The sequence below is a fragment of the Amphritea atlantica genome, assembly GCA_024397875.1.
Taxonomy (GTDB): domain Bacteria; phylum Pseudomonadota; class Gammaproteobacteria; order Pseudomonadales; family Balneatricaceae; genus Amphritea; species Amphritea atlantica_B.
Genome location: CP073344.1, coordinates 288,358 through 346,028, shown reverse-complemented (window position 1 = coordinate 346,028; position 57,671 = coordinate 288,358). Strand labels below are relative to the sequence as shown.

The following is a 57,671-nucleotide window of genomic DNA, read 5'->3' as shown; positions in this document are numbered from 1 at the left end:
TTGCCGGCACCCTCTCCTGCGCCAAAAATTCCATCCGAGAGACATATATGCTGTTTAGCGAGCCGATCAGTGAAAACGTCTGGGGAGCCGTAACCGCCAGGGATTTTGATACCAGCAATCTGGTTAACTTCCCCGATATCCAGGGTTATGAAGTCGTCGCCGTTGCCGACTGGGCGCAGTCACGACAGCTTAGCCAACACAACCTTCGCCATTCAGTCATCCCCGATATAGACAGCGGCATCCGCTCGGTGTTGTACCGAAATATTGATCTGTTTTATAACGGCAAACTGCCAACGCTATATCATGCCCGAAATCTGGGTCTGCGGGACAAGATTGCCTTCCACCAATTTGAAGATATTGAGAGTACCCCCTTACACCTTTGTCTCAGTAAACTCTACCCTGACAGTCAGACACTGCTGGAACAGTTCAACACCGGACTCAACAAAATTAAACAGTCTGGAGAGTTCGATGCGATTTATAAAAAATATAACTAATCAGACGTTAAACGGGTTGGCAATATCGCGACTGCCAATGCCGGGGGTGTAATGTTGAGTTTTAAATTTATTCATCGGATCGCCTTTAAACAGGCCAGGTCCATTTTACTCATCTCCTTAATACTGGGGACTATCTCTACCGGTTGGCAGATCTATAATAATATTGATCTGGAAAAATACCGCCTCCAGCTCACTGTCAAACAGGTTACCCAGTTACATAAAGAGTCTGCCGCCCGTGCCGTCTATAATCTGGATGATGATCAGGCAGAAGAGATCACCACAACGCTGATATCCACCCCCTTTATTTACCATGCCGCTATCATCGATGACTTTGGCGACAATCTTGCCGAAAGCGTCCGTAAGCCAGTCGGACAAACATGGCTAGCCTCACTGGGGAGTCAGCTATTTAAGACCAGCAGCCACATAGAAGAACCATTAATCATTACCTCGCCTAATCAGGATGACGCCCGGCTTGTTATTGACCTGGATACAGCCTATATCGCTAATAACTATATTCGTAGCGCCATGACAAACCTTTCCGTGGGACTGATTTCAAGCCTGATCCTGGCGACTATTTTTTTACTACTCATCTATCGTTATCTGTCGCAACCCATTCTGGATATTGCCCACTGGGTCAATCAGTTGCGACAAACTGAGAGTTGCCCGCCCCAACCCTATGATAAACCCGATGAACTGGGGGACCTGGCCTCGAGCTTTGCCCGCCTTTGGGAAGAGAGAAAAGATAAAACTGATCAACTCAACGACACGATTGACCGCCTCTCCAGAAGCGAGCGCTTCTCCCGCTCTCTGATGGATAATGCCGGCGATGCGATGTTTCTGTGTCGGCCGGATAGCTCCATCGTCCGGATCAACCATCAGGCAGCTAATTCGCTCAAAAGCAATGAGCAATTCTTTATCGGCCGCTCCCTGGCTGAATTCAGCAACAACTACTCAACCGAAGCACTCCAGGCACTGTTTGCAACCATTGAACAGAAACAGGCTATCACAATGGAGGATATTCACATCAGCGTTCAGGGCGGCTCTTTCCCCGTTGAGGCCCGCTGCATCAGGATGAATCTCGATGATACAGACTATATTCTGATTCTGGCCCGGGATATATCGGTCAGAAAAGAGGCGGAAAAACAGATTTTTGAGCTGGCATTTTTTGACACCCTGACCGGACTGGCTAACCGCCGGCTGTTTATCGACCGTTTAAATACCGCGATGAAGTTCCATCAGGACAATCAGCGCTACGGGGCGGTGTTGTATATGGATCTGGATCGTTTTAAAACCATCAATGATTCGCTGGGACATGCAATCGGTGATGCGATCCTCTGTGAGGTCGCCAAGCGACTGACCCGGATACTACCAGAAAACGCCACCTGTGCCCGGTTTGGTGGGGATGAGTTTGTCGCACTGCTGCCCGATACCGGGAGTTCAGCTGAAATCTGTGCAGAGATCGCCGCCAACTGTGCCCTGCAAACCCTGGAAGAGCTGAAAATCCCGTTTGATGTGGATAACCATCAGTTGTTCTGTAGCACCAGCATCGGCATTGCCATTTTTCCAGACAGGAAACACAGCGCGGTGGATATCCTGCGGCATGCCGACACCGCGCTCTATCGTGTCAAAACATTGGGGCGTAACAGTTTTCAGTTTTTCGATCCGGAGATGCAATCCTCGGCACAGGAAAGGCTTGAAGTGGAAAAAGGGCTGCATCAGGCACTCAAGAACAATGAATTTGAGTTATGGTTTCAACCACAGGTCGACAGCCATGATCAGATACTCGGGGCCGAAGCCCTGCTGCGCTGGAGACACCCGGACACAGGCATTATTATGCCGGGAAATTTTATTCAGATAGCCGAAGAGAGTGGCCAGATTGTAGAGATTGGCAACTGGGTCTTGTTGCAGGCGTTCAAACAACTGGCAAGCTGGCGCGAACAGGGGCTGCCGGAATCATTCAAGCGCCTGGCCATTAATATCAGTCCGTTGCAGTTTATGCAGGTCGATTTTGTGGATCGCGTACTGCAAATGCTGGATCAGACTAAGATCCCGGGCCTGCTGATTGAATTAGAGATCACGGAGAACATGCTGCTGAATAACTTTGAGATTGCCGGCAACAAGATGAAACTGCTCAAAAAACGGGGGATCTCATTTGCTATCGACGACTTTGGCACCGGCTATTCATCACTCCGATACCTGCACTACCTGCCACTGGATATACTTAAGATTGATCGTTCCTTTGTCACCGGCCTGTGCCCCTCTTCGGAACTGGCAGCCATTGTCGAAGTGATCATCGCCACCGCCGACCGGCTTAACCTTACCGTTATCGCTGAAGGGGTTGAAACCCTGAGTGAAAGAAGCGCACTGATGGAGTTGGGCTGCAACTGCTTCCAGGGTTATCTGTTTTCCAAGCCCATCAATGCAACGTTGTTCTACCAGAAGCTGCAGGCCGCCAATAAAACCACAATCGCCTGAATTAACAACTGATAGCATTTCGCTTAACCTTTCACCCGATACAGCGCGGCATACATCACGGGCACGACTCCCAGGGTCAAGAATGTTGAAACCAGAAGCCCTCCCATAATCGCAACCGCCATCGGCTCCCACATCTCTCCTCCTCCAAGGTAGAGAGGTATTAAGCCAAGTACAGTGGTAGCAGTGGTAAGTAATATCGGCCGGGCTCGTTGCTGAGCGGCCGAAATAATCGCTTCAGGGTGAGGCAATCCCGCTTCAAGTTCTATATTTATCCGCTCCAGCAGCACAATCGCATTGTTAATCACAATTCCCGCCAGTGAGATAATTCCCAGAAATGTCATAAAACCAAAGAAGGAATTCGCCACCAGCAACCCCAGTGCGACACCAATGAGCCCGAGCGGAATAGTGATCAGTATAATCAATGCTTTGCGCATAGAATTAAACTGGGCCACCAACAGGATCAGAATAATAAAACCGGCAATCGGTAATTTCTCAACAATAGAGGCATTAGACTTGCCCGAGGTTTCCTGCTCACCACCAAACTCATAACTAACGGAGTTATCCCAGACCGATTCCTGCTGCTGCAACCAGGGTTTCAATTCAGCAAACTTTTCAGCGGCAGTCACACCCGGCTGCAGCTGAGCGCCTATCGATATTGTTCGTAATCCATCACGGCGTATCACCTTAGACAGGTCCCATACAACATTGATATCCGCAACCTGAGTCAGCGGCAGGGATTGCCCGGACGATTGAATATAAACCGACAGTCCCTCGAGCTTGGTAATATCTTGTTGAGTAGCCACCCCAGAACGCAGAAGAACGGGAATCACATCTTCGCCTTCTCGGTATTCGGTCAATTGCATTCCGTCCAGACTGGTCTGCAGAGAAACCGCAATATCCTGACTGGTGACACCGGCACTCAGAGCCCGGGCCTGATTAATCTGAATATTGAGCTTTTTAATCCGCTGGCCCCAGTCATCTTTTATGTTAGTTAAGCCTGCCATCCCTGCCATCTGCTGTTTTAAATCACTCATCGCGGCAAACAGACTCACTGAATCTTTACCTGAAAGCCTCACCTCTACCGGATTATCAATAGCAGGGCCGTTCTCGATCAGCCTGGTTTTGACATCCAGGTCAGGATGACGATCCAGCGCGTAGGCTTTCAACGAGGCCATTATCGACTCGATCTGAGACAGCGCGTTTACATTGATAACCATCAGCGCATATCCTGAATTTGACGGTTTTGGATTATGAGCCAGAATAAATCTGGGGCCGGCATTGCCGATATAACTGACCCAGTTTGTCACCCCCTCACTGCGTTGCTCATCGACTTTCCAGTTTGCACTCAGAAAGGATTCAACATCACTTACGACCCGGGTCGTTTTAGCAATACTAGTGCCTGTAGGCAGTTCCATTTCTACTTTGAAATACGCGCGATCAGAGGGTGGGAAAAACACCTTTGGCAGATAGCCAAAAGCGTTCATTGATAGTACAAATATCGCCGCAGTGACTCCCAGCGTGAGCGCTCTGTTATTAAGCATCCAGTCCAACAGACGCCTGTAACCCCGGTAAAAACGACTATCAAATGAGTCTTTTCTGGGGGCTACTTTAAGAAAATATACACAGAGCATCGGAATAAGGGTTAGCGATATGATCCAGGAACACAGCAGGGTGATAGTCACAACCTTAAATAAAGAGGCGGTAAACTCCCCTACACTGGACTCAGCCAGATAGATCGGCAGAAATGCGGCCGCGGTGGTGAGTGAAGCGGTTAGCAGAGGTATCCTGAGTTCACCTGCGGAATCTATCGCAGCCTCCAACGAAGATTTACCCTGCTGCATCTGCACCATGATACTTTCACTCATGACGATGCCGTTATCCACCAGCATTCCCAGAGCAATAATCAAGGCCGCCAGCGAAATCTGATCCAACCCTATGTCCAATCCGCTCATAACAATAAACGCGGTCAACATCGCCAGAGGGATCAGTGCCGCTACCACTAAGCCGGTGCGCAATCCCAGGCTGATCAGCATTACAACAGTAACCACGGCGATAGCCTGCAGCAGATTACTGACGAAGTCGTTTACTTTTTTCTCAACCTCGGCCGGTGAAAAACTAACCCGTTCGAAATCAACACCCCAGGGATAGATACGATCCATCCGTTGCATCGCTTCGTCTACCTGTTCCCCCAGTGCAATATTATTGCCACCTTCACGCATAGAGATCGCCAGTGCCAAAGCCCGTTTACCCGAACTGTGTACCAGAGAGCCGGGAGGATCTACGTAATCACGATAGATATGCGCTATATCCTTAAGGTAGAAAATACGCGAAGAATTCGGCAATCGGATCACCGTATTTTCAATATCAGAGATGGATTCAAAATTGCCACTCGGCTCAAGCGATATCCGCTCATCACCGAGAACAAAAGAGCCGCCGGAGATCACAATATTGCGGGCTGAAAGAAGCTGTTCAAGCTGGTTGGGGGATAACCCTAGTTCTGCCAGACGAGCATTATCGTATTCAACATATATACGTTCTTCCTGAGCGCCATAGATCTCAACTTTAGCGACATCAGGCAGTCGTTGCAGTTCATCCTGCACATTTTCCGCGATATCATTTATCTCCGCATAGCTGAATCCTTCTCCACTGAGAGACAACACCACGCCAAACACATCGCCAAACTCATCATTGACAAAAGGACCTCTGACGCCCTCGGGCATATCACCTGCCACATCGTCAATCTTGCGGCGTAACTTGTCCCAGATAGGCCGCATATTTTTATAACTTTCCCGAATATTCACCAGCGTAATAGAGATACCGGTACGGGATTCGGTTTTAACGAAGTCCAGCTCGGGCATCTCCTTAACCACATCTTCCAGTTTGCTGGATACCAGTTGTTCAACCCGTTCAGGACTGGCTCCCGGAAAGTAAGTAATTACCTGAGCGGTACGCATGACAAACCCAGGGTCGTAGGCCCTGGGCATAGACAGAAACGTCGAAATTCCAACCACCAGAATAACCAGCAGTATCATAATGCTGGTGCGATTATTCTCAATCGCAAGCCGAGTCACATTCAAAGTGAACTCTCCTTACTCAGACGAACCTCCAGACCGGGATACATCTTACTCATACCCGCAACAATCAGCGCTTCTCCCGCATTCACTCCAGATAAAATTTGCACCCCCCTCTGCGAAAGCCTGCCGGTCTCGACGTTACGCCTTTCAACGGTTGCCAACCCCTCTCCTGCCGGAATCGCCAGATAAACATAGCGCCCCTGTTCGTCACCCAAAACAGCCTGAGCTGGCAGATAAAATGAGCCTTGTTCCCTCTCTTTGTCAATATCACGGCGTCCACGTACCGTCACGGACATCCCGGGTAAAATATTGTATCCCTCCACCGCCTCCATACTCAGAGTGACCTGATAAGTATTGGTTGCCTCATCTGCCTGTGTGGATATTTCCAGGGGCTTTAATGGGAACTTTTGCCCTGGAATTGTATCGAAAAATGCGTTGATCTCAGGCTGAGCATCCTGATGCAGCTTAATCATCAGGCTGGACGGCAGATTCACTTTTATAGTCAGAGATGAAGTGTCCTGCAGTAAAAGAATTGGCTGCATGGCAGATATCTCTTCGAAGTTTTCAACATATCGTTTGGCGATGCGGCCTGAGAAAGGAGCCGTCAGAGAGGTATACCCGAGGGTTTGTTTTGCTGTAGCCAGATTCGCTTGCGCCGTACTGTTCTGCGCCTGAAGCTTATTAAAGTCTGACCGGGAGATCGCACCGCGATCAACCAGCTTACGGGCACGCAGATAATCCGCATGGACTTGTTTATATTCCGCCTCACGACTGTTCAGCTGAATACGGTAATCCCGGTCGTCCAGCTGTGCCAGCAACTGATCTTTGGCGACAATATCCCCTTCCTTAACCCGTAATGTATCCAGTTTACCCGACACCCGGAATGCCAGATCCGCTTTTTGCACTGCATCCACCACACCTGGAAACTCTTTATACTGATACTGGACAGGTTCTGAAATCTCAAGCACTTTAACCAAGCGCAGCGGCGGCACTGTTGCAGCACTCTCTCGCGAGGAGTCACAGGCGGCGAGAAAAAAAATCAGTACCGAGATGCCTGACACCCGTGTAATTCGATTAAAAAACCGATGCTTCAGATGATAATGCGACTGATCATTTTTTCCGGTCATGGCAATGACTTTCCGTAATTGGGTTTTAATAAGGACGTATAGAGTCGACAAACGAATCACTGTTTAACACCATAAACTTCATCAATGGTACAAGGTGCTGTCATTGGACTACTAAACTGAGAAGTATCTTGCTTTTCCAACTGATTCAAAAGGTCGGCGGCTTCTGCATAGCCATGCTGTGCTGCCTGGCTATACCAGTAGTAGGCGATAACCTTGTTATCTAAATTATCGCCGCGCACAAAATTTGCCGTTCGTCGAAGCAAGCGCACACCCTCTACGGTATCCCCTGAATGTATTTTAGCCACTTCAAATGCCGCTGCCGGGTACTTCTGCCGGGCAGCCCGGCAGAGAAAATCTGTCGCTTTACGATTATTATAAAAACTCTCTGCGTCATTGCTCGGGGCACAACAGAAGGACTTACCCACCAGATATTGAGCTTCGGCATCGCCCTCCAGCGCTGCGGATAAATAATTATCCCGTGTGACGGCATCGTTAGTCATACGGGCACTTTCAACCACAGCGCCTGCACAACCAAATAACACTGGGGGAAATATCACAACCGCCATTAGCTTTATTGCTGCTTTAAAAGACATAGCCATCCCTCCCCCGATTTCTTCTTTTTTAGAAACGGTGTTTATCCATTTCCTGTCCTCAATAATAGAACACTGAACGAAACCGCACAGCACCTTTGAATATAACTTAAAGCAACCCAGACCGAATCAGGTCGAAGCACTCCATAATACGCGCGACATACTGGTCTTTCGGGCGAAAGCTATTGCCACTCTGGCGCAGCATATCCTGCTCCATATGGTTCAACATTTTATTAAGCCGATAGCGATGCAGTCCGGTAGCGGCCTGAAACGGATCGGAGATAATACCCGACAACGCCGCACAGGCCGACAATAACGACAACACCCCGGCAATCGTGGCCAGCGTAACGCCGATGGAGGGGGATGGCGGAAACACACTGTAGTACAGGTTGCCTAAGGTCTCGCCTAAGAAAAAGTCACTGGCGGCCAGCTGGGTACTGACAACCGTCGCCAGCATCAGCGCAATACCGATGCCTCCCGGGGTGAATTTCTGAAAAGCGAAGGCGCCGAGCACGGTACAGGAAAGTGTATTAGTGATATCCGCCGAAGCGGTCCGGGTGATGCGATACTGAGTCAGCGCTTCCTCTACGACCGGTTCCATGCGAGCATGAAAATTTTCGATAGTTGCGCTATTCATCTCTTGCTGCTGATACAGAGATCTCAACTCTTCCGTGACAAACCAGCTCAGTGAGGCATGGGGCTGATCATGCTGTAACAGGTCGCTGAGCACCAACTCACTGATATGCGTCTGCACCCGGGTGGTAAACCCCGCCGGAAAACGCCCTAACATGCGATGCAACCATCCCAGCCGTGAGGAACGCCCGACCAAAAAGCGGATCATACTGACCAGTGCAAACAGTGGCGCCCAGAACAGATTAACCGGGGCCCGTAACACATCAAAACCAAACGCTACCCGATTGGTTGTTAACGCCGCCGGATAGCTAAAGTGCCGTTTGATAAATCCGGGCACCCGTCCGCGACAGCTCTCAAAATATCGGCGAATACCGCTGACAACCGCCTTTTGAATCGCCTCCTGCAGAGCGACACCGGTTATCTGTTTGTCAGGTTCTGAAGCGTGCATCGGGTTTGCCAGTTTCTCTGAATTCGATTTTATAAGACCCACAAATAGTCACAGGGTTTCCCGGAATCCGTTATTTCTCATTGATTTTCCGGGAAGTTTAACGGCTTAGCATTACAAACACCTCCAGCTTTGTAAAATTTTTCCCTGATTCATAAAGCAGCCATGAATTTTCAGGTTCATTTCAAGTTCATCATAAATACTGGTCGCGCATCCGCTAAAGGCTTACTTGATTACTGCACTTTAGGGGCATTTTTACGGGCCTCCGCGATCAGCAACGTCTGATCAGCCTGAAAAGGCAGGAGGCCACCACAAAACCAAAGGAAGAATAACAATGATAACAAACATGAAAACCAAGCTTTCCGGAGCCGCTATCGCAATGGCGGCAGCAGGTCTGGCCGGATGTATGGGTGCGAATGCAGCCAGCTCTTCCACCGCCGCACCAACCGATACTGTAGAGCTTGGACATTGCTATGGGGTAAACAGCTGTAAGGGGCATAACGACTGTAAAACAGCGAATAATGCCTGCAAAGGGATGGGATCTTGTAAAGGACAGGGTTTTGTTGCGATGCCAATTAAAGCCTGTAAAGATGCTGGCGGTACTGTCAGAGATGACTGGCGTGCCCAGATTGCTAAAGCAGAGCTTACCCAGTGCTTTGGTGTGAACGTCTGTAAAGGACACAATGACTGCAAAACTGCGGATAATGCCTGTAAAGGGATGGGGTCCTGCAAAGGTACCGGTTTTGTTATGACTACAGCTAAGTCCTGCGCGGATATTGGCGGTACAACCAAGTAAGGACTGCGGCTAAACGCTTTGCCTGACGCCCCTTCCAACCAGTCTGGGGCGTTTCTATTTACCTGATGGAGTTGCCATGAACGATCACTTTCTGGGCTTTGGCCTGGGGCTGAGAACCCAGCACTTTAATGATGTGCTGGAAACCCGCCCGGATGTCGACTGGTTTGAGATTATCTCAGAAAACTTCATGGTTGCCGGAGGCAAGCCTAAATACTACCTGCACGCCATTCGCGAGCAATACCCGATGGTGATGCATGGCGTGTCGATGTCGATCGGCTCTACTGAGCCGCTGGATAGAGATTATCTGCAACGCCTGAAACTACTGGCCAATGAGGTGCAACCCCAGTGGATCTCTGATCACCTGTGCTGGACCGGGCTGGATGGCATCAATAGCCATGACCTGCTGCCGATGCCCTATACCGAGGAGGCGATCAACCATATCGCCGGACGGATAATACAGGTTCAGGAGACACTGGGCAGGCAGTTACTACTGGAAAATGTGTCCAGTTATATCAGCTATACAGAGTCAGCCATGTCCGAGTGGGAGTTTTACAGTGAAGTGGTTGAAAGGGCCGATTGCCTGATGCTGCTCGATATTAACAACATCTATGTCAGTTCGCGTAATCACAACTTTGACGCCGAAACCTACCTGAACTCTATCAATCCGGAGCGGGTACGTCAGTTTCACCTGGCGGGTCACAGCGACTATGGCACTCATGTGATTGATACCCATGATCATGATATATGCGACCCGGTCTGGGAACTGTATCGCCTGGCCCTGCAGCGCTTCGGTGCCGTCAGCACGATGATCGAACGGGATGATAATATCCCACCGCTGGATCAGTTAGTGGCAGAGCTACAGATCGCCCGTGATATTGCCGCCGGGATACTGCCTGGTCACCCCCTTCGCAAGCCGGTCTCTGAGCTGGAGGTTAGATGAGCAACTCAAGCACCACACTACAGCTGCGCCAGCAACAGATGATGGCGGCACTACTGACGGGAAACCCGGCGATTACCGATCATATCACGGGCGATCATAACCTCAATGCCCAGCAACGCCTGTCTATCTATCAGAGCGGCTATCGGCTGCGCCTTCGGGAGGTGATCGATAACGATCATCCGGTGTTGGGAAGCTATCTGGGTGATGACCTGTTTGAACAGATGGTTGACGGATATATCGCAGCGATACCGAGTAAATTCCGTTCGCTACGTCACTATTGTGATCCGCTGCCGGATTATCTGCAGCGCGATGATTTTTTCAGTCAGCATCCTCACATCGCCGAGCTGGCACGGTTTGAACGGTGTTTATTGTCATCCTTCGATGCGCCGGACCGGGACACCGCATCAGTAGAAACATTGCAACAGATAGCCGCGGAAAAGTGGCCACAGATGACGCTAAGGTTTCATCCCAGCCTGCAACTGTTTACCTCTGACACTAATGCGGTGGAAATCTGGCAGGCACTCAAGGCCGAACAGGCCCCACCCGAGCCGCTACAACGCCTAACCTGCTGGGTTGCCTGGCGAAACCGGGAACGACTGACTGAGTTTCGCTCGGTTGATTCACTGGAAAGGACACTGCTGAGCGGCTTTCTTGAGGGCGATAATTTCAGCAGCGCCGCAGAACTGACTGCGGCTCTGGTCAGTGAGGAAAGTGCAGCAAATGAACTGCTGACGGTACTGCTACACTGGCTGCAGCTAGGCTGGATCAGCCAGCTCAGCGTTCAGAGAGAGCAGCCCGATCTGCAGCTAACGTAACAAAGGCGCCGGCTCAGCTATCCGCCAGCGGACGAATTTTCAGTATCATCCCCTCACTGCCATACACCTCCACCCGGGTACCGGCGGTCAGCACGGTGTCGGCCTCGGCTTTCCACAGGGTATCGCCCACGCGGACGCGCCCCTGGCCATTGTCCAGATCCTGTTCCAGCTGAAACTTCCGACCGATCAGCTGCGCCGCCCGGTCATTCATCAGCGGCTCATCGGATCGGCGGTTAAAGTTGCGGAAGATGCGCCAGTAAAGCACCGTAAAAATAATGGCCAACAGGGCAAACCAGAGTAACTGAAACTGCCAGCTGGACACCAGATCCAGTCCGACAGCGGCTGCAATCACCAGGCTGGCTATCGCTAGCCCCAGCAGAAAACCTGATGCTCCGATCACTTCCAGTATCAGCAGCAATATCCCCAGTGTCAGCCAGTGCCACTGGGTGAGTACGTCAAACCAGTCTGTCATGCTTCTAACCTTTAGCTTTAGTGCTGTTCAGCAACTCGGTGATGCCGCCAACGGAACCAATAAGGCTACTGGCCTCCAGAGGCATCAACACCACCTTACTGTTTTCACCGGCGCCAATGGCCTTCAAAGCCTCGGTGTATTTTTGCGCCACAAAATAGTTGATCGCCTGGGCATTACCTTCACCGATCGCTTCAGACACCACTTTAGTGGCTCGCGCTTCAGCCAGCGCCTCACGTTCACGGGCCTCTGCTTCCAGTATAACCGCCTGCTTTTCACCCTCAGCACGGAGGATCTCGGCCTGCTTCTGACCTTCCGCAACCGTGATGGCAGCGGCACGCTGACCTTCAGCCACCAGTATTGCTGCCCGCTTATCCCGCTCGGCCTTCATCTGATTGGCCATTGAATCCACCAGATCCTGGGGTGGAGAGATATCCCGGATCTCGATACGGGTCACCTTGATCCCCCAGGGGTCTGTGGCTTCATCCACCTTCCCCAGCAACTTAAGGTTAATGGCATCCCGATTAGACAGCATTTCATCCAGTTCCATAGACCCCAGTACCGCCCGAATATTCGTCATCACCAGATTACGCATCGCCCGCGGCAGGTCATTCACTTCATAGGCGGCTTTACCCGCATCCAGCACCTGAAAGAAACAGACCGCGTCCGTGGTCACCATCGCGTTATCCGAACTGATGACCTCCTGAGGCGGTACATCCAGCACCTGTTCCATCATGTTTTGTTTCGAACCAACGCTATCAACAATCGGAATCAGCAGATGCAAGCCCGGATGCAGTGGCCGGGTATAGCGACCAAACCGCTCCACCGTCCAGCAATGCCCCTGCGGCACCATTTTCACACCGGCAAAAATCAGCGCCAGCGCAAAAAAGACAATGACAATAATTGAAATTTCAAATCCGTACATGATCATTCTTCCTTAAATTTAAAACACCCATAGTGACGCCAGTCTAGCAGCTTCTCCGGCGTAATCTAAGCCATTCACCGAGTCTCAGTAAACTTCATATATTACACACTCTCAGCGACCCGGGACTCAGCCAGAGTAATCCGGTTGCGCCCCTCCTGCTTGCTGATATATAAAGCATCATCTGCACACATAATGGTCTGCTCAATCGATTCATCGGGTTGCCATTGTGCAACCCCGAAGCTCAGTGTGACAGGAAACTCAAGCACTTCATTCTCAGCGTATAACTGTTCAAGCCGGGGACTGATCTTAGCTAACAGCTTTTCAGCATCTCTGGCCGAGGCATCAGAAAGCAGTATCAGAAACTCCTCACCACCCCAGCGGATCAGTGCATCACTTTTGCGGATACTGTTTTGCAGTGTTTCCGCTACCTGGCACAACACAGTATCACCAACACTGTGACCATAACGATCATTAATCTGTTTAAAGCGATCTATGTCCGCCATGACAATGGTAAGCTGATTCTGGTTCCTGAGTGCCAGACGATACGCTTGTTTCAGCAGTACTCCCCCCTGCCTGCGGTTAAATAAACCGGTCAGACTATCAATGGCTGCCAGCTCTTTAAGCTCAGCCTGCTGGCTCTGATGAAACCCGCGCATAATCATAATAGCGAAAACAGACAATATTCCGGCAATCACCATATTCGCCAGTTTAATATAGGGCAGATATTCACTCAGCGTGAGCTCATAGACCGGCTCGAACACGCCAACGTTAAGCAGGGCAAAAATCAGCACCAGCATAACCGCCGAAATAAACACCCTGAAGCGGCTACAGCTGGTATCCATGACCGCAAAGGATGACATCGCCCATAGATAGTACTGGAAGCCCGGATCAGGCCCCACGTAATAGGATACCACCACCGAATGCAGCAGTACTTCACAGCTGAACAGCTGGATCGCCAGATTAATTCTGTTGTGCTTACTCAGCCAGATCCCATACACCCATATCAGCACACTGAGGACATTTAAAGTGGCCAGCACAGCAACACCGGTGTAATAAAAAAAAGGGATCAGTACAAAATGCACCAGCGCGGCGATGGGTGCTATAAAAAGGATAAGCTGTAAACGATGAGAATCAGTTTGCGCCGAAGGGTCCTGAGTCTGGAATAGCTGCTTAACACCATCATTCACATACATCGGAACTCCAGACCATGAACGATCATGGTTTGGTTGCTTTTAGCCCGCAGGAATAGTTATCAATGACCCACCAGCATATAGGAGCGATCAATCACAGGCGCTACCAGAGTCAGCACCCGAAAATAGCCGCATAAAATCAAGGTAATTATGAAGTGCTATAAAGTCAATCGTAAAAAAGCGCAATCCAGTTTGTAGCAGAGTTTATCCTGCGCCTGATCTAAGGCGCTAATAGCAGATACGTGTTCACTTCGGCCTGATTCTGCGCCAGTTTTTGCAACGCCTGCTGCTCCAGCGCCCAGTCTTTCTGGAGCAGGCTGTGTTTCAGATGAACCGAAAGCTTGTGCAATGCAAAAAAAAGATCAAACAAGCCATCCAGTTGATTGCGGTAGATATAGGCTTTCTGATTATAAAACACCTTTTCATAGGCGTTCTTAGTGGCAATATATTCGGGGGTCCAGCTGGAATTACGATAGTCAACGAACCCGTCGGCATCGCCTGCAGCCTTATATGCCTGATATTGCTTCTGCAACTCAGTACTTAATAGCAGATATTTGCCCACCATCTGGCGCACAAACGCCTGCTGATCCGCAGGATCAATCTGCTCAACACTAACCACCGGGGCTGCAACAGATTCGCCATTATCATCACAGCCGGTAAGCACGGCACCTGACAAACCAACAAACAGGACAGAGAAAGCGATAGCCAGTAGTCTGCTAACAGGTCTCATAGATGAACCTCTAAGCTAAAACACAGTAATAAGGCAAAAAATCATGGCGGTAGACAACCACCCAGAGTTCCTTTGATGTTCAGACTCCTGAGCCCACTATACGCTTTATATGTTATGCAGAAACCGAAACTGTCACGCCCACTACCCAACTTGGGTAATTATCTTAGTGCGCTTTAATGCTATTGAAAACGCTCTTAATTAATTCGCTAACCGCCTCAGTGTTAAGGCTGGTTTTCATATAGATTCGCAGACCGATCATCTGCACCTGAAGATGCTTTGCCAGAATACGGGGGTCAGAATGCTCAGCAATCTCACCCTTTTTAATCGCCTGCTGAAGAATGTCAGCGAAACGGTTTTCTGTACGTTTGAGTAACTCACGGCACAGCAGCATCAGCTCGGGCTGATCATTCCGAACTTCTGACAGGGTTTTCACCAGCATACAGATCTCACTGGGATTGCTGTCGCGCCGGTCGATCACCACATTGCGAAAAAATGACTCCAGCCCGGCCAGGGGGGACCCCTCTTCTGCGACTCGCTGTTCCAGTATGACGGCCATCTCCCGTGAATAGCATTCGAGCGCCTCACTGTAGAGCTGCTCTTTACTGCCAAACGCGGCATAAATGCTTCCGGGCCGCATATCGATTGCCTGTTGCAGGTCACGGGTTGAAGTGCCGTTAAAGCCCTTTTCCCAGAACAGCAGCATCGCTTTATGAATTACATCGTCACGATCATATTTAGCAATATTCGCCATCTCAGCACCTTTTTTTGAACACTAGCTCAATTCTACCTTGAACAATCGCTCAACATCAAACAACCTAAATAATTGAGCGACTGCTCAAAATAAACATATCATCTGAACAGATAATGACCGAACAGGCCCAATGATGAATAACTTAACCATACATACGCTGGAAACAGCACCCGAAGCAAGCAAGCCCCTGCTGCAGAATTCGATCCGAAACTTTGGCTCGGTTCCCAGTCTGCACGGGGTGATGGCAGAATCACCGGTGGTCCTTGAAGCCTACCAGATGTTGCATAAATGGTTTCAGGAAAGCGCCTTTAACGCTGAAGAGCTGACAGTCGTGTGGCAAACGATCAACGTGGAACATGGTTGCCACTATTGTATTCCCGCCCATGCAGCAATCGCTAAAATGATGAAAGTGGATGATGCACTGACCACCGCGCTGCGTAATCAGCAGCCGATGCCCAGCCCACAACTACAGGCTCTACACGATACAACACTACTGATCGTGCGCAACCGTGGACGGGTATCTGAGGACGATATTGCTGCATTTTATGCGGCCGGTTATAGCCAGAAGCATCTGCTGGACATTATTCTGGGGCTGGCTCAGAAAGTGATGAGCAACTATATCAATCACCTGGCCGATACCCCGATCGATGAGCGTTTTGCTGCCTTTGTATAAAAACCACGATCCAGCAGTGGGTCACGGGCCACCTGTCGCTGACTTTCAAAACAGCATATCCATCCCAAAAACCAGAGATGAGCCAGATGGGTCAGCAATACAAACGTCTGCCAGGAGCGGCTGTGGATAGAGAATCGCATTGAGGTGATTGGTTGAACGGTCAGACGGTCAAGTCCTGATGAGCCAATCAAAGCCTCAGACCGCAAAAGACTATCTAACAACACTATAATCAGTGCAATCACCAGAAGATAACCAAAGCAAAGCTCTGTGACGGTACCCCGGGGGGAGCACCACTACAGAGCTGGGCTTCAGGTATTAAAAAGGCCGTATTAGCGGCCTCTTTGACAGTTGATGCAGCGAATTACTTCTTGCCGTCTTCACTCATCAGCTTGCGGACTTTGATAAACGCCCAAATCATAGCGCCAGACATTGCGGCAACACCCAGCAGACTAGGCCACAGCGTTTCGAACAGATACGGATCCATAACAGTTACCTTTTTTGTGTTTCAAACTTGATACTAATACTACCCCTGATGACATTAGCGAATATTGATATAACTCAATAACTGCTTTGATTATTAAAAAGTCCCGTCAGCCCCTGACCATCCTCGACAAGCAAGCCTACGATTGTGACTGAGTAGCCTCTGCGGGGTAAAAATATGGCCGCTGATATGCTTGCCAAACCGGTATTTTTCGCCCATACATAAGTATGAAGTAACCTGCAAAGCGAGAACTGACATGGCTCTACTGCAAAAATCCTGGAACAGCGATCAGCTGAAACAGATGAATGAAGAGGCCTTCCTGGTGGACTTATTGGATATGATTAAGATTTCGCCGGTAACCGATAGCACTGATGGCGATGTGCAGCTGATGCAGAATAAGCTGGATATCGTCGAAGCGATGATCCGCGACCGACTGTCAAGCTGACCGCCCGGACACATTCAATTGGCCTGCCCGCAACAGGCAGGCCCGGAGGTCACCATCCCCTTCTCCCTTGTCGCTGATCACCCCCTCCTACGCCAACTAATACCGCTATTTAAGTACATCTCTGACAATTATTCCTGACGATCCATTCCGAAAAGCCGCCAGGCAGATCATCTACATACAAATCAGTTAACGATTTATCAAAATCATATTATTGATAGTTATTTTCTCCTTCTGATCACTTATAAATAGAAAAATACAATCACTACCCTTCATCCGGCAACACCAACAAAACCCTTTATTATCAACAAGTTAATCCAAAATCACTACTCCATTAAAAGTCCATCAAAACAAAGCCAAAAAAGCCTTTATAAACAGTCGGTTACGTATAGACAAAACCACACAAACAACTTTTGATTTATCAAAAATTATTATATAATCATCTTAATTGTTTTAAGAAGATTCATTAAAAGGGTAATGACTATGCAAGAGAGAGAAATTAAGCTCCTATTTAAAGCTGGAGTGTTTGATTCCTGCCAGGCAGCACCGGTCTCGATTGCCAGAGGCTGGCGCCTGAAATTCATCACAAAACAGAGCGAAGTACTGACCCTTGATCTGCAACGTTCAAGAAAGGAACGGGAGTTCAAGAGTCTGGATGGCGCGGCCGCTGTTGCGAAACGCATTGGATTTGAGTGGTTAAACGTTCAGATTGGCGAAATGGAATGGCAGGAAAAGGTTTAACAACCTGAAACGCTGCCTTCAGAGACTGTTGAAAGATCTGCAGTCCCCGGTAACGGACAATGCCGCCCTGTTAACAGACACGCTGATCTGCAAGACAGGTCTATCGGTGGATAAAACAGGGGAAGGGGATATCGGAGGACTGCGGGAGGCCCGGTACCTCAATAATAATGACATATAAAGAGGTACCGGCCCGGATCAGAAGACCGCGGGGAGTTCCGCAACAGGGTTACTTGTTGCCGAGTGCGGATTCTATTTTTTTATCCGTTTTATACTGACTCAGAGCGTATACCGACCAGATCGCTGCTGGTACCCAGCCAACCAGAGTCAACTGCAGAAGCAGACAGATAATGCCCGCAAAGGGGCGGCCGATAGTGAAAAACTGCAGCCAGGGTAGCAGCAGCGCTAGTAACAATCGCATGATTAATTCTCCTCTTTCTGTAACTCAACACAGATAGCTTTAGCCGGTAAGCCCGTCGCGCAGCTCTGCTTCTGTCGCTTCACGCACACTGATCACTTCGACCTCAAAATTCAGCGTCTGACCGGCAAATGGGTGGTTTGCATCGATCGTCACTTCACCCTCTTCATCATCAATATGAGTGATCGTCACCAACTGGGGCTGACCGTCTTCCCCCTCAATCTGGCACATCAGCCCCTCGGTGATTTCGTCAAAACCAGCAAACGATTCAGCATCGATAATACTGATCTTTTCCTCGTCCCGTTCACCATAGCCCAACTCAGGCGCGACAATTACACTGAACTTATCCCCTGCAACACGGCCTTCCAGTGCCTGTTCCAGGCCGGGTATAATATTCTTTTTGCCATGGATATAGGGCAGCGGCTCTCCCCCCTGCGAACCATCCACCACCTCTTTATTTTCGTTATACAGGGCGTAGTGGATCTCAACATAGCAGTTATTGCTGATATTCATTTAATTAGTTTCCATCGTTAATAGTGTTGTCAGCCAAAGGCCTATCGCTTCGACTTCCGGCAGGCAGAGACCATGATCAACCGGCCAGCGATGCCAGTCGGGCTGATATCCCAACTGTTGCAGCAGCTCACAGGCCTGAACCCCCAGCGCCATGGGCACCACATCATCCTCACTGCCGTGGTGGATCGCAATCGGTATTGACCGGTTCGCATCACTACGATGCTGCTTAATCAGCTCCGCAGTGGCCACATAGGTAGACAGGGTCAGCAGACCGGCCAGCGGCTTTGAGCAGCATAGCGCAGTATGGTACGCCACAGCGCCCCCCTGAGAAAAACCGGCCAGAATAATCTTCTCTGAAGGAACTCCCCGGGAGATTTCGCGTTCGATCAGCGCCTCGATCTGGCTGACTGAACGAAGCAATCCATCCACATCGATTTTACGCTCCAGCTTCATTTCCAGAATGTCGTACCAGGCAGGCATCTCCCAGCCACCATTCACGGTAACCGGTTGCACCGGGGCATTAGGGAAGACAAAGCGCACCGGCAGGCTATCCGGCAGGTTCAGCGCCGGCACCACCGGTTCAAAATCATGCCCATCAGCCCCCAGCCCATGCAACCAGATGACGCTGGCCATCGCAGGCTGCGACGGTTCGACTTCGACACAGGGTAAACATTGTTCAGTCATGTATTCTGTTCCGTTACAGGTCAGGGAGAAAGCCGGTCGATCTGCCACTGGCCATCGACAAGGCTGTAGCTGAAGCGGTCATGGAGACGACTCTCACGCCCCTGCCAGAATTCGAAATGGCTCGGTATCAGACGGTAGCCGCCCCAGAACTCGGGATAGGGAATATCACCATCCGGATGCTGTTGTTGCAGTTCAGCCACCGCCTGCTCAAGGGCTTCGCGACTGTCGACCACTGAGCTTTGATGCGAAATTGCCGCACTCAGCCGGCTGCCCACCGGACGCTCATTAAAGTACTTACGCCCCTGCTCAGCGGAGAGTTTTTCGACCCGCCCCTGAATCCGTACCTGACGCTCAAGGCCGTACCAGTAGAACATCAGTTCAGCCTGCGGATTTTCCGCCAGTTCCTGACCTTTGCGGCTACGATAATCGGTATACCAGGCAAAACCGTCCGCATCGAAGTGCTTCAGCAGCACAATCCGTGCGGATGGCATCCCCTCAGCACTGGCGGTCGCCAGGGTCATCGAGGTGGCATCATCGGGACGGTATTGGGCTGCCGTTTTCATCCAGTCAGCAAACTGCAGCACCGGATCATCTGCCAGATCGGACCGGTTAAGGGGGTGCGCCTCATACTCGCGGCGCAGGGCTTTAAAATCACCCTGATCGGATTGACTCATAGATAACCTGAAAAATTTATTCACTGTGGTTTAATAACCCGCTATCAGGCCCCGGATTGCAGCCGGAGGCTTACAGGTTCTTCAGCCGCTATAGTACTTCACAATGCGTTCAACATCACGGTGATACGCACCGCCAAACAGCAGCAGATGATTCAGATAGTGATAGAGATTATAGAGGTCGGCACGATCCCGCCAGCCCGGCAGGATATTGCTGTGGGCTTCATAGACCAGATAAAAGCGATGACTGAAGCCACCAAACATCTGCGTCATAGCCAGTTCAGCTTCGGCCCAGCCATAGTAAGCCGCCGGATCAATCAGTGCCGGCTCGCCTTGCGGACCGCAGATAACATTACCCGACCAGAGATCACCATGCAGCAGCACTGCTGGCTGACAGGGCACCAGCTCGGGCAATTTGTCGCATAGCCGTAAGATTTGATCAAACAGCCCGGCGGTGATGCGGTTGAGTTGCAGATTCTGCTTTGCCAGCACCTGATAGCGTTGCCGGGCATAAAAAACAGCCCCTTCCGTGAGCCATGGGTTAGGTTGCCGGGTGCCGCCACAAAAAGTATCGATCGCAAAGCCAAACTGACCACTGTCACTCTGACAACGGTGTTGCAGTGCCAGGCCAATACCCAACTGAGTATCAAAATCATTGGTCGGGGGTGCCGGAGGGAGATACTCCAGCAGCAAACAGTTACCCTCCTGCATCACCACTTGCGGCACTCTGAGTGCATGCGGCTCTAACAGACGCAGGGCCTGTAAGCCACACACCTCAGCCGCAAGCTGTTCGGCTGCCCCGCCGGGCATTTGCTTCAGAACCAGCTCAAGGCAGCTCCCCTGTTTATCTTCCAGAGTGAGCTGACGGATCTGTGCAATACAACCACCGCTCAGCGGTGCCGATGCGGTTAGCTTTAACGATTGCTGTTCGATCCATTTGACTATGGGTTCAGGGAACAAATCTGGCATACTCTGAGTTCTGTTTAGCAACGGTCTATACCTCTATGCACGGCACACCTGAACAACTGATCGCTTGTCACGAATGTGATCTGCTGATTGCGCGGGTCACAACCAACCCCGGCGAGGATGTTATCTGTCCCCGCTGCCATGCACGTTTATATTACACCACCATCAACTGCATTGAACGCTTGCTGGCACTGTCGGTTGCCGGTCTGATTCTGTTTATCCCGGCTAACCTGTTCCCAATTCTCAGCCTGCAGGTATTTGGCCAGAGCCAGAGCGAGATTATTCTCCAGAGTGCAATGTCCCTTTACGAAGGCGGGCTGCCACTGGTTGCCCTGCTGATTCTGCTATTTGCCGTGGTGGTTCCGTTATTCCAGTTAATCGCTCTGTTCTACATCAGCTTCACCCTTCACTATCGGCGCCAGGGACGCTTGTTAAGACAGGCAATGCACAGTTATCAGCATCTGCGGGGCTGGGGCATGCTGGAGATATTCCTGCTCGGGGTGTTGATATCGATAATCAAACTGAAAGATATTGCAGATCTTGATATCGGACTGGGTCTCTATAGCCTGGGCGCTCTGATCGTGGTGATAACCCTCAACAGCCTGTATTTTAATCCCCACCAGATCTGGGATGAGATCCATCAGCACCGGCAGCGGGGTTATGCTGATGACTGATCACTCCCCCCTGTACCGCTCAGCCCGGGAGCGCGGCTATCTGCTCTGCACCGATTGCGATAAGCTGCATCGCATCAGCCTTGAGGGAGAGCACTGCGATCGCTGCGGCGCCCGCCTGCACAGTCGCATCCCTAACTCCATGAACCTCAGCTGGGCCAGCCTGCTGGCCGCCATATTACTTTTCCTGCCGGCCAACCTGCTGCCAATCATGACCTTCAGATCCTTTGGTCAGGGAGAACCCAACACCATTATTGGCGGTATACTCCATCTGCTGGAACAGGATATGCTGATGATCGGTCTGGTGGTATTAATCGCCAGTATAGTGGTGCCGGTATTAAAGATTATCGCCATGACGATTTTGCTCTGCACCGTCCAGTTCCGACTGCAGACCAATCTGCGCCAGAAAACCATCATGTTTCGCATCATAGAGTGGATAGGCCGCTGGTCGATGCTGGATATTTTTGTGATTGGAATACTGGTCGCGCTGGTGCAATTAGGTAATATTGCCCATATTGAAGGCAACGATGGCGCTACTGCTTTTGCGATCGTAGTGCTACTGACGATGTTTTCTGCGCTCTCCTTCGATACTCGACTGATATGGGATAAAAGGGCGCCGGATTTACCGCCCGGCATGACTGATAAAAAGGATGAACAATGACGACCCCTGAAGCTGATAACGCGCCTGCCACGCCGTCGATAAAGCGTCATCGCGGCCCGTCGGTGGTCTGGTTGCTGCCCTTTCTGGCAGCCATTATTGCCGGCTGGCTGGTGATTAAAAATTACCAGGACGCGGGCATCATGATTGAGGTGCAGTTTGAAACCGCAGAGGGCCTTGAGGCCGATGTTACCAGAGTCATGTACCGGGGCCTGCAGACCGGAAAGATTAAGAGCCTGAAACTGAATGACGACCTCAAAAGCGTTACCGCAATTATCGAGATGGAGAAGGAAACCTCCGAGATTCTGGTCGATGGCACCCGTTTCTGGCTGGTCAAACCGCAGATTTCACTGAGCGGCGTAAAAGGCCTGGACACCCTGCTGTCCGGCTATTACATAGAACTACAACCGGGTCAGGGGAAAGAGCGTTTCAGCTTTGTCGCTGATAATGAACCCGCCCCGCCGCTCAAAGACCGACAGGGGCTTTACCTCTCGTTGCTAGCCGACTCGGCACAATCGATACAGCGGGGCGCCAAGGTCTATTACCGTCAGATCGAGGTGGGCGAGGTAATCAACTTCGGCCTCACAAACAATGCTGACCAGATCCGTATCGAACTGTTTATCGAACCCGCATACCGCCACCTGATCACCGATAGCACCCGTTTCTGGAACGCCAGCGGTATCAGCCTGAAGGCCAGCCTGTCCCGGGTAGACCTGCGTTTTGGCTCTCTGGCAGCGATTATCGCCGGAGGCATCAGTTTTTATACCCCTCCCGACGATGAAAGTGTTCTCAGTCCGGGCCATGAGTTCCACCTGTTTGCCGACTTCGAAGCGGCAGAAGATGGCATTGTCGTCAATGTTAAGTTTCCTGCCCGTACCAGTGTGCACGAAGGGACCCGGGTGATGAGCGGAGGCATTCAGATTGGCCGGGTGCAAAACCTGCAATTGAATGAAGATCTGACAACCCTCAACGCCCGACTACTGATCGACCCAAGGGCCAGACCCTTGCTGCGTTCAGGCAGTCAGTTCTGGCTACCTAAACCAAAGTTCTCTCTCACCCGGCTACAAAACGTTGGCGACCTGATTCAGGGTTCAGCCATCGTCCTGCAACCGGGAACCGGTGAACCGCAGTTCAACTTCACTGCACTCAATACTCCGCCCTCCCACCGTCCGGGAATATCGGGCCTCAACATCCGTCTGGAAAGCGATCGCTTAGGCTCCCTCGATTACGGCTCACCGGTGATGTACCGCCAGATTCCGATCGGTGAGGTCAGTGGCTATGAGCTAAACGCCGATGGTACAAAAGTGCAGATTTATGCCAACATTAAAGAGCAGTATGCCGATCTGGTAAAACATAACAGTCGATTCTGGGAAGATAGCGGTATCAAACTGAAAGCCGATGTCGATGGTGTTGAATTTGAAAGCGGTTCTCTCAGCAGCGTGATCAATGGCGGCATCGGATTTTTCACCCCCGATACCCGAGACCAGAAAAGCGTCGACCAGGAACATACATTTCATCTGTTCCGTAACTTCGACAATGCCAGTAAGCAGGGACGACTGCTGTACCGGGAAAATGCTGGCAAGCTCCCCATTAGGGTAAAAGCCGATACTCTGGGTTCACTCACCAGCGGGGCGCCGGTGCTGTATAAACAACTCCCGGTGGGCACGATCAGTCACTATGCCCTGGCAGATGATAACAGCGTCATTATTCACCTGCTGATCGATAGACCCTACCGCCACCTGCTCACCGATCAGAGCCGTTTCTGGAATGCCAGTGGCGTGGATGCCAGCCTCAGCCGAAGCGGTGTAAAGATTCACAGCGAGTCGTTTCAGACGCTGCTGCGTGGCGGTATCGCCTTTGATAATCTCAGCGACAGTGGCACAGCCGCCGTTCCCCGTCAGCTTTTCAAACTCTACAACAAACAGAGTAAAGCGCTGCAAAAAGGCCCGGATATCACCGTAACCTTCCCGCCGGGCCCCAATATCACCTCCGGTGCGCAGGTTTACTTCAAAGGTGTGGCGATGGGTACCGTCGAAAAGGTCCGCCTGCTCGATAGTCAGGGCAGCGCTGAAACTCAGATCGCCCTGACCGATGAGGGACGCTTGCTGGCCCATAATGGCAGCCGTTTCTGGATCGCAGCACCGAGGATCAGCCTGTCCGGCGTGGATTACCCGGAAACACTGCTCATCGGCAACCATATCGAGGCATTGCCAGGAAGTGGCGAGCGGCAGCTCAGTTTCACAGGCCTGCCGGAGAGTCCGGCTGAACGTAACCTGCCCGGACTGAATATTGTTTTGCACACGGAACAACTCGGCGCAATCGATATCAACAGTAATATCTACTATCGGGGCATGCCGGTCGGTTATGTCTCCGGCTACGAACTGAGTAATGATGCCCACAGGGTGAAACTATTTGTAAATATAAAAGCCCGCTACAGCAAGCTGGTGACCCGGGCCAGCCGATTCTGGAATATCGGCGGAATTGATGCTGAGTTTGGCCTGTTTAAAGGGTTAAAAGTGGAAACCACCAATCTGGAAAGTTTTGTTCAGGGCGGTATCGCCTTCAGCACACCGACGGATGACAGCCAGCCGGTCAGTTCAGGCTATCAGTTTGAGTTGTTTGAGCAGGAGCCGGACACATGAAGCTCGCCTCACTGCTGCAGGTCGGTCTGATCTGTACTCTGCTGTTACAAACCGGTTGCGCAGGAAACTCTGCCCGTAACTTCAAACTCAGCAACCTGGCTAAAAGCGACATCGACAATGTCACCGATATACATATCAAAGAGGTTCGCAAACTCTGCCGTGAACTGACAGTTAAACTGTATAAGCGTAATCCCCGGGAGCTGGCAAAAGCCCCTCCCGGCTCCACTGAAAAAAAACGCTTAGCACAAATTTTCAGCAGTCAGCGTATCCATGGATTTTCTGAGCTCGGGGGCGCCAAAGGTACGGCCGCCATCACCCTCAGTTTCAGTGAGGAGTATCAGGGCGACCGGGTGTTCGCCCTGATGGCCGGGATCAGCAGTATGCTATATTCGGCATACAGCTATCAGGATGAGTTTTTCATCCTCGATGAGATTGATCAGCAGAAGCTGTATAACAGCGCCCGGAATCTGGAAACGGTAGCCTGGCAACTGAATAACCGCAGAGATAACAACGGCGAACGCTACCTGCTCAGCAATGGCATTTCAGCAGACGGCATCCGCAATCTCAGTTATGAACGGCTGTTTGGTAAACTGATAGGCCTGCAGGATATGATGGCGATGCTGATCGCAGACAGCACCAACCGCAATATCACCCGGGTGGTTCAAAGCGCCGCCTCAATGACCTTCCTGCCTATCTGACCGTGCGCTTTAGTGGGAGCTGCGTCCAGCAGCGAAAGCATCGCCCTCGCTGCTGGAAACAGCTCCCACAACAGACTATTGCCGCATCTCTTGAATAAACTGATCCGATGCTTTGATCGAGCGTTGCATCTCCGCCAGTAAACGGTCGATATCCCGTTTGATACCGCCAAACTCACCTTTCAGTGAACCGATCGCCCGGGCATTGAGGTTATGCTTGAGAAACAGGGTGTTATCTTTCAGGGCCGACAACACCGGTTGCATCTTCGCTTCAGCCCGTTTCAGGCTGGTATGCAGCGTCTTATAGCGGGACTTGGTCTGTTTCAGGGTCTGAGCACTCTGACTGCGCAGCTTGGTATTGGTGTATTGCCCCAGTTCCTCTTGCCACTCATCAAACAGGGCCTCCGCGACATCCTCAACCTTGCGGATGTTGTCACTCACCGACTCCGCAGCGGCTTCGCTGTCATCATAAGCGGACTGCATATCGTTGTAGACCGACTCCAGTTCACCTCCATCAAAGTTCACTACGGTACGAAACTGTTCCAGGGCAGAAACAAACTCCTCCTGGGCATCATCCTGAGCAGCACGGGTATCTTCAACCCGATCAACCAGAATATCCCGTTTATGAATACCCACCTTTTCCATCGCCGAATAGTAAGTGCTCTGACAGCCACTCAGAAAGAGTGGCGGCAGCGCCAACACACAGGCAAGTACAATACGTTTCATCTGATTCCCTTAAATCTGTCTTACAACGGTTTATTGATACGAATATTACCGATTTTATGGTTCTGATTCAGCTCCAGACAGACATCTGCCCGGCTTGGCATCTCTTCCAGCATATTGCGGGTCAGTCGCTCATAGTGCTGGATAAAACGCCGGATCTCCCGCTCGTTCATTATTCGCAGGTGCTGGGTCGGCTGCTGAGTATCGTAGAAATAACGCACCCTTTCCGCCAGTTTTTTCTCCTGCTGCGAGCGCCACTCAAACACCGATTCCATACTTGGCACCTTGAGCATAATCAGCGCATCAATCATTCCGAACAGCTCTTTATAGCGACCGTCCAGCTGCTGGTTTACATAGCCCCGCCAGAACCCCAGCGGATCTTCGCTGCGTTCCAGATCGTTAACCGGTTCGGCTAACTGGCTCTGCGGCTGAGCGGTTGCGCCAACACACCAGCCTTCCAGCACGATCACATCCGCTTCACCATGCCACTCCTGCCATAACGCAGTTGGGCAGCGGTCATCTATCGATTTATCAAATACCGGAATCTTAACATTGCGCCCCTCTTCGCCAAATTCCCCCTTCAGACCACGGATCAGTTCGATACCTAACTCTACATCGTGAGTGCCGGGTACGCCGCGGGTTTTTAACAGGGGATGAACCGCATGCGCCAGCGCTTCTCGATCCTTGCGGGTTTTATACAGATCATCGATCGATAGCCCAACCACTTTCAGATCAAACCCCTCTTCGAGAATCACTTCCAGAAGATTAAACAGCGTTGATTTACCTGCGCCCTGCGCGCCATTGATACCCACCACCAGAGGACCCTGCTGCTGATTTTTACGGGCCACCAGCCAGGCTCCCAGCGGTACGTAGATCGATTCCAGCAGTTCTACCAGACCGATATCAACCTTGAGTGATTCCAGGGTCGAGGCAAACGCTTTCTCGACCCGGAGTACCGCCTGCTCACGGACCTCAGCAGTCAGACACAGCTGATCCGATGGCCATCTACATAATGAACTCATAATGTCGCTCCGTGAGGCTTAATCCGGTTGTCTCGCAACCATTGCTGTATTGCATTTATCTGCTCGGTTTCCATCAGTGACGGCGCATGGGTCATACCCTCTATCCGGTAAAGATCCAGTTCCGGACGTAACTGCTGCATCCGCGTCACGGTATCAGCGGTCAGCACATCCGACTGATCACCCCAGATCAGCATTTGCGGACAACTGACCTGACTCCAGACAGGCTCCAGATCGATATCCTGATCCTGACTCTCCCGGCTCTGTTCTGCAATCCGGGGGTCATAATGCAAGCCGTACTGACCTTCAGAGAGCGTCCGGTGACCATACCTGGCCAGATGCTGCCACTGTTTATCACTCAGCCCCTGATACGCGGTATAGGTGGTGCGCATATACTGTTCGACCTCAGCAACAGAACTGAAACGATGGTCCCCCAGATACTGTGAAATCCGCTGCAGGGCGTTTTTGCCGATAAAACAACCCACATCATTCAACACCAGTGAACGGATCGGAGAGTTTGGCAGCGCCGCCAGACAGATACCAATTATGCCGCCCATCGAGGTGCCTATCCAGTCAACCTGATCGACATCCAGGCGGGCCAGCAAGGTGGCCATATCACTGAGATAACGGGGAATATCATAACTTACCCCCGGTGAGAGCCAGTCACTTTCCCCCCGCCCCGGCATATCCGGGCAAACCACCCGGTAATCCCGCGAAAGCGCCCGTGCCAGCTCATCAAAATCACGACTGTTTCGCGCCAGCCCATGGACACACACCAGCACCCGGTCGTTATCCGCGCTGCCCCACTCGTGATACACCACCCGGTGAAACCCCACAGGGTCAAGCGCCATAACTGATCGGGTTCGCATAACTCTCTCCTGTCATCTGAAACGCTGCCGATGACGTAAAGCTAACATCTGGTAAAGAATTGTAAAGGGCGAACAAACCTGCTTACGGATCAGAATATATGTATTATGATTTGCTAATCTAATAACCACGGCTTACAGATGGACAGGTAATGGCTGAACAGCGCGCAAAATCTTTTTATCAGAATCATATACACTGGTTGCTGCCGATACTGATTTTGCTGGCTGCAGCGTTGATCGTTGTTGCCCTGATCGTCACTAAGCCAACCGCCCCCTCCCGCCCGGCCAAAGAGAAAGTCTGGACCGTTAAGGTTATCCCAGCGGAGCCGGCAGCCTATTCACCTCAGCTGTCACTGTATGGCCGGATAGAGTCGCCGTCCAGCAGCACCCTGTCCTCATCGATCAACGCCTATGTGGAAAAGCGCCTGGCCTCAGAGGGGGAGTATGTCGATGCAGGACAGCTATTGATTCAGCTGGATAACCGGGATGCCTCGCTACTGCTGGCGCAGAAACAGGCCGAAGTTGACCGGATTGAAGCACTGATTGCCGCCGAAAAGGTGCGTTACCAGGCAAACATAAAAGCGCTGAAAATTGAACAGGAACTGGTCGCTCTCACTCAGCGTACGCTGAAACGCTATCAGGACCTCAGTAGTCGCAGTCTGGCCAGTCAGAATCAGCTGGATGACGCCCGTAAATCCAGGCAGCAACAGGCGCTCTCCCTCAACAGCCGACAACAGTCCATTGATGACCACCCGAATCAACTGGCGCAACTGGAGGCCCAGCTAAAGCAGGCAACGGCTCAGCGAGACAGTGCCGCCCTTGATCTGGAACGCAGTCAGATAGTCGCACCTTTCAGCGGTCGCATAGCTGAGGTCAATATCGCCGCCGGTGAGCGGGTTCGCAGCGGCGATGCACTGCTGACGATCTACGATACCCGGGCGCTTGAAGTGCGTTCACAAATCCCCAGCCGTTACCTGCCCCAGCTACGCCAACAGCTTAGCCGTGATAAAAAGATAGTCGCCACCGCTTCGCTGGACGGTCAGTCTCTGGCACTGACACTGGAGCGTTTTGCTGCCACCGTGAGTAGCGGAAATGCCGGAGTGGATGCGCTGTTCCGCATCGCTTCCGATGATTATCGCGGCGAGCCGGGACGCTCCCTGTCGCTGGATCTGATCATGCCGGAACAGAGTAATCTGCTGGCACTGCCGCCGCAGGCGATCTTTGGCACCGACAGAATCTACACCGTAAAAGATAGCCGGCTTCAGGGCAGTACCATCGAACGGGTTGGCGACATACGTGACCGCAATGGCGAGTCAAAAGTGCTGGTGCGCAGCACCTCAATTCAGCCTGGCGAGCAGATCTTGACCACCCAGTTACCGAATGCAATGACCGGTCTGCTGGTCGAAGTGGCCAGCAGTCAGACTGACTCAAAGCCTGCCACAAAGCCCGCATCAGCGGCGGCCAGGGCGGAGTAAGTTATGCCGACGAACCATGGGCCGTTAAAAAACCTGATTACGCTGTTCACCCAACACCGTGTCGCCGCCAATCTGCTGATGATGCTGATGATTCTGGCCGGCATATGGGGGTTAAAAAAGCTCAACACCCAGTTTTTCCCGACCTTTGAGCTGGATATTATCACCATAGCGGTTCCCTGGAGTGGCGCTGCCGCAGAAGATGTCGAGAGCTCCATCATTCTCCCCATAGAACGGGAGCTGAAATCAGTTAACGGCATCGATGCCCTCTACTCAACGGCCACTCAGGGGGCCGCGTCTATCCGCCTGGAGCTGGAAGAGCACAGTGATGTAGCGTATATCCTCGACGAGGTGAAACAAAAGGTCGATGGCATCACTAATCTGCCGGCGGATGCGGAAAAACCGATCGTCCAGCGGGTGATCCGCTATGACGATATCGCCAGAATTCTTATTACCAGCAGTAGCGCAACAGCCCAGGAGCTGCGGATTCTGGCGCGTCAGTATGAACGTGAACTGCTGCAGCGGGGGATCCGGAAAATCGATTTTATCGGTTTGCCCGAAGAGGAGATCGCCATTCAGATCCCCTCCAGCCGTCTGCATGAGCTAGGACTGAGCCTCAGCGACGTCGCCCAGATTATCAACCAGCGCAGCGTAGACCTGCCGGCGGGTACCGCCGCACAGGGCGATGGTTCACGCCAGATACGCAGTCTGAGTCAGCAGCGTGATGTCGGGGGGTTCAGCCAGTTACCGCTGATTACGACCAAGGATGGCCGGTTGTTGCGTCTGGGAGATGTTGCCACCGTTGACTGGCGCAATCAGGATAACCAGACCTACCTCACCTACCGGGGCCAGCCCGCTATCCAGTTACAGTTACGCCGTACCGAACACGAAGACACGCTGAAAGCCGCCAGAATAATGCGCGACTGGCTCAGCGAACGGCAAACGACACTGCCGCCGGATATTCAGCTGATCGCCTTTGATGAGGGCTATGAGGCGATTCAGGATCGTATTAATTTGCTGATCAAGAACGGCGTGGGCGGACTGATTCTGGTGATCGCAACGCTGTTCCTGTTCCTCAATGCCCGGGTCGCCTTCTGGGTTACGGTCGGCATTCCGGTGTCATTTATGGCAACCCTGGCGGTGCTTTACGGTATCGGCGGCAGTATCAATATGATCAGTCTGTTCGGCATGATCATGGCACTGGGGATAATTGTTGATGATGCCATCGTGGTCGGTGAGGACACTCTTACCCACCTGCAGATGGGCGAGCCGGGGCTCGAAGCGGCTATCGGCGGAGCTCACCGGATGCTGGCACCGGTGATGGCATCCTCACTCACCACCATCGCAGCGTTCCTGCCGCTGCTGTTAATTGGCGGTATTATCGGCAATATTCTGATCGATATTCCCACCGTGGTGATCTGCGTCATCATGGCCTCTGTGGTGGAGTGTTTCCTGATTCTGCCCGGCCACCTGCATCACAGTCTGAAAAATGCAGCCGACCTGCACCCCTCTAAAACCCGCATCAGACTTGATAACGCATTCAATAACTTTAAGAACGGCCGGTTCCGCAGCTGGGTAGAAAACGCCATCAGGTTCCGCTGGGTAACCGTGACTACCGCCCTGGCTGCATTTATTATCGCCATCGGCCTGGTTGGCAGTGGCCAGATAAAGTTCACCTTTTTCCCGGCGGTTGAGATGGAGACCCTGAATGCCAACATTCAGTTCACCTCGGGTAGCAGTCCCGATCAGGTAGATAACTTCCTGCAACACCTGGATCAGACGCTGCGCCAGACGGAACAGGAGCTGGGCGGTAACCTGATTAAGATGGCGTTGCAGATTCATCGTAAAACCAATAGCAGCCGAACCAGTGGGGGTTCCAGTCAGGGCGATGAATTTGGCGCGTTATATGTGCAGCTCACTTCGATCGACAGTCGCGCAATAACCAATGGCGAAATCATTTCAAAGTGGCGTAGCAAGATCATCCTGCCCGCGGGAATTGAAAAGTTCACCATCGATCTGAACCGTTCCGGTCCCCCGGGCAAATCACTCGAGGTAAAACTGGTGGGCTCGGATGTCGAGCAGCTAAAGGCCGCGTCTCTGGCGGTTCAGGATGCCCTCAGCCAGTATAACGGTGTCAGCAACGTCGATGATGACCTGCCCTTTGGCAAGTCCCAGCTGATCTACGAACTGACCCCGGCAGGTAAAACCGCCGGTCTGACCCTCAACTCGCTTGGCCGCCAGCTCAGATCATCCTTTGATGGCCAACTGGTACAGATTTTTAACCAGGGCGAGGACGAGGTTGAGGTCCGGGTTGTCCTGCCGGATAGTGAACGGGATCGCTTCAGTGCGCTGGAAAACCTGCCGATACTGCTGCCTAATGGCGACAGCGCGCCATTGGCCAATGTGGTGCAGTTTACCGATAAACAAGGCCTCGACCGGTTACAGCGGGTCGATGGCCAGCTGGCGATCAAGATCACCACCGACCTGGATGAATCGGTCGCCAATGCCAATGAGATTATCGCTGACCTGGGTGCCGGTAAACTGCAACAGATCACCTCAGAGTTTGGCGTTCAGGCAAGCTTTGAGGGGCGTAACAAAAATCAGCGGGAAACCCTGGCCGATATGAAAATGGGCCTGTTGATCGCACTGCTGCTGATTTTTATTATCCTCAGTTGGGTGTTTTCATCCTACAGCTGGCCACTGGCGGTAATGCTGGCGATTCCACTGGGCCTGACCGGCGCCATTGCCGGACATCTGCTCACAGGGCAGAACCTGACCATACTGTCTCTGTTTGGTTTTTTTGGTCTCTCAGGCATCGTGATTAATGACTCCATCGTACTGATCACCTTTTTTCAGAAGCTGCGGAAAGAGGGGATGAGTATTCACAGCGCGATTGTAGAAGCCGCCTGCCAGCGTCTGAGGGCGGTTCTGCTCACCTCACTGACCACCATTGCCGGCCTGACCCCCATCCTGTTTGAGACCTCGCTGCAGGCCCAGTTCCTGATTCCGATGGCAACCTCACTGGTATTCGGGCTGGCGTTCGGCACCCTGTTGATTCTGCTGGTAGTACCGGCACTCCTGGTGATCCTGGAGAATGGTAAAGCACTGTTCAAGTCCACCCTCAGCCGCGATAAGGCCACGCTACCTTTATGAAGCAGATGACAGAGTATTACGTGCCCGGCACGCCGGGCGCGCTTTATTTAATCGGACTGCCGGATCAGACGACATGTCGATTCACATAGTTTGAGATGATCTCTCTGTTCTTACGATTCAGGCCGACAAACTTCATGCCAAACTCAAAGCGGCTCTCGGAAAGTCGCCGGACATGGACTAACCGGCACACTTCGCTCAGCTCCCCCCCGGGGATGGTAAAACTGACCACATGATCACTGATACCCCGGGCATTGGCATAACCGTTTTTTAAAACCTGTTCCAGCGCCTGGTTACCCAGGATGGCAATGCCCCCCAGGCTAATATTAACAATCCGGGCACCGGTATTATCTCCGGGAATGCCCACTCTGACTTCAAAATCCGCTTCAACCCTAGTGTGTAATCGACTATCTGTAAGCACGCTTACCAATTCCCTACTAATTTTCTGTTAACTAACATTATGTCGTTGACCGCTGAATGTCACTTAAGTGATCAGATAAACGGCAATAGATGGTTGCTTTAATTGGCCTGCAGGATTCCATCCGGTATAATTTCCGCTCTTTTGTCAGCGGCAATTACAAGGCATTTCAATGAATTCAGATCTGCAGAAGCTTCAGCCATACCCATTTGAAAAACTGGCTAAGCTGAAAGCCGGGGTAACCCCACCAACCGAGCTTGAACATATCGCGCTTTCTATCGGTGAGCCAAAGCACCCGTCTCCCGCTTTTGTGATCGATGAACTGAGCCGTAATCTGGACAAACTGGCCAACTATCCAACCACCGCCGGAACCATTGAGCTGCGCCAGACCATCGCTGACTGGGCAACCCGTCGTTTTAAGTTGCAGGCCGGCAGCCTGACCGGAGCAGATAACGTGCTGCCGGTACTGGGTACCCGGGAAGCAATCTTTGCATTTACCCAGTGTGCTATCAACCGAGCATCCGCCACCGATGCAACGCCTCTGCTGTTATCGCCCAACCCTTTTTATCAGATCTACGAAGGCGCGGCTTATCTGTCCGGTGCCGAGCCCTATTATCTGAGCTGTACTGCGGATAACAACTTTGTACCTGATTTTGATGCGGTACCCGAGGCCGTCTGGCAACGCTGCCAGCTGCTGTTCCTGTGCTCCCCGAGTAACCCCACCGGGGCAGTTACAGACGCCGCAACGCTGGCTAAACTGATTGCGCTGTCTGACCAGTATGACTTTATTGTCGCCTCCGATGAGTGTTATTCAGAGATCTATTTCGATGAAGCCAAACCACCGGTGGGACTGCTGGAAGTGTGCGCCCAGCTGGGCCGTCATGACTATAAAAACTGTGTCGTATTCCACAGTCTGTCGAAACGCTCCAACCTGCCCGGACTGAGATCGGGATTTGTGGCCGGGGATGCCAGTCTTATCGCTCCGTTCACCAGCTACCGCACCTACCATGGCAGCGCCATGTCTATTCCGGTTCAGCTGGCCAGCATCACCGCCTGGAACGACGAGACTCATGTGCTGGAAAACCGCGATAAATACCGGGAAAAATTTGCCGCTGTGCTGGAAATTCTTGAGCCCGTTATGAATGTCAGGATGCCGGATGCCGGCTTCTACCTCTGGGCAGAGACCCCGATCCCTGATGACCAGTTTACTCAGGGACTGTTTGCACAGCAGAACCTGACGGTACTGCCAGGCAGCTACGTGTCCCGAGAGGACCAGAATGGTGATCTGCCAGGCGCCGGCTTTGTGCGGATGGCGCTGGTCGCAACACTCGAAGAGTGTGTCGAGGGCGCCATGCGAATTCGCCGCTACGTTGAGTCACTCAAAGCCTGAAGGAACAGAATATGACGACGCTATACGGTATTTCAAACTGCGATACGGTGAAAAAAGCGCAACGCTGGCTAACGGCAAACAGTGTCGATTTCAGCTTTCATGATTTCCGCAAAGACGGACTGACCGAAGCTCAACTGCGTGAATGGGTTGCCAGCCTGGGCTGGGAGGCGTTGTTAAACAAACGCAGTACCAGCTGGCGCGCCCTCGATGACAGTATAAAAAACAGTATTGATGAAACCTCAGCCATCCGTGAAATGCTGGCGACACCCACGCTGATCAAGCGCCCGGTGTTGCGCCTTGGCGACCGCGTTCAGGTGGGTTTCAAAGAGAGCGAATACAGCGCTCTGTTCACATAAATTCTTAAAGTTCTATGGAGTTACAAACAATGAGTACATTTGCATTTGGTCTGGGTATCGGGACAAAGTCATCAACCGCGGAGTTGCTGGAAGTTTACTATAACTGCCCACTGCTGAACCCGTCCGAGGCACTGATAACCGCGGTTAAGGATATTGCAGGCTATACCGGCGGCAATCAGGCGATTGAACTGACTGCCGCTCAGCTCAGTGAGCTTGAAGCCGCGTTCCTGTCTATCGATGCAGAAGATCAGGCAGAGATTGTGGAGATCTGTAAGGGTACTCATCAGCCGATGATTCTGACCATTCTGGAAACCGATGCCGATCCTGAATCCACCGCAGAGGTTTATCTGAAGCTGACGCTGCTATCACAGCGCCTGGTGAAACCTCACAGCATGAACCTGAATGGCATGTTCGGCAAGCTGCCTAACGTAGCCTGGACCAATGAAGGCGCCATCTCACTGGCAGACCTGCCTAAGCGCCAGCTGGCAGCCCGCGCTCAGGGCCGCATCATCGACGTTCACTCGGTCGATAAATTCCCGAAAATGGCCAATTACGTTGTCCCTGCCGGTACCCGTATTGCCGCTACCTCCCGTGTCCGTCTGGGTGCTCACGTTGGCGAAGGCACGACCGTCATGCATGAGGGCTTTATTAACTTTAACGCCGGTACACTGGGTGTAAGCATGGTCGAAGGACGCATCTCTGCCGGAGTTGTTGTCGGCAACGGTTCTGACCTGGGCGGTGGCTGCTCGACGATGGGAACCCTGTCCGGTGGCAACAACGTGGTAATCTCCGTCGGCGAAAACTGCCTGCTGGGTGCCAACGCAGGTCTGGGCCTGCCGCTGGGCGATCGCTGTACCATTGAAGCAGGCCTGTACATCACTGCCAGCTCCAAAGTGACGGTTCTGGATGACCAGAACAACGAGGTTAGCATCGTCAAAGCAGCTGAACTGGCGGGCAAACCTGATCTATTGTTCCGTCGTAACTCTCAGACCGGTCGTGTCGAAGTGAAGACCAATAAATCAGCTATCGAGCTTAACGAAGAGCTGCACGCGCACAACTAAGCCTCTGGCGTCTCAGGGTGCTGCCAGCCGCAGCACCCAATTACTCACCTCTCCAACTGCCACCCGGCGTTAAGGTAAAACCAATGTCTCAATTCAGTGCCACCATCGAACTCGCCCAGCAACTGATCTCACGTCGCTCCGTCACCCCGGAGGATGACGGCTGTCAGGCGCTGATGATCGAACGTCTGGAAGCGCTGGGCTTTCATATCGAACGGCTGCAGTTTGAAGAAGTGACAAATTTCTGGGCGCGCCGGGGCAGCAAAGGGCCGCTATTCTGCTTTGCCGGACATACCGATGTCGTGCCAACAGGCCCGGAAGCCAACTGGGACCACCCGCCCTTTGATCCTGTTATTGAGGATGGTTTTCTCTGTGGCCGTGGCGCCGCCGATATGAAAGGCAGTCTGGCGGCGTTTATCACCGCACTGGAGCGTTTTTTAGAGCATCATCCCGATCACGATGGCTCTATTGCCCTGCTGATCACCAGCGATGAAGAGGGCCCCTTTATCAATGGCACTACACGGGTCATCGATCATCTGGAAGCCCGCAACGAGAAGATCACCTGGTGTATCGTTGGCGAACCCTCCAGCACCACCAAAGTGGGCGATGTTATTAAAAATGGCCGCCGCGGCTCAATCAGCGGCGACCTGACCATCCGCGGGATACAGGGCCATGTCGCTTATCCCCATCTGGTCGAGAACCCAATCCATCTGGCGGCGCCCGCCCTGAACGATCTGGCCTCTGAGCTGTGGGATGAGGGTAATGAGTTTTTCCCTCCTACCAGTTTTCAGATCTCAAATATTCATGCCGGCACTGGCGCCACTAATGTGGTACCGGGACAGATCGATGTACAGTTCAATCTGCGCTTCTCCACCGAGTTAAGCGCCGAGCAGATCAAGGAGCGAACCTATGAGATCCTCAATCGCTATGGCCTGAATTTCGATATCAACTGGACCCTCAGCGGCAACCCCTTTATTACCGAGCGCGGCGATCTGGTCGATGCCTGTGTCGATTCAATCAAGGCGATCACGGGCTTAGACACCGAGCTGTCGACCTCCGGCGGAACCTCAGACGGACGCTTCATTGCGCCGACAGGGGCACAGGTTGTCGAGCTGGGGCCGATTAACGCCACCATCCATAAGGTTAACGAGCGGGTGAAAGCCGATGACCTGGACACGCTGTCTTCGCTGTATGAAAACATTATGGCAAAACTGCTGGCGCGGTAACCGGAATGAACTTCGATCTGAACTGCCCTGTCTGCCTGCAACCCTTAAGTGGTGACAGCAAGCATCTGGAGTGCCCTAACCGACACTGTTTTGATGCCGCAAAGCAGGGCTACTGGAATCTGTTGTTAGCCAACCAGAAACGCTCCAAAGATCCCGGTGACAATACTGAGATGGTACAGGCACGACGCAACTTTCTCGCGCTCGGGCATTATCAGCAACTGGCAGACACCATCGCCGCCCGAGTGGCCGGGACAGCCATTGAACAACCGGCAACCCGCATCCTTGATATGGGTTGTGGTGAGGGTTACTACACCTGCCGGATGCAACAACAACTTGAGCTCAGCAGTGGCGAATATCAGCTGGCCGGTCTGGATATCTCGAAACATGCGATTAAAGCCGCCTGCAGCCAGAGCAAAACCATTACCTGGATGGTGGCTTCCGGTGCGCGGATGCCGGTGGCTGACAAGTCTCTTGACCTGATCACAGTACTGTTTAGTCGCCTGATGGCCGAAGAGTTCTGTCGCACGCTGAAACCAGGAGCGGAACTGCTGATCGCCTACCCTGGAGAGGATCACCTGATAGAGCTGCGGAACCTGATCTACGATGAGGTACGCCACTCCGGCTTTAATCCGGCAACGGTGCTGGGTGAATCATTTGAGCATATCGCCACAGAACCGGTCAGATACCACTTCACCCTGCCCGACCAGACCCAGATCAGTCAGTTACTGGCAATGACGCCCCACGGCTGGCGGATCAATCAAGCCGCCCGTGAACGGCTGGCAGAACTGAGCCAGTTGGAGCTCACGCTTGATGTCTGTCTGGCACGTTTCCGGCGGATCTGAATAATGCGCAGCCGCAGCTTCAGACAACGCCTGCGTTTGCGCCTGATTCACCGCGCCGACAACATCAGGCAAAATCTGACCATTCTGTTATGCGGTATCGGCATATTTATGATCGGTTTTATCGCTCTGGTGATTGCACAATTCATGTTAGCGGAAAGCCTGCAACGTGAAATTATCGCGCTTATCGGTCTGATTCTCGCAATTTGCGGGGCAATAACCGCAGCCTTCGGCTATATTAGCCTGAGCATCCTGCGGATTTTCCGTTTTCTGTTAACCGACCATCAACCTGAGCTGAACTCTGACAAAAGCCATGACTGAAGATCAACGCCATCCCGATATTGAGATCTACATTAAAGACCGTTCACTCGAACGGATAACCCAATGGCTGCAAAGTGTCTGCCAGTCGCTCAAGCGGGATTTTGAGCAGGGTCAGGTACACCATTTTATCGGCAGTATAGATGGCTGTGAGATCCCTGTGATGATCCATGAGAAGGTTTCAGGCAAAGCCTGGACCAGCATCTGGTTTAACTCTGACCAGACGCCATGGATCAAAGACCTGGATTGCGCAGAACAGGCGGCTCGCGAGCTGGACACCGAGATTCGCTGTATCGCCAGTGGCTGGACCACCGGGGATGACCCGGATGAATGGTGGCGGGTCGAAAAGGAGATGATCGAAAAGATCCACTGGCGCACTTAACGCTGAAACGCGCCATTGAAATACGTTAAGCTAAAGCAGGACTATTCAGCAGCGGAGTTATCCACAACCTGAAACCGCTTACGCGCGGGCGCTAAACTGCTGACCCGAACGATCGATCTCATCCAGCATCAGCCGCCCCGCCGAAGCAAGACCAATACGGGCAAAATCATCGGCCGCAGAGGCACTCCGGAGCGGCGTATGCGCCTGCACGTCAATATGGCTGAGCAGGTATGCGAAATCCCCCGGATTATTCTCGCTCACCGCACTGTTCAGACGCCCAGCCACTTCACCGGTGTACAGCGAGTCCGGATCAGGGTATGCCAGCAACTCAGGCTCAGGCAGGCTAAACCCTTCAGTTAATGTTCTGCCTTTCTGAGTCTGGTACTCTGCGGCACTGATCAGACTCAGCAGCATAGAGAACTGCGCACCACGCCCCTCATTAACCGCATGGGTTAACGAAGAGGTATAGCCCTCAATCCGCTGTTCTAACTGTTCAAGCCGTTCAATCTGCATCAGAAAACCACAACAACCAGGTTAAAATAGAGTCCGTTATAATTCGGCCTGAAACCGGATTTCTTGAGTATTTTCTGACACTTATTATATTTAAGGCGATACCGCCCCCGATTGACCTCAGATAATAGAGATCCGTTAGCCCTGCGATGGGGTTACAGTTTCAGATAGTGCATAAAGGCCCGTACCAGTTGATTGGGGCCGGCTTCAGGAGACACCACCACCGACAGCTGCCGGGACAGCTCTAATGGCGTCTGCAACAGCACCAGCTCCCCTCTGCGCAGCTCCTCATCGACCGCCAGCCGGGACAGGCATCCAATTCCAAGACCAGCCTTAACCGATTGCTTAATCGCTTCCTGACGGTTCAACGCCATCACCATCGAGACACTACCACCAACCCGTTGCATCGCCCGATCGAAAACTTCACGGGTGCCCGACCCCTGCTCCCTGAGAATCCAGCGTTGCTGTCGCATCTGCTCAACATCCAGCTGCCCCTCCCGGGCCAGGGGATGCCCATGACTGCAAAACACCTGCAATTTATCACTCTGCCAGGGAATAATCTGCAACTGGGGATGCGACGCAGGACCTTCAATCAGACCGATATGCGCCTGACCTTTCTCCAGTTTAACGATCACCTGCCGGGTATTGGCGATCTGCAAGTCAGGTTCAATCTCTGGAAACTGCTCAAGGAAACCCGCCATCAGTCCTGGAAACAGATAACTGGCGATTGTCACACTGGCAGCTACCCGGAACGGACCACTGAGGCCACAGCTGTAAGGTGTTTTAAGGCTATCAACGTTTATCAGAATATCCCGGACCCGCGGCAGAATATCCCGCCCCATATCCGTTATAACCAACTCTCGGCTGTTACGACTGAACAATCGGTAACCCAGCGCCATTTCCAGCTCTTTCAACGCCTGACTGGCCGCCGACTGGCTGAGCGCCTGCTCATCAGCTGCTGCGGTCAGCCGCCCCAGACGAGCGGTCGCCTCAAATATTTTCAGTTGCCTGAGAGACATACTCATTATTCGGTTTTTCTTATATCAAATATTAAAAGCATCCATTTTACTTAAGCCTATGGAAAATGGAAGATAGTCTGCAGTGACCCATAACGACCAGCAGCGGATAACGGCTGCCGTTTAACGTCGGCTTACAGTGCTTCTAATAGCGTTTTAGAAAGTAGAGTTACGCATACCGTCCCAACCAAAATCGACCCGAGTCTGAGCCATGCCAAGATTTATCCTGCTTCCTATTATTGCCATTTTGGCGCTTGGGCTGGCGAGCCTGGATCCCATCGCTGAAATAGGGCTCAGCGCACTGCCGCTGGCCATTGTTCTGGGAATGCTCCGGGGCCACTTCGAGCACCGAACGCCCACCACAGATGACTGCCGCTTCACCCTGTTCTGCCAACAGCGTTTACTTCGTGCCGGTATCGTACTGTTTGGTTTTAGTCTGAGTCTGGAACAGATATTGGCTGTCGGCTGGCAGGCACTGCTACTGGATGCCGCCATCATTGCCACTATCTTCACTGTCGGCACCTGGATTGGCATACGATTTTTCAAACTGCATCGCGATGTCGCCATGCTCACCTCGGTTGGCAGCGCCATCTGCGGTGCGGCAGCGGTACTTGCAACCGAATCGGTCCTCAAGCCCAAACAACAGCATGTCACCGTTGCGGTGGCCAGCGTCGTCTTATTCGGTACTCTGGCGATGTTCAGTTACCCATTAATTTATCAGTTTGCCGATATGAGTGAACAGGCGTTCGGTATCTATATCGGCAGCACAGTACATGAGGTAGCGCAGGCGGTTGCTGCCGGAGAATCGATCAGCGGTGAAACACTGCAGACGGCAGTCGTGGTTAAACTCATCAGAGTGATGATGCTGGCCCCTTTCATCCTGCTGCTGAGTTCAGGCCTGAACCGTGCTGCTGCAAACAAGACAGAGGGTGGAAAAATAATAATACCCTGGTTTGTGTTCGGCTTTATCGCCGCGACCGCAGTCAACAGTGTGGTAACAATACCCGAATCATTACTAGGTGCGCTTAAACTGAGCAGTCAGTTCAGCCTGGCGCTGGCGATGGCCGCTCTAGGCCTGCAAACCCGCTGGATAACGATAAAACAGGCGGGACCCAAGCCCCTGTTGCTGGCACTGATACTCTTTCTGATGCTGATTTTCGGCGGCTACTTTCTGAATCTGCTGCTGATTATTGCTTAGCTTAAGCGCTTTACTTAACAGCCTGTTGACGAGCGCGACTTATCAAAGCCCCCGACGCAAAGCAATCGGGGCACAGAGATACCGTTAAGACTTAACGTACTCGATCGCATTAATATACCAATACGCTTCACCGGCTGGCGTCTTAACCAACACCTCATCACCCACCTCTTTTTTCAACAGACCTCTGGCCATAGGCGAATCGATAGAGATGTAATCTTTGCGCTCAAAAATTTCATCGTAGCCGACAATACGCAAACGCTTGGTCTCACCGGCATCGTTCTCAATCTCAACCCATGCACCGAAGAAAACTCGGCCTTCCTGCTCCGGCGCATAATTGACAATGCCCAGCTCATCAATACATTTACGCAGGTATCTGACCCGGCGATCAATCTCCCGTAAACGTTTTTTATTGTATTGATAGTCCGCATTCTCACTGCGATCCCCCAGACTGGCAGCCCAGGTAACCTTCTGAGTGACCTCGGGGCGCTCTTTTCGCCACAGAAAATCCAGCTCCTCTTTGAGCTTGTCGTAGCCTTCCTGGGTAATTAATCGTGCTCGCATCGGCCAATAGTACCTTCACATCAAGATCTGCCGTTCTGTTAAGTATCGCTATAGCGGCAGATGTTATGCTGCCTGATCAGGCAGTCCGGGATAAGGAGTGCATTTTTACCACAGAGGACTCTGAGAGCACAGAGAAAAAGTGTGAGCCCGCAGAGCTAACAGCTCTCGTTTTCCAGGACTGTACTGTCTCGCGCGGCGTCTGAATCGCGCCCTATTTTCAAGAATAGCCCCTCATCCGGCATCTGCTACAACTTTTGGCCATAAAAAATCGCCTAACCCCTAGTCAAGAGTAGCGGCTTAATTCAGAAGTCATAGACCTTATTTGGGCGTCGTATAGGATTACTGCGCGCTGTGCGCTTGCCCTTCAGGCCATCGTCGCAGGCTCCGATGTTTTCTCGCTACGCTCGGCTCGAACCTATATGTTTTAAAAACAGGTTCTCATCCTATATGTGCCACAAATTTCAGGCATAAAAAAACCACCCTACGGTGGCTATTTATTAGAAGTGGTGGGTCGTATAGGATTACTGCGCGCTTCGCGCTTGCCCTGCGGGCCATCGTCGCAAGCTCCGATGTTTTCTCGCCGAAAAGCAGCTCGAATCGAACCTATATGTTTTAAAAACAGGTTCTCATCCTATATGTGCCACAAATTTCAGGCATAAAAAAACCACCCTACGGTGGCTATTTATTAGAAGTGGTGGGTCGTATAGGATTCGAACCTATGACCAATTGGTTAAAAGCCAACTGCTCTACCAACTGAGCTAACGACCCACACCGAACTTCTTTTTCCCCATGCCCACTATTCTCCTGAGAGAAAGTGGTGGGTCGTATAGGATTCGAACCTATGACCAATTGGTTAAAAGCCAACTGCTCTACCAACTGAGCTAACGACCCGTTGTGGCTCCTCGAGCTGGACTCGAACCAGCGACCAATAGATTAACAGTCTACTGCTCTACCAACTGAGCTATCGAGGAACAACGTTCTCACTATGGCGGAGGGGCAGGGATTCGAACCCTGGGAGGGCTATTAACCCTCGCTGGTTTTCAAGACCAGTGCTTTCGACCACTCAGCCACCCCTCCAGTGAGGTGGCGTATATTAAAGGATTCCGTGTTTGTGTCAATACTGTAGAAGGCAAAAAGTTAATTTTTTGCAGAATTTTCCCAGATCAGAGTGCCGATAAATATCAGCACCGTTCAGCTCATTCCCAGACTGTACTTCTCGCCATAGGTTTCACTGCGCCGATACTCCCCCGGTGTCATTCCGGTCCACTTCTTGAAAGAGCGGAAAAACGCTGAAGGTTCATCAAATCCCATCAACGCCGCCACATCATTAATCGACAGTTGCGGGGAGTCCATATAGTTTATCGCCGCTTTCTTACGACACTCATCCTTAATCTTCTGATAAGAGCTTCGCTCCTCTGCCAGACGGCGGCGCAACGTTGAAACCGACATATTCAGTTTGAAGGCCACCTCTTCAGCCCCCGGCAGTTCACGGCTAAAATCCTTACCTAACATCGCTTTAACCTGCGAGCGCAGGCTCTGATCGTTATCCACCATAACAATCAACTGATAAGGTGCAGTTTGCAAAAAACCCCGTAAGCTTTCGTCATCCTGAATAATGGGGTAATCAAGATAGCGGGCAGGGAAAACGATCGCATTATCGTGCTGATCAAACTTCACCTCCGACTGAAACAATGTTTCATAATGATAGCTGTCCTCCTGACGGGGAAAGGTAAAATAGGCCGCTTTCAGATCCAGCCGGGAACCAATCAGCCAGCTAATAAAATGGTGCCACATCGACAACCCGGTACGAACAACAGCAGGCGCCTCATTCTGCAACATTTCACGCACCTCTTTGCCGGGTACGGAACTGACCGGCGCAAAGGAGAGCTTGGCGTATCGTCCCTTGCGTACCAGACGGGGCTTTACCTTAGTGCCGCGACAAATCTCATAAAAAGCACTGCACCGATAGATCGCCCGCTCCAGCGTCGGACAGTGAATGATAGCGTGGCACATCATCCGGAAAGTACCATTAGGTACCCGCCCTCCCGACACCATACCAAAGGACTCATCCTGTGCCGTCCACATGATCCGCTGGTATAGCTGACCGAATTTGATAGCAGAAAATTCAGTTCTTTGTTCAATTTCTGTTGGCTCAATCCCGACAACAGCCAATAACTCATCAAGGTTGTAGCCCTGTTTCTCAACCTGCGACAGAAGATAGCGGACATAACCTGTTGGAACGGTGATGGTCTTTTCCATCTTTTCATCTCAACTTTTCTGTTATTTTTGTAATTTAAATCAATTCAGATAGTTTTCTTTTAACTTATATCATGCACAACGAAAAAAATAGCCGAGACATTTTTTGTCAGTGATAATGACAGCTATTGTTATTGAGAATACACCGCCAGATGAAGGATTATCTATTCTGCCTTAACTTCAAACTACGTGTGTCTGAGATCTGAAATCTGATCAGAGGCAAGCTATATCCAGGCAAACAGGGTCTGGCTGAATAAACAAAAATAACAAGTTACCGAGAAGGTGAATTAAATGGCAAAGAGATCGATACGGACGTCAGCCCCCTGGCGTGCCACTCCGATGCGAAGCAAGCTCGCACGAAGTGTAACCCTGACAATGCTGACAGCCTCAATCGCCGGACCGGCAGCCGCTGTAGAATTTAATCTTGGAGAGATCGAAGGCCGGTTTGATTCGCAGCTGTCGGTTGGCTCTAGCTGGCGGTTAAGCAACCCGAACGAGGGCCTGATCTCTAAGGCTAACAGTGGTACCAGTGCGGGTTCAGGTTCATACGATGACGGCACTCAAAACTACTCCAAAGGCGATGCCTTCTCGACTGTTTTTAAAGGCGTACATGACCTTCAGCTGAGCAAGGACAATATCGGTGTCTTTATTCGTGGTAAATACTGGTACGACTATGCCATGAACGAAGGCAATGCCAACCACGGACATATCCCCAACGGCTACGCATCAAACACCTCACTGGATGACAGTGGTTTTAATGATTATGCCAAATTTTCCGGTGCGGAAATTCTCGACGCTTATATTTTTGGCTCATTTGACATCAATGATAAACCACTCGATGTCCGTGTCGGTCGTCAGGTCGTCAACTGGGGCGAGAGTACCTTTATTCAAGGCGGCATTAACGTCATAAACCCCTTTGATGTGAGTGCATTTCGCCGCGCAGGCGCGGAAGTAAAAGAAGGCCTGCTACCGGTTAATATGGCTTTCGCCTCAATGGGCCTGACCGATAATCTTAGTGTTGAAGGTTTTTACCAGCTAGAGTGGGAAAAGACCGCTATCGATGGCTGCGGTACCTATTTTTCGACCAATGACTTCACTGCGGAAGGCTGTAATGGGATTCGTGTCCGCAGTGACAACCCAGCACTGGCAGCAACAAACGCTCCGGACTCAGTTTATTTCAATACATTCGATGGCAGCGCTCCTTTTAATACTGACCTTGTGGTCAACAGAGCGGCTGATGGCATCAGAGATGCTAAGGACAGCGGCCAGTTTGGTGTGGCGTTCCGTTACTTTGCAGAACAACTAAACAGCACTGAATTTGGTTTATACCTGGCTCGCTACCATAGCCGCCTGCCCATTATCAGCGGGGTAAAAACAACCAGCCCAGCGGGTACTGGTCCTTTCCAGTCACAGTATTTCATAGAATATCCTGAAGATATCACATTGGTTGGTGCCAGCTTCAGCACAACGATTGGTGACGTTGCCTGGTCAGGAGAAGTCAGCCATAAGAAAGATGTACCTGTTCAGTTAAACGGACCTATGCTGGTTGCATCTATGCTGACTCTGGGTACCGATCCTGGCAACCCAGCCAACGGTACTGTCGTACCCATCGGGCTTGCAGGTCTTGGAAACGATATTCAGGGGTATAATGCGTTTGATATTACACAGGTACAGACAAGTTTTGTGAAGTTTGTTGATCGGGTAATGGGCGCCAGCCGGATGACCCTGATAGGCGAACTCGGCTGGACCCATGTTCACGATCTTGATGAAAGTGCAACCGCACTGAAATATGGTCGAAACGGGATCTTTGGCTATACACCAGGTGATACCGATGGCTTTGTAACTCAGAATTCTTTTGGTTATGTTGTCCGGGCCAATCTTACCTACCCGAGTGCATTTGCCGGAGTTAACTTAAAACCTGAAGTCAGTTTTAAACATGGTATTGAAGGCTATGGCCCCGAACCCGGCGCCTCATTTGGTGAAGGCGAAAAAGCGGCAACATTAAGCCTCACCGCCGACTATCTGAACCAGTATCAGGTTCAGCTGGGCTACACCAACTTCTTTGGGGGTGACTATAACGCAATCGATGACCGTGATTTTCTGTCACTCAGTGCATCGGTCTCTTTCTAAGAGTTAAGGATTACAGGAGAATTTATTATGACGTTTAAATCGACTGCCCTGCTCCTTGGCTCTGCCCTGGGATTAAGCTTAAGCATGCAAACAATGGCCGCGGTTTCAGAAGCCGAAGCTGCCAGGCTGGGTACAACCCTGACCCCGCTGGGCGCAGAGACGGCAGGCAACGCCGCCGGAACCATTCCAGCATGGGATGGCGGGTTGCCTGCCGGAGGGGAACGTTTTAAAGACCCCTATGCCGGTGAACAAGCACTCATCACCATTTCCGCCGCGAACGCTGCAGAATATCAGCAACACCTGACACCGGGTCAACTGGCGCTGTTTGCCAAATATCCGGACACCTTTCGGATGAATATCTACCCGACACACCGCAGCGCGTCACTGCCCCGCTCCCAGTATGACAATGCCCGGAAAAATGCGCTGCAGTCAGAACTGGTGGATAACGGTAACGGGTTAAGTGCGGATACCCTTGAGGGGATCCCCTTTCCGGTTCCTCAGAATGGTCTCGAGGTCATCTGGAACCATATGTCCCGTTACCGCGGTGGTGCACTTGAGCGTACCTTCGTACAGGTACCTGTGCATGAGAACGGCAACTTCGTTCCGGTGAAAATTACCGAGAAGATGTCCTGGCCCAGCTACCTCAAGGAGGGACGCACCGATCAGGATGATAATATTCTGTTCTACTTTGTTCAGGAGATTCAGGCACCCGCCCGACTGACCGGCAATGTGCTGCTGGTTCATGAAGCCCAGAATCAGATCGCCAAGCCACGTCAGGCATGGATTTACAATGCCGGGCAGCGCCGGGTTCGCCGGGCGCCACAGATCGCCTACGATGCTCCGGGCACGGCGTCTGATGGGCAGCGGACCTCTGACAATCTGGATATGTTTAATGGTGCGCCCGATCTGTACGACTGGAAACTTGCGGGCAAAGAGGAGATTTACATCCCTTACAACAGCTACAAGCTGGCTGACCGCAACCTGAAATACAGCGATATCCTGAAGAAGGGTCATATGAACCCGGACCACACGCGTTATGAGCTGCACCGGGTATGGAAGGTGGAAGCAACCCTGAAAGAGGGCGCGCGTCACATCTATGCCAAGCGTGTCTTCTATATTGATGAAGATACCTGGCAGGCGGCTATTGTCGACCACTATGATGGCCGGGGTCAGTTATGGCGCGTCGGTGAAGCTCATGAGATGCAGTATCTGGATGCTCAGGTTCCCTGGCTAACCGCTGAGGCACTCTATGACCTACAGTCTGGACGCTACCTGGTTGGCAGCCTGACCAATGAAGAGGGCGACGGGTTCGACTTTAAAGCCCGCTTTAAACACAGCGACTTTACGCCACAGGCGATCCGCCGAATGGGTATTCGCTAACCGATACCGCAATAAAAAAGAAGGCGCCTGAGGCGCCTTCTTTTTTATTGTTATTTTTTTGCGCAACGGTTAACCGTGACGATTGAGCGTCCGCGCCTGCACTGCGGCAGTGGTTCTTGCCCCCTGCTGCCAGGCTGCCAGCGCCTCTTCACAGCCACTGCACACGCCGACATTCAGTTCCCGGTCAACAATGATCCAGGTACATTTGCCATAATCGGTATCACAGCTGTGATGATCATCACAGCCGCAGCCGATACAATGGGCCAGCACCAACTGACTTTGCTTCATGAATTTCTCCCACTTTTTTGTTTTTATCCTTACTGCAGGCAGGTAATAATAGAGCAAACGGCCTCGGCTTTCCGTTCAACTAAGTAGTTAGTTTAGATGAAAAAGAATCAACTAATGAGAAAATAGTTGAACAGGTTTACACTTCAGCCGCCAAAGCATGACCCAGATCAACTTCTGTTTTGCGGCGCAGCAATCATTGCCGCCACCTGTCGCAGCTGATTGCCTATCACGGTGACGGAAAACCATTCAGAGAGCACTGTGTTAGAGATAACTTTTTGAGTACGATTACGGGAACTAAATATGCTGGGAACTGAAATCGCCCGCAATTTTGATGAATATGGCCCCATCTACGTCTACGATGATGGTCCCTATCGCTACATGAGTTTCGGTTCCGGCGGTGAACAGAGCCGCATTGATCGCAGCCGCCCGGAATACCCCGTCTATCAATACCTACAAGCGATGCTGCTGGGATTGTTATACCAGCCTGATCCACAGCGGGCACTGATGCTTGGCCTGGGGGGCGGGTCACTGGTGCATGCGCTGCTGAGTTATTCCACCAGCTTACAGATCTGTGTTGCTGAACTCAGACCGCAGGTGCGGGCGATCGCCAGCGAATATTTTCTGTTGCCGGAAACCAGCCGCCTGACTATTACCATCAGCGATGCCCTGGAATACCTTCGCCAGGAGACCACGCCCAGCGACCTGATTTTTACCGATCTGTTCAGTGATAGCGGCATGCAGCATCAGCAGTTGCAGAAAGAGTATCTTGAGCAGTGCTACCGCCTGCTGAGTGATCAGGGTGTCCTGGTGTTGAACCTGTGGGATGAGGGTTATGGATACCATCCACTGGCTGACCAGCAACTGTCAGACCTGTTCGGCGATAACTGGCTCTGCTGCACCGTCGACAGTGGCAACCTGATCGCGTTTGCCTTTAAAAGCGGCAAACCGGAATCGAACCCCAGAGCCCTGCTGAACAGAGCAAAAAAACTGGAAAAGCAGCTGGGATTCCCGGCCCGCAAACTCCTCAACCGGCTACGTGAAATCTGAGCAGAGCAGGGTTAAAAAGAAATCCGCACTAAGGGTTAATTTCCCAGCGTAATACTGGGATAATCTGCGACTATACTATGTGTTATTCCCGTTATTTCCCAAAGCGAGAGATTCAGACATGCCTCTGCTAGATAGCTTTACTGTTGACCACACCCGCATGAATGCACCGGCGGTTCGTGTTGCGAAAAAAATGACAACACCCGGTGGCGATACCATCACTGTATTTGATCTGCGCTTCTGTCGCCCGAATGAAGAGATTCTCAGTGAAAAAGGGATTCATACTCTGGAACACCTGTTCGCCGGTTTCATGCGCGACCACCTGAATGGCAACGGCGTTGAGATTATCGATATCTCCCCTATGGGTTGCCGTACCGGTTTCTATATGAGCCTGATCGGCACACCACAGGAACAGAGTGTGGCTGGCGCCTGGCTGGAATCAATGGATGATGTGCTGAAGGTTGAGCAGCAAAACCAGATTCCTGAGCTGAACGAGTATCAGTGCGGCACTTACAATATGCACTCACTGGATGAGGCCAAAGCGATCGCTGAAAATATCCGTCAGCGGGGCGTTGGTGTTAACAGCAATGATGAGCTGAAACTTGACCCTGAATTCCTGCAATCTCACTCCTGATAGCGCAGACTTCTGATTCAGAAACGGAGCCGGGCTAAACTTAGTAAGGCTCCGTTTTTTATTTTTTAAGAGGCTAAAAATCCCATGGCAATGATCGGCCGGCTCAACAATCTGGAAGTCACCAAACAAGTTAAATTCGGCGTTTATCTTGATGGAGAAGAGCTGGGAGAAATTCTTCTGCCTCAGCGTTATGTCCCTGAAAACACTCAGCCAGGTGACCGGCTGGAGGTGTTTATCTATCGTGACTCTGAAGATCTGCTGATCGCCACCACCGAAACGCCAAAAGCACAGATCGGCGAGTTTGCCTGCCTTAAGGTTGTTGACCTGAATCGTACCGGTGCTTTTTTTGACTGGGGACTGCCGAAAGATCTGCTGGTGCCCTTCAGTGAGCAGAAGAAAACTGTCGAGAAAGGTCAGGAACAGATCGTCTACCTCTATCTGGATCAGGAAACCGACAGGATTGCCGGTTCCACCAAGCTGAATAAGTTTCTCGATAACTATCCCCACAGCTATGAGAAGGGCCAGCAGGTTGATCTGATGATCGAGGAGCATACCCATATCGGGTATAAAGCGATCATCAATGGTCAGCACTGGGGAGTCATCTATGATGATGACGTGTTTAAGCCGGTGCGTTATGGCCAGCGAATGAAGGGCTTTATCAAGCTGGTCCGTCCGGACGGCAAGATCAATCTGAGCCTGCAGCAACTGGGATATGGCAAAACCGATGATCTGGGTAAGCGCATCATACACCTGCTGGAAGAGCATGACGGTTATATTGCGGCCAATGATAAAACCTCACCGGAAACCATCAAACGTCTGTTCAGCTGCAGTAAGAAAGCCTTCAAACTGTCGATCGGCCGGCTCTATAAAGAGCGCAAAATTGCGATTGAAGCGGATGGAATCCGGTTGCTGACAAAATAAGCGCCCTCCCAGAGCCTTTCACCTTATCGTTACAAAATACAGGAAAACCCTGATAAGATAGCCTCCCCTTATCCGAGGAATAGCGCTATGACACAGGCCCTGATAATTGCCGCAGCAAAAACCGTCGACGACAGTGGCTCCCTGAAGCACTGTCTGGATCTGGAAGCATCCCTGCATCAGCAGGGGGCCCGCTTAACCGAGCTGGTCATAGACCCCCTCAGCACCCCCTGGCACAGCCCGCTGGAAACACATCACTATCGCAGCGGCTGCGGTCCGATTGAAGCACTGGCCGATGCCCGACAGCTGATTCTCAATGGCAAGACCGATGCCGTCGTGATCAGCGGTAAAGATATGTTACGCAGCGGCTATGAACGCCAGCAACGTCTCGACCTGATGGCGATCTATGGCGACGACTATCCCCTGACCACCGCCTATAACGAACTGGCGGAACAGTTTATCCACCGCCACGGTGCCGATGCGCAACTGTTTCAGCAACTGGCCCACCATCTGTTTGAAAACTATAAGTGCAGTTATCGCAACGTGGTGTCAGACCGCTTATCAGCCGAACAACTACCCGATGAGCGCTGGTACAACCATATTACCCCACTCTTCAGAGGTGTTGATTGCGCTAATCCACTAATAGATTTCTCCGGTCGTTTACTGCTCAGTAGTACCGAAACGGCCCGACAGTTACCGGTTACCAGCCGGGAATGCCTTGAGGTTGCCGGTGTCGGGCTGGGTTTCCTGCCCAGCGATGGCCAGCAACATGTGGAAGATATTGTCAGCTACGACCATCTTGAAACCGCCTACCGGGCAGCCTGTGAACAAGCGGATACCGATTTTGCCCTGGCATTTCGTAACGGTGATGCCCTGCTGGAGGTTTACACCTGCTACCCGGTGGTGCCAATCGCCTTTCTGCTGACCAGTGGACTGGTTGATCTGCTGGAACAGGTGCCCGCCTTCCTTGAACAACACCTGATAACCATTACCGGAGGGATGAACCTGGCAAAGGGCCCATGGAACAACCCCGCCCTCAATAGTCTGATCGAAATGCACCAGCAACTGACTGCCAGCCCGGCTCACCATGTTGGCGCAGTCCATGGCAATGGTGGACTGGGTTATAAACAGGGGGTGGCTATTCTGAAGCAGTGCGGGTGACAACCAGCGTGTGTACAACTGCCCTGAATCGCCGAATCAAGATGCCTGAAAAGTTACCCACAATATCTGTGCATAACCTCTGGGGAAAACTATGCATAACCAAAGAAAGGGGTCATCATAGCCCGTCACGCGGGGATCTCATAAACCTGGACAGATTCTATTCAACCCCTTTCCCGGTCGCCGTTTCTATCACCTGATCCAGTTCTATATCGGCACAGGCATAAAGCAGACAATCACTCAGGGCGATCGCAGGATTGGTGGTAATCATAAAGAGTTTCTGTTGCTGCGCAGAGTACAGCCCCGATGCCCGGTTAAGAAAGAAGTGTGGTAACACATCACCACCGGTAGCACTTTGTACCCGGAACACCGACATTCCCCGCGGTCCGAGCCAGCCCAGACGGGTCAGCGCCGGGATCGTGCCAAAATTAAATTTTTCCACATCGAAAGGGACGGTCAGATCAGCACCGGGCACCGGCTGAGCGGCAAACGCGATCCGGCATCCCGGTAACAACTGTAGCCTTACCGCATCTTTGTACAGATCCATAATCAATCCGGGCTCAGGCCGCAACACCTGTTCGTTAAACAGGTATCGCTGTAACCCTTCCCAGGCCACCTGATCAGATTCCGGTTGTGCTGCACCACCACACTCAATGGTGACCACCGGTAACCGCTCGCTGCTGTGCTCCATCAGGGCGCCTAAGCGCAGCTCAGTCACAATCATACGCCGGGTAAACAGTGCGATCAGTGCTTCATGCTCCGGGCTTTCATAGGTCACCACGCCAAATGAGGGGCTCATACCCGAGGTGTTATGAATATCCAGCAGCGCTTCAGGCTGATAGTGCTCCAGCAGTTCTAAAAAGTGTCGGGCAACATGCCCCGGATGATCATCAAACGGAGGGTTAAAACAGCGGTTCATATCCCGCTGTCCCGGAATCTGACGGTGACAAAAAAGAGTCTCATGCAAGGCCGTTTGTACTGAAGCGATCAGACAGATCAGCTTAACCGCGGGCCGTTCGCCGGTGCGCAGCCATTTAAGCAGCGCTTTAACTCCCGAAGGCTCATTGCCATGCAACAGGGTGGCCACAGCCCGACAGCGACTGTTATCCCGGCCATCCACAACGATCAGGGTGGGGCCGCCCAGGTGCCGGAGAAACTCACCCACCTCCTGCGATAGTGAAGTGGGATCAGGGTTGTGAATAAACTGTATCGGGTGGGACTGTCGCACCATCATATATCCTCCCATTCGGCCACCGGACGATTATTGCCACAGTGATCGATGTAGTGTTCCAGCATACAGCGCAACGCCCGTCGCCTGGCCTGCGAACGGGATAACCGCTCAAACTGGCGCAATTGCCAGCAGGCGCCATTGGTTTTCGCCTGCAGGCGCTGACGGATAATGCCCAGATAGTAATCCACCTCCGCCGGATGGATTCCCGCCCCCAGCAGACCTTTACGTGCAATCGGCAACAGATCGGTCACGATATCCACAACCGGAAGCCGGGTTAACTGCTCGCGGGGGCCGTTCGGCCACATCAGTTGTGCCCCCATGCCAAACCGGGCAGCCTGATAGAAATTATATTCCAGGGTTTTAAAGGGCAACGCCGGAATGATCTCCTCAATACGTGGACGCAGCCCTTCAGCCAGCCCGATAATCAAGGCTGCATTTGCCATCATATCGCAGGGGCTGGGTCCCGCCGGTAATGAACGGATCTCAATACGCAGATGACCGCCATCGACCGGATCATACACCGGGCGATTCCAGGGCCATACGGTACCCTGGTGCAGTGTCAGTTCGAACAGAGAGAGATTGTCTCCCGCCCGACCGGTACCGCCTTGTTTTTGTTCACACACCGGCAGGATCGGCTTATGCAGGTATACTGTTTCTGCAAACAACTCATGCACTCCATGCCTGACCCAGCCATGACCAAAGCTGACTCGCTCCGCCTCTCCGGTTTGCACCGAACAGTTACCGCTGCCATCAATCGCCTGTTTAAACAATGGGATACGGGTCTCATGCCAGAGCCGGTTGCCCAGCAGAAACGGCGAGTTTGCCGAGATCGCCAGCACCAGAGGGGTCACCAGCTGTATCGCATTATAGCTGTCAGCAAACAGCCCGGGAGTGACGCGATAATGCATCTGCAGTGATGTATTGGCGCCCTCCAGGGTGACATCAGACGCACGCAGCGAGATCGGATCTTCGCCATCAATGCGGATTGCTACCGTCTTACCGCGGATCTCAGCCAGCGCCCGGGTGAGTACGTGGTAACGTGACAGATCGGTCATCGCGTGTAAGCCAAAGTCTTTACGCTGCAGTGTCGGCAGGATGCCAATCGGTAATATCCGGCCGTCATGGGGCTCGATCAGAGTATTGAGCCGCGCCAATACCCTGCGGATTTCAGACTCGATGGCGGCAAAAGGCCGTCCCGCCATCGCCACCGGGGTCAGGTTGTATTCAAGATTGTAGCGGTTCAGCTCCAGCGTCAGCTGCGGGTCCCCCAACTGCGTCTGTACCTCGTTGTTCACCAGTAGTGGCCGACCCAGCTTATCAACGATATAAAGTTCAAGCTCGGCTCCCAGCGTAGTGGCTCCCAATCCGAAGCCTGGCTGCTGCAGCAACTGAGCAAGCTCATCCAGATTACCAAACAACTTACGGGTGAAGCGCTCATAGTCCTGCCGGGTAAATTCAGACTTCTTAATCTCCAGTCCCATTATCAGATCCATTTCGGGTAGCACCGTTACACTCAGTTAAGACGCAGCGCCGTTATTCTTCAATGTTAATAAGTGATCAGGATCAGTTTTTATCCCCGGTTTCTGTGGATATCCTATGGGAAAACCTTTGCATAGCCACTTATAAACCCACTCAACGCCTGTAGACGCAGGATATTCCGGAGCGGATCAGTTTATAAACAATAAACCAACAAAATAGTTATTGATAGTCATTATCATTTGCATTACCATCAATCCTGCTCGTAAGCACTGACAGATTGCTCTCACCTCACCGGTAATCTGCCGCAGGTGGAGGGGCTGATTTGGCCAGCTCCCCCACCTTGCTTACGGGTTGTGATATACAGTTAAGTACCGTTTTTTAAGGTGTGGGCTGGCTTTTCAGCTCTCACCCGGGTCCTTGCTGGTACTATCAGGCTCTTGTTAATATTGACCGGGTGCACGCACCCGGTATTTTTTTCTTATCTCCGGCCATTTATTCGCTAATATATAGCAAACTTTTTAACAGGCCGAGCACCGATGCAACAGGACCCCACCCCCGCAAGTAAACACCTGATCTTTCTCGGAGGAGGACACGCTCACGCTATCGCTCTGCTCATGATGGCGATGAATAAGCCGTCAGGGGTTCGTATTACGCTGATCTCGAATCAGGTGCAGACGCCCTATTCCGGTATGCTGCCTGGCTTGATTGCCGGACATTACAGTTTCGATCAGGTACATATCGACCTGGGCCGATTCTGTCGTTATGCCGGCATCGACTTTATTGAAGACTCAGTGATTGGAATCGATCCGGTCAACCGCACGGTACAGTGTCTCAATCATCCGGATTTCAGTTACGACCTGCTGAGTATCGACACCGGCTCAACACCAGACCTGACAACCATTCCCGGAGCGACCGAGTTCACCACCGGTGTTAAGCCGGTTAAACCGTTGCTGGATTACTGGGAATCCTTGCAGGACCGTGTCATGCAGGGTGATGATCTTCAGGACATCCACATCGGCACGGTCGGCGGAGGCGCCAGTGCTGTCGAAGTGATGCTGGCGATGCAGTACAAACTGCACAAGATGCTCAGTAAAGAGCAGCGACGCACCAGCCATCTGCACTTCCATATCATTTGCGGACCACAGCAGATTCTGACGGGTCATAATACTCGGGTAAAGAATCGCTACCTGAGGGTGCTGAAACAACGCAATATTCAACTACATACAAACTTCCGGGTCGCTCAGGTCAAACAGGGACGGGTGATCGGTGAGTCCGGAGACGTTATCGAACTGGATGAGATTATCTGGGCAACCTCTGCCACCGGTGCCCAATGGCCAGCCCGGGCCGGACTTGAATGCTCGGAAAACGGATGCATCCGGGTCAATGACTATCTGCAATCACGTTCCCATCCAGAGATTTTTGCCGCCGGTGATATAGCCGATATGGTTAACTATCCGCGGCCCAAAGCCGGGGTCTTTGCTGTGCGCCAGGGAGCACCGCTATTACGCAACCTGCAGGCGGCTCTGGTGGGGAAGACACTGACCCGCTTCAAGCCGCAAAAACAGTTTCTCAGCCTTATCAGCACTGGTGATCGCTATGCGGTCGCCTCCCGCGGGCCGTTCAGTTTTGCCGGTGCCTGGGTGTGGCGCTGGAAAGACAGTATTGATCAGAAGTTCATGCGTCGTTTCAGTGATCTGACCCAGTTGCCCGATCAGGTACCCGGTACGCAGCTGAAAATTGAGAACCCGGATATGCGCTGCGGGGGTTGCGGTGCAAAAGTGGGCCACAGTATTCTCAACCGGGTACTGAAACAACTTCCTCCACCGCCCAACGAGATTGAGATCGGCCTTAACCGTCCCGACGATGCCGCCGTCATAGAGGTGCCTCAGGGCAAACTACTGGTGCAGTCCGTCGATAGTTTCCGTCAGTTGGTCAACGATGATTTTCTGTTTGGCCAGATTGCGGCAAACCATGCCCTGGGGGATATTTTCGCCATGGGCGCAATCCCTCACAGTGCACAGGCCATTGTCAGCCTGCCCCATGCCAGCGATGAGATTATCGAGCAGCGGCTCCGTCACCTGTTACTCGGAGCCAGTAAGGTTTTTACGGAGTGCGCTATCAGTCTGATCGGTGGCCACACATCAGAAGGCTCTGAGCTGACACTGGGATTCACCATCAATGGTCTGGCAGACCGTCAACAGTTGCTCACCAAGCAAGGACTGCAACCGGGAGACCGCTTAATTATCACCAAACCCCTGGGCACGGGCACGCTGTTTGCCAGTGATATGCGCAGCCAGGCTCAGGGCCGCTGGATAAGTCAGGCACTGCAACATATGCTGCAGTCCAATTACCAGGCCAGCAGAATTCTCACCGAGGCCGGGGCTCATGCCTGTACCGACATCACTGGTTTTGGTCTGCTGGGGCACCTGCATGAGATGCTCGATGGATCCGGTCTTGGAGCACGTCTGTGGCTGGAAAAACTACCCGTTATGGAGGGCGCACTGCCCTGCCTCCGGGCAGGGCTTTTCAGTTCTTTGCATCCTCAGAACCGGAAGTTTGAACATACCATTGATAATCTGGATGAGTTCAGCAGTGATAGCGTCACCGAGCTCCTATTTGACCCGCAAACCGCGGGCGGACTACTGGCAGCGGTCAGTTCAGATCAGGCGGACGCGGTGATTGCCGAACTGCAGGCGGCAGGCTATACAACAGCCTGCGCTATCGGCAGTGTCCGACAGGAGAGTAACGACGCGGTGTCGTTGATGTAAGCAGCCAGAAAAAATCGGGGTTATTCCTGACAGAATAACTCCGTCAAAAATAGTCGCTGACAGACTCCAGCTTCAGTGCCGTGATGTAACGCAGAATCACCTCGCGATCATCCGTAAAAGCCAGACCTGCATGCTGCTCGGCCACGAACAGAGACATAACCCTGGAATCCACTTCGG

Annotated in this window: 55 protein-coding genes, 4 tRNA genes and 2 other RNA genes (2 of these 61 only partly in view); 29 read left to right on the top strand and 32 right to left on the bottom strand. The window is 52.0% G+C overall.

Translation table 11 applies throughout. The features are described 5' to 3' along the window. Both KDX31_01415 and KDX31_01410 read left to right on the top strand, forming a co-directional pair. Positions 1-494, top strand: the 3' portion of a protein-coding gene (locus tag KDX31_01415; GenBank protein UTW03727.1) for a transporter substrate-binding domain-containing protein. It extends 253 nt beyond the left edge of the window; 494 of the gene's 747 nt are visible here — the last part of the coding sequence; its start codon lies beyond the left edge, outside the window; its stop codon occupies positions 492-494. A gap of 54 nt (positions 495-548) precedes the next feature. Further along, on the top strand, positions 549-2,969 hold the full coding sequence (locus KDX31_01410) for an EAL domain-containing protein (GenBank protein ID UTW05254.1): 2,421 nt from the start codon (positions 549-551) through the stop codon (positions 2,967-2,969). A 23-nt stretch (positions 2,970-2,992) separates the two neighbouring features. On the opposite strand, the gene KDX31_01405 is transcribed toward KDX31_01410, so the two are convergent. From KDX31_01405 to KDX31_01390, 4 genes are all read right to left on the bottom strand, one after another. Continuing rightward, positions 2,993-6,046 carry an efflux RND transporter permease subunit gene (locus tag KDX31_01405; protein ID UTW03726.1) on the bottom strand — a complete coding sequence of 1,018 codons (3,054 nt, stop codon included), beginning with the start codon at positions 6,044-6,046 and terminating at the stop codon, positions 2,993-2,995. Beyond that, a complete protein-coding gene (locus tag KDX31_01400; protein UTW03725.1) occupies positions 6,043-7,170 on the bottom strand; it encodes an efflux RND transporter periplasmic adaptor subunit in 1,128 nt (375 codons plus the stop codon). The genes KDX31_01405 and KDX31_01400 overlap by 4 nt, the downstream gene beginning before the upstream one ends. A 56-nt stretch (positions 7,171-7,226) precedes the next feature. Beyond that, positions 7,227-7,763, bottom strand: a complete 537-nt coding sequence (locus tag KDX31_01395) for a sel1 repeat family protein (protein UTW03724.1) — start codon at positions 7,761-7,763, stop codon at positions 7,227-7,229. A gap of 106 nt (positions 7,764-7,869) precedes the next feature. Then, positions 7,870-8,841: a hypothetical protein gene (locus tag KDX31_01390; protein ID UTW03723.1), complete on the bottom strand. Its 972-nt coding sequence runs from the start codon at positions 8,839-8,841 to the stop codon at positions 7,870-7,872. Positions 8,842-9,172: 331 nt separating this feature from the next. On the opposite strand from KDX31_01390, the gene KDX31_01385 reads away from it, so the two are divergent. From KDX31_01385 to KDX31_01375, 3 genes are all read left to right on the top strand, one after another. After that, positions 9,173-9,634, top strand: a complete 462-nt coding sequence (locus KDX31_01385; GenBank protein UTW05465.1) for a hypothetical protein — start codon at positions 9,173-9,175, stop codon at positions 9,632-9,634. A 76-nt stretch (positions 9,635-9,710) separates the two neighbouring features. Continuing rightward, positions 9,711-10,574 (top strand): DUF692 domain-containing protein, encoded by an 864-nt coding sequence (locus KDX31_01380; GenBank protein UTW03722.1) that lies wholly within the window; start codon positions 9,711-9,713, stop codon positions 10,572-10,574. Next, positions 10,571-11,389: a putative DNA-binding domain-containing protein gene (locus KDX31_01375; GenBank protein ID UTW03721.1), complete on the top strand. Its 819-nt coding sequence runs from the start codon at positions 10,571-10,573 to the stop codon at positions 11,387-11,389. The genes KDX31_01380 and KDX31_01375 overlap by 4 nt, the downstream gene beginning before the upstream one ends. Positions 11,390-11,402: 13 nt before the next feature. Here the strand turns inward: KDX31_01375 and KDX31_01370 are convergent, their stop codons facing one another. The 5 genes from KDX31_01370 to KDX31_01350 form a co-directional block, all read right to left on the bottom strand. Beyond that, a complete protein-coding gene (locus KDX31_01370) occupies positions 11,403-11,861 on the bottom strand; it encodes an NfeD family protein (protein UTW03720.1) in 459 nt (152 codons plus the stop codon). 4 nt (positions 11,862-11,865) lie between these two features. Beyond that, a complete protein-coding gene (locus tag KDX31_01365; GenBank protein ID UTW03719.1) occupies positions 11,866-12,783 on the bottom strand; it encodes an SPFH/Band 7/PHB domain protein in 918 nt (305 codons plus the stop codon). A gap of 101 nt (positions 12,784-12,884) precedes the next feature. Beyond that, a complete protein-coding gene (locus KDX31_01360; protein UTW03718.1) occupies positions 12,885-13,976 on the bottom strand; it encodes a diguanylate cyclase in 1,092 nt (363 codons plus the stop codon). 217 nt (positions 13,977-14,193) lie between these two features. After that, complete coding sequence (locus tag KDX31_01355; protein ID UTW03717.1) at positions 14,194-14,703, bottom strand: hypothetical protein; 510 nt, start codon at positions 14,701-14,703, stop codon at positions 14,194-14,196. Positions 14,704-14,866: 163 nt separating this feature from the next. Continuing rightward, on the bottom strand, positions 14,867-15,454 hold the full coding sequence (locus KDX31_01350) for a TetR/AcrR family transcriptional regulator (GenBank protein UTW03716.1): 588 nt from the start codon (positions 15,452-15,454) through the stop codon (positions 14,867-14,869). Positions 15,455-15,587: 133 nt separating this feature from the next. Here KDX31_01350 and KDX31_01345 point away from each other — a divergent pair, with 133 nt between their 5' ends. The 3 genes from KDX31_01345 to KDX31_01335 all read left to right on the top strand — a co-directional run bounded on the left by KDX31_01345 (position 15,588) and on the right by KDX31_01335 (position 17,791). Further along, positions 15,588-16,127 carry a carboxymuconolactone decarboxylase family protein gene (locus KDX31_01345; GenBank protein ID UTW05253.1) on the top strand — a complete coding sequence of 180 codons (540 nt, stop codon included), beginning with the start codon at positions 15,588-15,590 and terminating at the stop codon, positions 16,125-16,127. Between the two features lie 737 nt (positions 16,128-16,864). Then, entirely contained in the window at positions 16,865-17,053 is a 189-nt protein-coding gene (locus KDX31_01340; GenBank protein UTW03715.1) for a hypothetical protein, read from the top strand. Between the two features lie 480 nt (positions 17,054-17,533). After that, complete coding sequence (locus KDX31_01335; GenBank protein ID UTW03714.1) at positions 17,534-17,791, top strand: hypothetical protein; 258 nt, start codon at positions 17,534-17,536, stop codon at positions 17,789-17,791. A 226-nt stretch (positions 17,792-18,017) separates the two neighbouring features. Here KDX31_01335 and KDX31_01330 read toward each other — a convergent pair whose 3' ends face one another. The 5 genes from KDX31_01330 to KDX31_01310 all read right to left on the bottom strand — a co-directional run bounded on the left by KDX31_01330 (position 18,018) and on the right by KDX31_01310 (position 21,043). Next, complete coding sequence (locus tag KDX31_01330) at positions 18,018-18,209, bottom strand: YqaE/Pmp3 family membrane protein (protein ID UTW03713.1); 192 nt, start codon at positions 18,207-18,209, stop codon at positions 18,018-18,020. A gap of 39 nt (positions 18,210-18,248) precedes the next feature. After that, a complete protein-coding gene (locus KDX31_01325; GenBank protein ID UTW03712.1) occupies positions 18,249-18,719 on the bottom strand; it encodes a peptidylprolyl isomerase in 471 nt (156 codons plus the stop codon). Further along, the gene (locus tag KDX31_01320; GenBank protein ID UTW03711.1) at positions 18,720-19,403 is read right to left on the bottom strand and encodes a carboxylesterase; all 684 of its coding nucleotides are present in this window, start codon (positions 19,401-19,403) and stop codon (positions 18,720-18,722) included. A gap of 20 nt (positions 19,404-19,423) precedes the next feature. Beyond that, positions 19,424-20,077 carry a pyridoxamine 5'-phosphate oxidase gene (gene pdxH, locus KDX31_01315; GenBank protein ID UTW03710.1) on the bottom strand — a complete coding sequence of 218 codons (654 nt, stop codon included), beginning with the start codon at positions 20,075-20,077 and terminating at the stop codon, positions 19,424-19,426. Between the two features lie 81 nt (positions 20,078-20,158). After that, positions 20,159-21,043 carry a fructosamine kinase family protein gene (locus KDX31_01310; GenBank protein ID UTW03709.1) on the bottom strand — a complete coding sequence of 295 codons (885 nt, stop codon included), beginning with the start codon at positions 21,041-21,043 and terminating at the stop codon, positions 20,159-20,161. A 35-nt stretch (positions 21,044-21,078) separates the two neighbouring features. Here KDX31_01310 and KDX31_01305 point away from each other — a divergent pair, with 35 nt between their 5' ends. From KDX31_01305 to KDX31_01290, 4 genes are read left to right on the top strand one after another with little or no spacing between them, the layout of a single operon-like run. Next, the gene (locus KDX31_01305; protein UTW03708.1) at positions 21,079-21,714 is read left to right on the top strand and encodes a paraquat-inducible protein A; all 636 of its coding nucleotides are present in this window, start codon (positions 21,079-21,081) and stop codon (positions 21,712-21,714) included. Next, on the top strand, positions 21,707-22,372 hold the full coding sequence (locus KDX31_01300) for a paraquat-inducible protein A (protein UTW03707.1): 666 nt from the start codon (positions 21,707-21,709) through the stop codon (positions 22,370-22,372). The genes KDX31_01305 and KDX31_01300 overlap by 8 nt, the downstream gene beginning before the upstream one ends. Beyond that, a complete protein-coding gene (locus tag KDX31_01295) occupies positions 22,369-25,011 on the top strand; it encodes an MCE family protein (GenBank protein UTW03706.1) in 2,643 nt (880 codons plus the stop codon). Before KDX31_01300 ends, KDX31_01295 begins: the two co-directional genes overlap by 4 nt. Before the next feature lie 26 nt (positions 25,012-25,037). Further along, positions 25,038-25,709 carry a hypothetical protein gene (locus KDX31_01290; protein ID UTW05252.1) on the top strand — a complete coding sequence of 224 codons (672 nt, stop codon included), beginning with the start codon at positions 25,038-25,040 and terminating at the stop codon, positions 25,707-25,709. 75 nt (positions 25,710-25,784) lie between these two features. Here the strand turns inward: KDX31_01290 and KDX31_01285 are convergent, their stop codons facing one another. From KDX31_01285 to KDX31_01275, 3 genes are read right to left on the bottom strand one after another with little or no spacing between them, the layout of a single operon-like run. Next, a complete protein-coding gene (locus tag KDX31_01285; GenBank protein ID UTW03705.1) occupies positions 25,785-26,432 on the bottom strand; it encodes a DUF2959 domain-containing protein in 648 nt (215 codons plus the stop codon). Between the two features lie 20 nt (positions 26,433-26,452). Beyond that, on the bottom strand, positions 26,453-27,451 hold the full coding sequence (locus KDX31_01280; GenBank protein ID UTW03704.1) for a hypothetical protein: 999 nt from the start codon (positions 27,449-27,451) through the stop codon (positions 26,453-26,455). After that, entirely contained in the window at positions 27,448-28,317 is an 870-nt protein-coding gene (locus KDX31_01275) for an alpha/beta hydrolase (GenBank protein UTW03703.1), read from the bottom strand. The genes KDX31_01280 and KDX31_01275 overlap by 4 nt, the downstream gene beginning before the upstream one ends. 149 nt (positions 28,318-28,466) lie before the next feature. Here KDX31_01275 and KDX31_01270 point away from each other — a divergent pair, with 149 nt between their 5' ends. Together KDX31_01270 and KDX31_01265 are read left to right on the top strand one after the other, a co-directional pair. After that, positions 28,467-29,789, top strand: a complete 1,323-nt coding sequence (locus KDX31_01270) for an efflux RND transporter periplasmic adaptor subunit (protein ID UTW03702.1) — start codon at positions 28,467-28,469, stop codon at positions 29,787-29,789. 3 nt (positions 29,790-29,792) lie between these two features. Continuing rightward, complete coding sequence (locus tag KDX31_01265; GenBank protein UTW03701.1) at positions 29,793-32,939, top strand: efflux RND transporter permease subunit; 3,147 nt, start codon at positions 29,793-29,795, stop codon at positions 32,937-32,939. Positions 32,940-33,003: 64 nt separating this feature from the next. On the opposite strand, the gene KDX31_01260 is transcribed toward KDX31_01265, so the two are convergent. Further along, entirely contained in the window at positions 33,004-33,357 is a 354-nt protein-coding gene (locus KDX31_01260; protein UTW03700.1) for a PilZ domain-containing protein, read from the bottom strand. Positions 33,358-33,526: 169 nt separating this feature from the next. Here KDX31_01260 and dapC point away from each other — a divergent pair, with 169 nt between their 5' ends. The 7 genes from dapC (at position 33,527) to KDX31_01225 (ending at position 38,923) form a co-directional block, all read left to right on the top strand. Then, positions 33,527-34,744 (top strand): succinyldiaminopimelate transaminase, encoded by a 1,218-nt coding sequence (dapC, locus tag KDX31_01255; protein ID UTW03699.1) that lies wholly within the window; start codon positions 33,527-33,529, stop codon positions 34,742-34,744. 11 nt (positions 34,745-34,755) lie between these two features. Continuing rightward, a complete protein-coding gene (locus KDX31_01250; GenBank protein ID UTW03698.1) occupies positions 34,756-35,100 on the top strand; it encodes an ArsC family reductase in 345 nt (114 codons plus the stop codon). 29 nt (positions 35,101-35,129) lie between these two features. Beyond that, a complete protein-coding gene (gene dapD, locus KDX31_01245) occupies positions 35,130-36,161 on the top strand; it encodes a 2,3,4,5-tetrahydropyridine-2,6-dicarboxylate N-succinyltransferase (GenBank protein UTW03697.1) in 1,032 nt (343 codons plus the stop codon). Between the two features lie 83 nt (positions 36,162-36,244). Beyond that, positions 36,245-37,384: a succinyl-diaminopimelate desuccinylase gene (gene dapE, locus KDX31_01240; GenBank protein ID UTW03696.1), complete on the top strand. Its 1,140-nt coding sequence runs from the start codon at positions 36,245-36,247 to the stop codon at positions 37,382-37,384. A 5-nt stretch (positions 37,385-37,389) separates the two neighbouring features. Beyond that, entirely contained in the window at positions 37,390-38,226 is an 837-nt protein-coding gene (locus tag KDX31_01235; GenBank protein ID UTW03695.1) for a methyltransferase domain-containing protein, read from the top strand. Positions 38,227-38,229: 3 nt separating this feature from the next. After that, complete coding sequence (locus tag KDX31_01230) at positions 38,230-38,544, top strand: hypothetical protein (protein ID UTW03694.1); 315 nt, start codon at positions 38,230-38,232, stop codon at positions 38,542-38,544. Continuing rightward, positions 38,537-38,923, top strand: a complete 387-nt coding sequence (locus tag KDX31_01225; protein ID UTW03693.1) for a hypothetical protein — start codon at positions 38,537-38,539, stop codon at positions 38,921-38,923. The genes KDX31_01230 and KDX31_01225 overlap by 8 nt, the downstream gene beginning before the upstream one ends. A gap of 78 nt (positions 38,924-39,001) precedes the next feature. Here the strand turns inward: KDX31_01225 and KDX31_01220 are convergent, their stop codons facing one another. Beyond that, complete coding sequence (locus KDX31_01220) at positions 39,002-39,436, bottom strand: hypothetical protein (protein UTW03692.1); 435 nt, start codon at positions 39,434-39,436, stop codon at positions 39,002-39,004. Positions 39,437-39,588: 152 nt separating this feature from the next. Beyond that, on the bottom strand, positions 39,589-40,458 hold the full coding sequence (locus KDX31_01215) for a LysR family transcriptional regulator (GenBank protein UTW03691.1): 870 nt from the start codon (positions 40,456-40,458) through the stop codon (positions 39,589-39,591). Positions 40,459-40,660: 202 nt separating this feature from the next. On the opposite strand from KDX31_01215, the gene KDX31_01210 reads away from it, so the two are divergent. Beyond that, positions 40,661-41,647 (top strand): YeiH family putative sulfate export transporter, encoded by a 987-nt coding sequence (locus tag KDX31_01210; protein ID UTW03690.1) that lies wholly within the window; start codon positions 40,661-40,663, stop codon positions 41,645-41,647. An 84-nt stretch (positions 41,648-41,731) separates the two neighbouring features. Here the strand turns inward: KDX31_01210 and greB are convergent, their stop codons facing one another. The 8 genes from greB to KDX31_01170 form a co-directional block, all read right to left on the bottom strand. Then, positions 41,732-42,208, bottom strand: a complete 477-nt coding sequence (gene greB, locus KDX31_01205; protein UTW03689.1) for a transcription elongation factor GreB — start codon at positions 42,206-42,208, stop codon at positions 41,732-41,734. Positions 42,209-42,530: 322 nt separating this feature from the next. Next, positions 42,531-42,671: non-coding RNA, RtT sRNA (locus KDX31_01200), on the bottom strand. Between the two features lie 41 nt (positions 42,672-42,712). After that, a non-coding RNA gene (locus tag KDX31_01195) (RtT sRNA) lies at positions 42,713-42,859 on the bottom strand. 41 nt (positions 42,860-42,900) lie between these two features. Then, a tRNA-Lys gene (locus tag KDX31_01190) sits at positions 42,901-42,976 on the bottom strand. 47 nt (positions 42,977-43,023) lie between these two features. Beyond that, positions 43,024-43,099: transfer RNA gene (locus tag KDX31_01185), tRNA-Lys, on the bottom strand. Between the two features lie 4 nt (positions 43,100-43,103). Then, positions 43,104-43,179 (bottom strand) — tRNA-Asn (locus KDX31_01180). Between the two features lie 15 nt (positions 43,180-43,194). Next, positions 43,195-43,285, bottom strand: a tRNA-Ser gene (locus KDX31_01175). Between the two features lie 114 nt (positions 43,286-43,399). Beyond that, on the bottom strand, positions 43,400-44,467 hold the full coding sequence (locus tag KDX31_01170; GenBank protein UTW03688.1) for an AraC family transcriptional regulator: 1,068 nt from the start codon (positions 44,465-44,467) through the stop codon (positions 43,400-43,402). 288 nt (positions 44,468-44,755) lie between these two features. Between KDX31_01170 and KDX31_01165 the strand changes: the two genes are divergently transcribed. Then, positions 44,756-46,594 (top strand): DUF1302 domain-containing protein, encoded by a 1,839-nt coding sequence (locus tag KDX31_01165; GenBank protein UTW03687.1) that lies wholly within the window; start codon positions 44,756-44,758, stop codon positions 46,592-46,594. Between the two features lie 27 nt (positions 46,595-46,621). Beyond that, the gene (locus tag KDX31_01160; GenBank protein UTW03686.1) at positions 46,622-47,974 is read left to right on the top strand and encodes a DUF1329 domain-containing protein; all 1,353 of its coding nucleotides are present in this window, start codon (positions 46,622-46,624) and stop codon (positions 47,972-47,974) included. A 69-nt stretch (positions 47,975-48,043) separates the two neighbouring features. Here the strand turns inward: KDX31_01160 and KDX31_01155 are convergent, their stop codons facing one another. Continuing rightward, a complete protein-coding gene (locus tag KDX31_01155) occupies positions 48,044-48,262 on the bottom strand; it encodes a hypothetical protein (protein UTW03685.1) in 219 nt (72 codons plus the stop codon). Between the two features lie 300 nt (positions 48,263-48,562). Between KDX31_01155 and KDX31_01150 the strand changes: the two genes are divergently transcribed. The 4 genes from KDX31_01150 to KDX31_01135 all read left to right on the top strand — a co-directional run bounded on the left by KDX31_01150 (position 48,563) and on the right by KDX31_01135 (position 52,019). Then, positions 48,563-49,309: a fused MFS/spermidine synthase gene (locus tag KDX31_01150; GenBank protein UTW03684.1), complete on the top strand. Its 747-nt coding sequence runs from the start codon at positions 48,563-48,565 to the stop codon at positions 49,307-49,309. A 118-nt stretch (positions 49,310-49,427) separates the two neighbouring features. Beyond that, positions 49,428-49,940, top strand: a complete 513-nt coding sequence (gene luxS / locus KDX31_01145; GenBank protein UTW03683.1) for an S-ribosylhomocysteine lyase — start codon at positions 49,428-49,430, stop codon at positions 49,938-49,940. A gap of 84 nt (positions 49,941-50,024) precedes the next feature. Then, a complete protein-coding gene (locus KDX31_01140) occupies positions 50,025-50,861 on the top strand; it encodes a GntR family transcriptional regulator (protein UTW03682.1) in 837 nt (278 codons plus the stop codon). Positions 50,862-50,948: 87 nt separating this feature from the next. Further along, a complete protein-coding gene (locus KDX31_01135) occupies positions 50,949-52,019 on the top strand; it encodes a hypothetical protein (protein UTW03681.1) in 1,071 nt (356 codons plus the stop codon). A gap of 157 nt (positions 52,020-52,176) precedes the next feature. Here KDX31_01135 and KDX31_01130 read toward each other — a convergent pair whose 3' ends face one another. Continuing rightward, a complete protein-coding gene (locus KDX31_01130) occupies positions 52,177-53,247 on the bottom strand; it encodes a succinylglutamate desuccinylase/aspartoacylase family protein (protein ID UTW05251.1) in 1,071 nt (356 codons plus the stop codon). Beyond that, positions 53,247-54,728 (bottom strand): glutamate--cysteine ligase, encoded by a 1,482-nt coding sequence (locus tag KDX31_01125; protein UTW05250.1) that lies wholly within the window; start codon positions 54,726-54,728, stop codon positions 53,247-53,249. The genes KDX31_01130 and KDX31_01125 overlap by 1 nt, the downstream gene beginning before the upstream one ends. Before the next feature lie 534 nt (positions 54,729-55,262). Between KDX31_01125 and selD the strand changes: the two genes are divergently transcribed. Then, on the top strand, positions 55,263-57,494 hold the full coding sequence (selD, locus tag KDX31_01120; GenBank protein ID UTW03680.1) for a selenide, water dikinase SelD: 2,232 nt from the start codon (positions 55,263-55,265) through the stop codon (positions 57,492-57,494). Between the two features lie 43 nt (positions 57,495-57,537). Here selD and KDX31_01115 read toward each other — a convergent pair whose 3' ends face one another. Beyond that, positions 57,538-57,671: the final stretch of a PilZ domain-containing protein gene (locus KDX31_01115; protein UTW03679.1), read on the bottom strand. The gene runs 559 nt beyond the window's last position; 134 of the gene's 693 nt are visible here — the last part of the coding sequence; its start codon lies beyond the right edge, outside the window; it ends in the stop codon at positions 57,538-57,540.

Coding starts and splice junctions, on each gene's coding strand:
- KDX31_01320 (UTW03711.1), bottom strand. CDS start 19,403: ATGACTGAACAATGTTTACCCTGTGTCGAAGTCGAACCGTCGCAGCCT.
- KDX31_01225 (UTW03693.1), top strand. CDS start 38,537: ATGACTGAAGATCAACGCCATCCCGATATTGAGATCTACATTAAAGAC.
- KDX31_01210 (UTW03690.1), top strand. CDS start 40,661: ATGCCAAGATTTATCCTGCTTCCTATTATTGCCATTTTGGCGCTTGGG.
- KDX31_01400 (UTW03725.1), bottom strand. CDS start 7,170: ATGACCGGAAAAAATGATCAGTCGCATTATCATCTGAAGCATCGGTTT.
- KDX31_01170 (UTW03688.1), bottom strand. CDS start 44,467: ATGGAAAAGACCATCACCGTTCCAACAGGTTATGTCCGCTATCTTCTG.
- KDX31_01335 (UTW03714.1), top strand. CDS start 17,534: ATGCAAGAGAGAGAAATTAAGCTCCTATTTAAAGCTGGAGTGTTTGAT.
- KDX31_01305 (UTW03708.1), top strand. CDS start 21,079: ATGCACGGCACACCTGAACAACTGATCGCTTGTCACGAATGTGATCTG.
- KDX31_01395 (UTW03724.1), bottom strand. CDS start 7,763: ATGTCTTTTAAAGCAGCAATAAAGCTAATGGCGGTTGTGATATTTCCC.
- KDX31_01360 (UTW03718.1), bottom strand. CDS start 13,976: ATGTATGTGAATGATGGTGTTAAGCAGCTATTCCAGACTCAGGACCCT.
- dapE (UTW03696.1), top strand. CDS start 36,245: ATGTCTCAATTCAGTGCCACCATCGAACTCGCCCAGCAACTGATCTCA.
- KDX31_01270 (UTW03702.1), top strand. CDS start 28,467: ATGGCTGAACAGCGCGCAAAATCTTTTTATCAGAATCATATACACTGG.
- KDX31_01375 (UTW03721.1), top strand. CDS start 10,571: ATGAGCAACTCAAGCACCACACTACAGCTGCGCCAGCAACAGATGATG.
- KDX31_01230 (UTW03694.1), top strand. CDS start 38,230: ATGCGCAGCCGCAGCTTCAGACAACGCCTGCGTTTGCGCCTGATTCAC.
- KDX31_01215 (UTW03691.1), bottom strand. CDS start 40,458: ATGAGTATGTCTCTCAGGCAACTGAAAATATTTGAGGCGACCGCTCGT.
- KDX31_01235 (UTW03695.1), top strand. CDS start 37,390: ATGAACTTCGATCTGAACTGCCCTGTCTGCCTGCAACCCTTAAGTGGT.
- KDX31_01390 (UTW03723.1), bottom strand. CDS start 8,841: ATGCACGCTTCAGAACCTGACAAACAGATAACCGGTGTCGCTCTGCAG.
- pdxH (UTW03710.1), bottom strand. CDS start 20,077: ATGAGTCAATCCGATCAGGGTGATTTTAAAGCCCTGCGCCGCGAGTAT.
- KDX31_01350 (UTW03716.1), bottom strand. CDS start 15,454: ATGGCGAATATTGCTAAATATGATCGTGACGATGTAATTCATAAAGCG.
- KDX31_01220 (UTW03692.1), bottom strand. CDS start 39,436: ATGCAGATTGAACGGCTTGAACAGTTAGAACAGCGGATTGAGGGCTAT.
- KDX31_01165 (UTW03687.1), top strand. CDS start 44,756: ATGGCAAAGAGATCGATACGGACGTCAGCCCCCTGGCGTGCCACTCCG.
- KDX31_01285 (UTW03705.1), bottom strand. CDS start 26,432: ATGAAACGTATTGTACTTGCCTGTGTGTTGGCGCTGCCGCCACTCTTT.
- luxS (UTW03683.1), top strand. CDS start 49,428: ATGCCTCTGCTAGATAGCTTTACTGTTGACCACACCCGCATGAATGCA.
- dapC (UTW03699.1), top strand. CDS start 33,527: ATGAATTCAGATCTGCAGAAGCTTCAGCCATACCCATTTGAAAAACTG.
- KDX31_01280 (UTW03704.1), bottom strand. CDS start 27,451: ATGAGTTCATTATGTAGATGGCCATCGGATCAGCTGTGTCTGACTGCT.
- greB (UTW03689.1), bottom strand. CDS start 42,208: ATGCGAGCACGATTAATTACCCAGGAAGGCTACGACAAGCTCAAAGAG.
- dapD (UTW03697.1), top strand. CDS start 35,130: ATGAGTACATTTGCATTTGGTCTGGGTATCGGGACAAAGTCATCAACC.
- KDX31_01300 (UTW03707.1), top strand. CDS start 21,707: ATGACTGATCACTCCCCCCTGTACCGCTCAGCCCGGGAGCGCGGCTAT.
- KDX31_01380 (UTW03722.1), top strand. CDS start 9,711: ATGAACGATCACTTTCTGGGCTTTGGCCTGGGGCTGAGAACCCAGCAC.
- KDX31_01365 (UTW03719.1), bottom strand. CDS start 12,783: ATGTACGGATTTGAAATTTCAATTATTGTCATTGTCTTTTTTGCGCTG.
- selD (UTW03680.1), top strand. CDS start 55,263: ATGCAACAGGACCCCACCCCCGCAAGTAAACACCTGATCTTTCTCGGA.
- KDX31_01340 (UTW03715.1), top strand. CDS start 16,865: ATGGCTCTACTGCAAAAATCCTGGAACAGCGATCAGCTGAAACAGATG.
- KDX31_01385 (UTW05465.1), top strand. CDS start 9,173: ATGATAACAAACATGAAAACCAAGCTTTCCGGAGCCGCTATCGCAATG.
- KDX31_01265 (UTW03701.1), top strand. CDS start 29,793: ATGCCGACGAACCATGGGCCGTTAAAAAACCTGATTACGCTGTTCACC.
- KDX31_01325 (UTW03712.1), bottom strand. CDS start 18,719: ATGAATATCAGCAATAACTGCTATGTTGAGATCCACTACGCCCTGTAT.
- KDX31_01160 (UTW03686.1), top strand. CDS start 46,622: ATGACGTTTAAATCGACTGCCCTGCTCCTTGGCTCTGCCCTGGGATTA.
- KDX31_01330 (UTW03713.1), bottom strand. CDS start 18,209: ATGCGATTGTTACTAGCGCTGCTGCTACCCTGGCTGCAGTTTTTCACT.
- KDX31_01355 (UTW03717.1), bottom strand. CDS start 14,703: ATGAGACCTGTTAGCAGACTACTGGCTATCGCTTTCTCTGTCCTGTTT.
- KDX31_01150 (UTW03684.1), top strand. CDS start 48,563: ATGCTGGGAACTGAAATCGCCCGCAATTTTGATGAATATGGCCCCATC.
- KDX31_01135 (UTW03681.1), top strand. CDS start 50,949: ATGACACAGGCCCTGATAATTGCCGCAGCAAAAACCGTCGACGACAGT.
- KDX31_01140 (UTW03682.1), top strand. CDS start 50,025: ATGGCAATGATCGGCCGGCTCAACAATCTGGAAGTCACCAAACAAGTT.
- KDX31_01370 (UTW03720.1), bottom strand. CDS start 11,861: ATGACAGACTGGTTTGACGTACTCACCCAGTGGCACTGGCTGACACTG.
- KDX31_01155 (UTW03685.1), bottom strand. CDS start 48,262: ATGAAGCAAAGTCAGTTGGTGCTGGCCCATTGTATCGGCTGCGGCTGT.
- KDX31_01275 (UTW03703.1), bottom strand. CDS start 28,317: ATGCGAACCCGATCAGTTATGGCGCTTGACCCTGTGGGGTTTCACCGG.
- KDX31_01250 (UTW03698.1), top strand. CDS start 34,756: ATGACGACGCTATACGGTATTTCAAACTGCGATACGGTGAAAAAAGCG.
- KDX31_01310 (UTW03709.1), bottom strand. CDS start 21,043: ATGCCAGATTTGTTCCCTGAACCCATAGTCAAATGGATCGAACAGCAA.
- KDX31_01125 (UTW05250.1), bottom strand. CDS start 54,728: ATGGGACTGGAGATTAAGAAGTCTGAATTTACCCGGCAGGACTATGAG.
- KDX31_01295 (UTW03706.1), top strand. CDS start 22,369: ATGACGACCCCTGAAGCTGATAACGCGCCTGCCACGCCGTCGATAAAG.
- KDX31_01130 (UTW05251.1), bottom strand. CDS start 53,247: ATGGTGCGACAGTCCCACCCGATACAGTTTATTCACAACCCTGATCCC.
- KDX31_01345 (UTW05253.1), top strand. CDS start 15,588: ATGAATAACTTAACCATACATACGCTGGAAACAGCACCCGAAGCAAGC.